Below are 57,671 nucleotides of genomic sequence, written 5' to 3'. Positions count from 1 at the left end.
GTCCCGCCGCGGCTCGCCGCCGCACGCGGTCCCGGTCGGTCCGCGCCGACCGGAGCGCCGCCACCACCTTGGGATGAACGGTTCTGCTGCGACGGCAGACCGTTCTGCACGTCCATCACCGCGTGCGCGACCATCCCGCCCAGTGGGTCGTAACGGATCAGGTCGCGCAGCCGGGACCGTGAGGACCGGCCCTCGTTGCCCGGGTACAGGTGCTTGCCCAGGCCCACCGAGTGGGCCAGCGCGGCCAGCGCGGCCGTCCGCGGGTCCGGCGGCACGCCGGTGCGGATCGCGGTGTCCAGCCGCTGCTTGATCGCGGCGTTGGTGCAGTCGTCGGACGCCTGGTAGCGCGTCGTCGGCAGCACGCCGCACATCTGGCCCGGCACGGCCGTGACCATGCCGCACCGCTCCAGGTGCGCCAGATAGGTCTGCCTGAGCCCCAGTCTGGGCCCACCGATCCAGTGGGCCGCGCGAACCGGGCTGCCGCGTCGGCGCAGCAGTTCCAGTGCGTGGTCCAGGGTCGGGTCGCCTGTCGGCCGTGGCAGGACCACGGCGATCCGATCGCCCTCCGGGACGATCCGTCCGGCCAGGGACAGCTCGACGAGCTGGGCCCCGGCGAGTCCGAGGTCGAGGGTCTGCGGCTGCGCAGTGGTACCCGTGGTCGGGTCCAAAGCGAGCAGCAAGAGTTCCTCGGGAACAGTTCTGCGGCTCTTGCCCATCCAAGCCTCCCCGCGTGGATGAATGACAGCGTGACGCCTCTCACACGGGCTTGTCGAGTACGCCTCCGAATCGTGACCTTGCGGCCGCGGCGGGGAACCGGCGGAGGCGGGCCCGGCGTCTGACCGGTGGAGGGACCGCGGTGCGGCCGTGCGGCGGCAATACGCGCCGGTCGGGCGGGGTGTGGGCGGCCGGAACGGTCGCCGGTGGCGGAGACTGTACAGGTACACGGGGCGGGGCGTCGGCTTCCCGAAATCGGGTCTGCCGGTGCCCCGCCGGGCGTTGAGGAGGCTGGGTTACGTGGGCGAGTCCCCCGACAGGGTGCTGCGGGACGGCGAGCGGAGGCGGGAGCGGGACGAGGCGCGGAGCGGTTCCGGCGCCGGTGCCGACGCGACGGCGGCGGCCGTGGAACCGGCCGGGCGCGAGGACGCCGACGCTGCCGGGGCGGACGCCGGGGCGGGTGCGCGGGCGGACGCCGGGGCCGGTGCCGAGGCCGCTTCGGACGAGCCCGGGAGCTCCGCGGCGGCTTCGGAGACCGGTGCCGACGATGCCTCGGACGCGGGGTCGGAGGCCGCCTCCGCCGCCACCGGGGAGCCCGCCGCCGATGGCGCGGGCGCGCCCAGGACGGGGTCGACCGTCCAGCTCCGTGTCCGGGATACGGACTCCAGGACCACCATGCTCCGCCTTCCCGTGGACAACGCGACCACCGCGCTCCGCCTCCCCGCGGACAGCGCGACGACCTCGTTGCGACTGCCCGCGGACAACGCGACCACCGCGTTGCGGCTGCCCGAGGAGCTCCGTTCCCCGGCCGACGGCGGTGCCGGCCGGGGCGCTCCGCCGGTCGAGCCACCGGCCGGCGCCCCCGCCGGGAAGCCGGGGCGCCCGAGCGGGTCGGACCCGCGTCTCGCCATGCGGACGGACTCGGCGGCCCCCGGAAAGCCTCCGGCGGAGCCCGCGAACCCCCCGGCCGAGCCCGCCGAGCCCGCCGAGCCCGGCGACGAGCCGAAGGGCGCCGACGAGTCGAAGGGTGCCGACGAGTCGAAGGGCGCCGACGAGCCGAAGGGCGCCGCCGGGCCGGAGACCCCCGCGCGGCCCGCGCGGCCCGCCGACCGAGCCGGGCAGGCCGAGAAGCTGGAGAAGCCCCGGGCCCCGCGGGCGCCCGGTGCGGGCACCGTGCCCGAGCCGGTCCCCGAGCCGCACCCGGCCCCCAGGCCCGTCCCCGAGCCGGAGCCGGAGCCGGCACCCGAGCCGGAGCCCGTTCCGGCCCCGAAGCCGGCGCCCACCCCGGCCCCCGAGCCGCTCCCCACCCCCGACCCCCGGCCGCTGCCGCCCCCGCCGCCGCTGCCGAAGCCCGCGCCGCTGCCAGCCCCCGAGCCCGCGCCCGCGCCGGCCCCGGAGACGACGGCCGAGGCGATGCAGGTGCTGGCGACGCTGAACGCGCGCCCCGTCTCGCCGTTTCGCCGCGCACTCAAGCGGATCACCATCTGGACGGTCTTCCTGGCCGTCGTGCTCGGCGCGGTGGCGGTCGCGCAGCTGCTCCGCCCGCTGCCGGACGCCAAGGTGAAGCAGACCGCCGCGGGCAGCTACAGCTTCGGCGGCGACCCGCTCGACCTGGCCTGGCCGGCCAAGGGCCAGTCGGCCGCCCAGGTCGTCGGCGTCGGCAGTCTCGGCAGTTCCGGCCCGGAGACGCCGGCCTCGATCGCCAGTGTCACCAAGGTCATGAACGCCTACCTGATCCTCCAGTCGCACCCGCTCAAGAAGGGGGAGAGCGGCCCGAAGATCACCGTCGACAAGCAGGCCGCCCAGGAGTCCGGCAACGTCGACGAGTCCAGGGTCACCCTCACCGAGGGCCAGCAGCTCACCCAGTACCAGGCGCTGGAGCTGCTGATGCTGCCGTCGGCCAACAACGTGGCCCGGCTGCTGGCCCGCTGGGACGCCGGCTCGGAGGAGGCGTTCGTCAAGAAGATGAACGACACCGCCGCCAGGTTCGGCATGGCCGCCACCACCTACACCGACCCGGCGGGCTTCAGCCCGGACACCAAGAGCACCGCCAAGGACCAGCTGAAGCTGGCCGAGCAGGTGATGCAGGACGCGATCTTCCGGCAGATCGTCTCGACGCCGGAGACCAACTTCAACAATCAGAAGATCTCCAACACCAACACCCTGATCTCCCCGAAGAACGGCATCATCGGCGTCAAGACCGGCTCCAGCACCCCGGCCGGCGGCTGCCTGATGTGGGCCGCCTACAAGGAGGTCGGCGGGGTCCAGCGGCTCATCCTCGGGGTCACCCTGGGCCAGCCGGCGACCACCGCCGAGCCGAGCATCCTCAAGATCGTCCAGAACGTCAGCGCCCTGCAGATCCAGGCGGCCCAGAACGGGCTGACCGGCCAGACCCTCGCCAAGCAGGGCGACGTCGTCGGCCGGGTCGACGACGGGCTCGGCGGGACGGTCCCGGTCGTCGCCGCCAAGGACCTCACCGCCGCCGGCTTTCCCGGCATCAGCGGCACCCTCACCCTGGACCCGGCCAAGCTCGGCCACACGGCCAAGGCCGGTGCCCAGGTCGGCGTGCTGAGCGTGGGGGCGGGCGACGGCAAGGTGGAGGTCCCGGTCGTGCTCCAGACGGACCTGGCCCCGCCGTCCATCCTGTCCCGGCTGACCCGCCTGCTCTGACCTCGGCCGTCCGGCCCGCCCGCGGGCCTCGAACACCCCTCGGCGGGGGAACCGGCCACCGGTTCCCCCGCCGAGGCGCGTCAGCCGCCCCGCGGTCCGTCCGCGCCGTCGGGGTCCGGTCCGCCCGCGTCCCCCGCCGCCTCGCCCGCCTCCTCCGCGGTGAGCGGGGCGCCGCCCCAGACGCCGGGCTCGGTCCGGGTGCCCAGCCAGTGCGCGACCGCCTCCTCCTCCGACACCACCCGGCCCAGCGCGATCGCCAGCGTCAGTCCGGCGAACATCACGATCAGCCAGGAGAGGCCGGTGAAGACCACCCCGTACGGCCCGAACTGCGTCACGCTGTGCGCCATCGCGCGCGGCAGGTAGATCCGGGAGGCGATCCCCAGGCCCACCACCACCGCCCCGCAGAGCAGCGCCCCCGGCAGCAGCGGCAGCCAGCGCACCCGGCCGACCAGCAGCAGGTGCTGGGTCCACCACCAGATCGCCGTCCCGCCGACGAAGGTCAGCGGAATCCCCAGCCAGGCACCCAGGCCGAAGCCGTCCCGCAGCGGAGTCTGGAACATCAGGCAGACCAGCCACACCAGCAGCCAGACCAGCCAGCGCCAGGCCACCACCCGCGAACCCGCCCTCGGCAGCTCCCAGCAGCGCTCGCAGACGCGTTGCATCGCCCGGCTCAGCGCCGTCGCCGACGCCAGGGTCACCAGGGCGCCGAACACGCCGATCGTGGTCTCCTGGTCATGGCTGCTCTGCAGCATCTGCTGCACCGACTGCTGCGCCGCACCCTCCAGGCCCAGCTCCTTGCGGAGCGAGCGCATCACGTTCTCGCGGACCGCGGCCGGGGTGAACACGGCCACCACGAGGAGCGCGGGCAGGGCGCTCAGGAAGGCCTGGGCGGCCAGCCGGGTCGCGCAGTCGAGGAGGTTCACCCGCAGCAGGTGGCCGAGCGCCCGGCCCACCAGCGGCACCTGCTCGGGCAGCTCGCGAGCGCGCCGGGCCAGCTTCGCCGACCGCTTCTTCAGCCGGGTCACCCGCCCGGCCGGGTGCTCGCTCACAGGTGTCCTCCCGGGCAGTCCCGACCGTCGAGGGGCGGGCGGCCGGAGGCCGGAGGCGCCCCGGTCACCGTGCTCCATGGTCACCCGGTCGCCGGACGGCCGCATCCGGGCGGACCGCCGTCACGCGGGCGCCGGACCGGGCGGACCCGGCAGCCGGGCTCAGCCGGTGGTGGAGTCCAGCAGTGCGAGCGTCACCCCGCCGAGCGGCGTCACCCGGTCGGGCGGGCCGTACCTGGCCCGGAGGGCCCGCGCCTGCTCCGCGGGCATCGCGGTCAGCGGCTCGGCGGTGTCCCCGAGGACGAGCAGCCAGGTCCGCTGCCCCTGCCCCAGGCACGCGTCCACCTGGGGGCAGGTGGTCGGGAAGAGGTCCTCGGCCTGGAGGGCGCTGCGTTCGACGAAGACCGGGAACGGCCGGACGTCGCTCGGCAGGTAGTAGGAGACACCCGGCCCGACCATCGCCCAGCCCTGGTCGCCGAGCGGAGCCGCCAGCCCGTCGCCGGGCCGGTACCCGGCCCCGATCAGCTCGGCGGCCGCCCGGTACGGCTCACGGGAGAAGGAGTGCGAGCCCGCGGAGCGCACCGAGGACTGCTTGGGCAGCGCCACCAGGGCGGGGACCGCGATCAGCCCGACGGCCAGCAACGCGCCCGCGGCCCGGACCTGCCCCGGCGTCCGGCTGCGTCGTGCGGCCGCCGCCACCGTCGTGTAGACCGCCTGCACCCCGCCGCCGGCCAGCGCCGCCCAGGCCGGCACCGTGAAGAGCAGGTAGCGGTCGACGAAGTACGAGGTGCTGCCGCGCGACACCAGCCAGACGCCGAGCACCGGCAGCACCGCGAGCAGCAGCAGCTGGAGCGCGGGCAGGCGGCGCCCGGGCAGGACCAGGGCCAGCAGGGCCAGCAGGGCGAAGACGTGGAACACCCCGGGCGAGCCGAACAGCGGCTCACCGAAGTGCCGCAGCTGGTAGAAGGTCGGCTTGCCGATCCAGCCCAGCTGGCGCCCGGACTGCCGGCTGCCCAGCAGCACCACCGGCAGCACCGGCAGGGCCGCGACCAGCACGGCGAGTGGGTACTGCCAGAGCACCCGCCGCTCGGTGGCCGGGCGGGTCCGCCACAGGTGCAGCGCCACCACGGCCAGCTGGCCGGCCAGCGTCGCGAAGGAGATCAGGTGCCCGGCGCCGGCCGCCGCCATCGCCACGCAGTACGGCGCCCACCGCCGCAGCGACGGGCGCTCCAGCGCGCGCAGCAGGAACCAGGTGGCCGCGGCGACCGCACAGGTCACCAGGGCGTACGAGCGGGCCTCCTGCGCGTACCGCGAGATCAGCGGCACCACGGAGAACAGCAGCCCGCCGCCGATCGCCGCCACCCGGCCGCCGAACAACCGCTGGGCGGTCAGCGCCACGAACGCGGCGGCGCCGGCCATCGCCAGCACGGAGGGCAGCCGCAGCGCGATCGCGGAGTCGCCGAACACCGACGTCCAGCCGTGCATCAGCAGGTAGTACGCGCCGTTGCTGGCGTCGATGTGCTGGAGCAGTCCGAGCAGATCACCGAGCGAGCGGGTCGCCACCGTCCAGGTCGCCACCTCGTCCCGCCACAGCTCGGGCGTCCCGAGCCGGTAGGCGCCGACGCAGAGCATCGCCAGTGCCGGCCAGAGCCACACCAGGCCCAGTACGCGGAGGGCCGGATGCCGTCTGCCGGCTGATGTCATGGTGAAGCGCCTCGTCCTTGCGGTGATGCGTTGCTGCAGGCGTGCCAGGGCCGGCGGGGGCACCGACGCCCCGCACCGGAACACCGGTTCGCTCCAGGCTACTGGAGCAGGATGTGACGCCCCGTCGCCGGGCATCATCGGCACCCTCCCCATGATTCCATCTTCCCGCACACGATTCGCACGCGGACTCCCCTCACCGCACACCCCGCCACCTCCGCCCGGCCGACGGCCCGACCCGGCGTGGCCGCCCCCCGATCCGCTAGGCTGTCAGCGGTCGTCGCGCCACACGCGCGCCCGACCGCGAACGACCCCGCCTCAGTAGCTCAGGGGATAGAGCACGGCTCTCCTAAAGCCGGTGTCGCAGGTTCGAATCCTGCCTGGGGCACAGCACGCTACGCAGTGAAGGCCCAGGTCCGGGGATTCCCCCGGACCTGGGCCTTCGTCGTTCCCGACCGCCGTCCCGCCCGTGTCCCGCTTGTGCCGCGTCCGTGCCGCGCGTCCGTGCCGCGCGTCCGTGCCGCGTTCAAGGCCGTGGGGCCGCGTGCCCGGCGGGCCCGGGGTGGGCGCGAGGACCGGCGCCCCGGGGTGGCGGAGTCGGCCGGGCGCGTTCGGGGCCGCCGGTGTGTGACGGGCCGTCGGGGGCGGGTTCAGCCGAGGCCGAGGGTGTGCCGGTCGCGCGGGGTGGTGCGGGGCTGGGAGGCGAGGTCGGCGAGGAGGCTCTCGGCCTCCCGGGTGGTGCGCAGGACCTCCGGGTCGAGGTCGGCGACGACCAGCTCGCGGCGGTCCGGGCCGGCCTCGGCGAGGAGGCGGCCGTCGGGGGACCAGACGGCGCTGACGCCGCAGGTGTTCCAGCCGCCGGTGGTGCCGATGTGGTTGGCCAGCACCGTGTAGAGGGTGTTGTCGAGCGCGCGGGCCGGGAACCAGGTCCGGGACTCGTGGTGGCCGTGGCCCACGCTGAACAGCGCGCCGACCAGGTAGGCGTGGCAGCCGTCGAGGGCGGCGGCGCGGGCGTGTTCGGGGAAGCCGGAGTCGTAGCAGATGCCCAGGCCGAGCCGCCACCCGTCGAGTTGGAGGGTGCAGCCCGTCGTCCCGGGGCGGTAGGTGTCCCGTTCCGTCTTGAAGAGGTACTGCTTGTCGTACCGGGCGGTGAGCGCACCGTCGGGGCCGAAGACCAGGGCGGAGATGCGCAGTTCGCCGTCGGCGTCCCGGACGGCCGCGCCGACCACGGCGGCCGTGTCGGTCTCCCGGCAGGCGTCGGCGATCGGTGCGAGCCGGGGATCGCCGGGCTGGACGCTGTACTTGAGGGGGTCGGTCCGGATCAGCTCGGGCTCGTAGCCGGACAGGAACTTCTCGGCGAAGAGCACCAGGCGGACGCCGTCCGAGGCGGCCTCGCGGATCAGGTCGGCGACGGTCGCGACGTTGGCGGGGAGGTCGCCCGCCACCGCCTGGGCCTGCGCGGCGGCGATCCGTAGCGGCCGGTCGGGGAAGTCGGGGGCGGGAGCGGGCCGGTCTGGCGTCGAGGGAAGCGGCATGAAGGCCAGGCTAGGCGGGCCCGGCGGACCGGCCCGAGGCCGGGGACCCGCGCTAGGGCTTGACCGCGCCGTCCGGTCGGTCGCCGGCCCGCTCGGCGGCCTCCTCGAAGGCCGGATCAAAAGCCGGGTCGAAGGCCGGGTCGTAGGGCGCGGGGGCGGTCTGGGAAACGAGGACGCGCTGGACCCTCGGCCTGGTCCGCCAGTTGACCCGCCGGACGTCCCGGGCCAGCGCGCCGGGCCGGCAGAGCTCGACGGCCACGGTGACCGCGCCCAGGACGATCCCGGCGGCCAGCCAGCCGCCCAGCACGTCGCTCGGCCAGTGGACGGCGAGGGCGACCCTCGTCCAGCCGATCGTCAGCACGGTCAGCGCGGCGATCGAACAGGCGGTGATCCGCCCGCCGCGCGAGGACCGGTGCCAGACCAGCCCGACCAGGACGGCGCAGGTGATCACGGAGGCCATCGCATGCCCGGACGGGAGGGCCGGGCCGCCGGCGTGGGCGACCGGGTCGGGGAAGTGCGGCCGCAGGCGGTCGAGGCAGAGCTTCAGGGCCCACAGGAAGCCCCAGCCGACCAGCGCCTGGGCCGCGGCCCAGCAGGCCAGCACCCGGGCCCCGATCAGCCAGAGCCAGAGCGTGGCGGCGCCGAGCAGCGTGCGCATGGTGATCGTGCCGCCGATGTCGGTGAGCATCTGCACCGAGGCGACCCAGACTCTTCGGCCCTGGGCGTAGCGGTGCATGTCGTCCACCCAGCCCTGGTCCAGGCGGGCGAGGGGGGACCAGCCGGTCTGCACCAGGGTGGCCAGGACCGCGAACAGCGCGGTACAGCCCGCCGCGAGCGCCACGTGCCGGAGCAGGTGGCGATTACGCGGGGTGAGGAGAAGCGAGCTGTTGGTCAGGTGCATGGCTGACACCTTCCCAGTGCGTTGTGCTGATCGGACGCCTGCGCGATAGCGATTTGGCATCTTTTGTGCGGAGGATCTGCGTGCGCCGGGGAGCGGGCGCGGGGCGGCTCCGGGGTGCGGAACCGGTGGCAGCGGCGGCTCCGGCGGAGTCGGGCGGGAACGCGCGCGGCTGCCCGCGGGTTCTCCGGAGTGAAGGGCCCGCAAAGGAGTGCGTCGACGGCCCCGGCATGGGCGGCCGCGCAGCGGCAAGGCGCCGGGGGGCCGCACCCGCGGTCCCGCCGACCGCTTTCGGCGGACCGCGCCGTGTGGACCGCCCGGCCGGCACCTGTGGTGCCGGTCCGGTCACGCTCCGTCCAGGGGCGTGGTGAAAACCGGCAGCATACTGCATCGGCGGAAGAATCTGAGCGACTTGGGAATGTTGTCCGGAATCTGTTCGTTGGATCGTTACGTGTGAGCCCCGCGGGGCCCGCATTCTTGCCCTCTTGGGGGCAGGCAGGCAGACCTCGGCAATTCCAGCAAAGGGAGCAAGCATGGCCACCCGTGCCGTCGTTCGCGACAGGGCCGACCGGACTCGCGCGGCCCGCCCGACCAACCTTGAGGCCGACCGCGACCTGGTCGGTATGTATCTCGACGAGATCGCCAGGACGCCCCTGCTCGATGCCGCCGAGGAGGTCGAGCTCTCGCTGCGGATCGAGGCCGGTGTGTACGCCCAGCACCTGCTGGAGGAGGCGGAGCTCCCGAAGGGTGTGAAGCGTGAGGAGCTGGAGGCGATAGCCGAGGACGCCGAGCGCGCCAAGGACGTCTTCATCCGCTCCAACCTCCGGCTGGTCGTCGCCGTCGCGCGGCGTTACCCGCGCAGCGGCCTTCCGTTGCTCGACCTCATCCAGGAGGGCAACGCCGGCCTGGTGCGGGCGGTGGAGAAGTTCGACTACGCCAAGGGTTTCAAGTTCTCCACCTATGCCACCTGGTGGATCCGGCAGGCGATCACCCGGTCCATCGCCGACCAGTCGCGCACCATCCGGCTGCCCGTCCACCTGGTCGAGGAGCTGGGCCGGATCCGGCGTGTCCAGCGGGAGAAGTCCAAGGAGCTGGGCCGCGAGCCGGAGCCGGCCGAGATCGCGGCCGAGCTGGACACCACCGAGGCGCGGATCAAGGACGTCCTGGACTGGGCGCGTGACCCGGTGAGCCTCAACATGTCCGTCGACGACGAGGGCGAGACCCAGTTCGGCGACCTGGTCGAGGACACCGGGGCGACGTCCCCGGAGGACGCCGTGATGGTCATGCTCCGCCGCGAGGAGCTGGACGGTCTGATCGGGCGCCTGGACGACCGGACGGCCTCGATCATCCGGTCGCGGTACGGGATGGAGGACGGCCGTGAGCGGACGCTGACCGAGGTGGGCAAGCAGCACGGGCTGACGCGGGAGCGGATCCGCCAGATCGAGAAGCACGCGCTGGCCGAGCTGAAGCGGATCGCCGACCACGCGGGCTTCGAAGCCGCCTGACGGCCTCCCCGCCGCCACCTCGCCGTCGTGCCGGGCCCCGGGTGCGGAATCGCTCCGCACCGGGGCCCTCACGCGTCCCCGGCGGCGGTCGGCGCGGGCACGGGGAGCTTCTAGGCTGGAGGAGTGGACGATGTGCGAGACGGAGGCGGGCCGGTGACCGAGCGGGAGCCCAGGCAGGACGGCGGGGACGGGACGGACGCCGCGGAGGCCGTGAAGGCGTCCGACGACCCCAAGGCCGCGACGAAGGCCCGGCTGGTCTTCCGGGACCCGCTGGACCAGCAGTCCAGTGACGACACCGACGCCGGCTGGGGCGGGCGCCCGGGAGCGGGGGAGAGTGGTGGACGGGGACTGGACTGGTACCTGAGCCAGCGCCCGCCGCACCACGGGGACTGACGGGGCGTGCTCAGCGCTGCTGCGTGACCAGCGCGTCGCGGATCTCGGTCAGCAGCAGGACCTCCTTGGCCTCGGCCTCCGCCTGGACCTCGGCGAGGCTCTTGCGCCGGGCGGCGAACCTGGTCATCGGCAGGATCAGGCAGAAGTAGACGACGGCCGCGGTGATGACGAACTGCAGGAGGGCGCTCAGCACCGAGCCCCACAGGATGAGGATCCCGGACGTGACCTCGCCGGTCGCGCTCAGCTCGCAGGGGCCCTTGAGGCAGGAGCTGTAGGCGCCCAGGTCCTTGGCTCCGAAGGCGCCGACGATCGGGTTGATCACGCCCTTGACGAAGGCGTTGATGATGTTGGTGAACGCCGCGCCGATGACGACGGCGACGGCGAGTTCGACGACATTTCCGCGCAGCAGGAATTCCTTGAAGCCTTTCATGCCGCGTGAACGACGAAGTCGTGGTCCGGTCACGGGTGAGCTTCGAGGTGTTCCGATTGACAACCCGATCGGCCGACCGGCGCGGCGCCCGGAGGGGAGAGACCCGCCCGCGCGGGCCCGACGGCCAGCGCGGCCGACAGGGCGACCAGCAGCAGGGCGGGCACCCCGAGCCGGTGCCGGGCGGCCCGGCGGAGCCGGTGGAGGCGGCCGCCGCCACGCCGGATCGGCGCGAAGGGCGGCACCTCCCGCCGGGGCGGAACGGCCGGGGCGGGGAGCGGCGGGAATCGCGGGGGGAGGCTCGTGGTCGACATGGGCACCACCGGTGGTCGCGGGGCGCCGGCCCGGGGTGCGGGCCGGCTCTTCCGACGCACACTCTGGGCGGCCCTGGGGGCGGGTGGAAGCCCTGTCCCCAGGCCTGTGGACAACTCGGCCCTGTGGACAACTCTGTACACCCGAACGGGGTAGTGGGCCCATCGGCGGTTGACCGCGAGCGGCCTGCCTCCGCCCGGGCACGCGAAAGGCCCGCGGGCCGCGCGATGGCGCGGGCCCACGGGCCTTGCGAAGTCTGGTCTCAGCCGGCCGGCTTCGCCGCCGGAGCCGAGCTCGCGGCAGCGGTCGAGCCGCCCGAGGTCGACGAGGACGAGGTCGAAGCAGCCGACGACGAGCCGGACGAGGACGAACCCGACGAGGTCGAGTTCGACGACGAGCCGGTGCCCACCGAGCTGGTGGACGAGGATCGGCTGTCGGTCCGGTAGAAGCCGGAGCCCTTGAAGACCACACCCACGGCCGAGAAGACCTTGCGGAGCCGTCCCTGGCAGTCGGGGCACGTGGTCAGCGCCTCGTCGGTGAACTTCTGCACCGCCTCCAGGCCGTTGCCGCACTCGGTGCACTGGTACTGGTACGTGGGCACTTGTCTTCCTCCTGGCACTCTCGCCTGATGAGTGCTAACGATGGTCAATGATGCGGCATTCCGCTGGATCAGTCCAGCGACTCGAATGTGAGATGAGCCGGGGGCGCGCCGAAGCACCCGTTCCCGCGCCCGCCGGAAGCCGGCCGCCGAGGGCCGCCGCCCCGGCCCGGACCCGCCACCCGACCGGCCGGACGCGTCCGACCCGACCCGACGCCGCCCGACGCCGCCCGACGCCCCCGACCGGCGCCCCGAGCCCCGCCGCTCAGCCCTTCGCCGCCCCGACCAGCTGCGGAGCCGAGCCCCGCTCGTTCGCGCCCGCGACCACCGTGCTCGCCGCGCCCGGCGCGATCAGCAGGTGCCGCAGCGCGACCAGCGCGACCAGGCCGAGCCCGGCACCGGCCATCGGCACCAGGAACCCGGCCGACGGCCCGTGTCCGTCGATCAGCCGTCCGGCGACCGTGGACCCGGCCGCCAGGCCCAGCCCGATGGCACCGGTCAGCCAGGTGAAGGCCTCGGTCTTGGCGCCGTCCGCGACCAGCGTCTCGACCAGGGTGTACCCGGTGATCAGCGTCGGTGCGATGGCCAGGCCGCAGACCAGCCCGGCGACGGACAGCGCGACCAGGTTGGGCATCGCCCAGAGCGTCGAGCAGCCCACGACCAGCAGCGCGTAGCTGGCCAGCATCCGGTGCCGGGCGGCCCGGCGCCAGGCGACCATGCCGTACAGCACGCCGGCCAGCATCGAGCCGCCGGCGAAGATCCCGTACACGGTGCCGTTGGCGCCGGGCTGGCCGACCGACTCGGTGAACGCGGTGACCGACACCTGCATGGCGCCGAAGACGGTGCCGACGCCCAGGAACGCGCCGGCCAGCAGCCGGACGCCGGGGGAGGAGAGCGCGGAGACCCGGCGGACGCCGGGCTGGTGCGGGTGCCGGGCCGGCGCGGTGCGCCGCTGGGCGGCGAAGGCCAGTCCGCCGACCACGGTCAGCGCGGCCTCGGCGATCAGCCCGGCGGCGGGCGTGACCGAGGTGGCGATGGCGCCGGCGAGCACCGGGCCGATCACGAAGGTGAACTCGTCCGTCACGGACTCGAAGGCGAAGGCGGTGTTGAGCTTGGCGGCCGACAGCGCGGACGCCGAGCGCCCGCCGGCCGCACCCTCGGCGGAGAGCTTGGCGACCCAGCGGGACCGGACCATCGCGCCGACCTGCGGCACGCTGGCGCCGGCCGGGGCGGCGGCGAGGAAGAGGGTCCAGACCGGGGCGTGGCCCAGGGCCAGCGCGATCAGCGCGCCGACCGAGACCGCGTGCACGATCACGGTCGGGACGAGCACGGCGGCCTGGCCGTAGCGGTCGGCCAGCCGGCCGGTCTGCGGGCCGATGAAGGCCTGGGCGACGGCGGAGACCGCCGCGACGCTGCCGGCCGTGCCGTAGGAGCCGTGGGTGTCCAGCACCAGCAGGACGATGCCCAGGCTGAGCATCGCGTACGGGAGCCGCGCGGCGAAGGCGGGGGCCAGGAACGTCCAGGCCCCGGGGGTGCGCAGCAGTGCGCCGTACCCGACGCGGGCGGGTGCGCCCTGGTCGGCGGTGGCCCCGGTGCCCGGCCGGGTGTCCGGGAGCGTGTCGGTGGCCAGGGCGGCGCGGGTGTCCGCGGTGTTCTCGACCGTTCGGCGGGCCGTCACGGTCGTCCTTCCTGCTGCCTGGTAGCGCGGAAGGGGCATGGGGTGGCCCCGACGGCGCCGAGAGTCGTCCTCTCGCGCGTCGACCGGGGTAGTTACCGGGCCCGCCCGGCGTGGTTGCCGGGATCCGGGCCGCAGCCGCCGAGCGGTCGCGCCAACTCTGCTTCAGGCAGATGCTGGGGTGTTTCGATCGTTCTGCATATACGCGCGTAGATGACGCGCTACCCCCACCATACAGAGGACATCCAGATCTGTCCCGTCCATCGGAGGTGAACGCTGGACGAACCCCCCGTGGTCATCGCGGTCACCGCCGCCCGTACAGCCACCCCGCGAGCTTGCCGCCCTTGTCCACGGCCCGCAGCCGCCGCTCGGCGGCCTCGCTGACCTCGTCGGTGGTCACGACCAGCAGTTCGTCGCCGCCGCGCAGCACGGTGGCCTTGTCCGGGACGAAGCTGCTGCCCTCCCGGACGACCAGGGTCACCGCCGCGCCGGCCGGCAGCCGCAGCTCGCCGATCTCCACGCCGGACATCCTGGAACTCGGCGACAGCGCCACCGACAGCAGGTGTCCGTGCAGCTTCTCCAGGGGCGCGGACTCGATGCCGAGGTCCTGGCCCATCGAGCCCTCGGAGATCTTCAGCCACTTGGCGACCCAGGGCAGGGTCGGGCCCTGGAGCAGGGTGAAGACCACGACCAGGATGAAGACGATGTTGAAGACGTCGTGGGCCATCGGCGTGCCGGCCACCATCGGGATGGTCGCCAGCACGATGGGCACCGCCCCGCGCAGCCCGGCCCAGCTGAGTAGCGCCTGCTCGCGGCCGGGCAGCTTGAAGGGCGTCAGCGTGATCACCACCGACAGCGGCCTGGCCAGGAAGACCAGCACGGCGCCGATCACCAGCGCGGGCACCACGGCCGAGCCCATGGTCTCGGGGGTGCAGAGCAGGCCGAGCAGCACGAACATGCCGATCTGCCCGATCCAGGCCAGTCCGTCGGCGAAGCCGCGGACGGCGGGCCCGTGCGGCAGTTTGGCGTTCCCCAGGATGACCGCGCTGATGTAGACGGCGAGGAAGCCGGAGCCGTGCAGCAGCGCGCCGCCGGCGTAGGCGAGCACGGTGAGCGCCAGGACGGCGATCGGGTAGAGGCCGGAGGACGGCAGGGCGACGTGCTTGATCCCGAACGCGCCCAGCTTGCCGACCGTGAGGCCGACCGCGGCCCCGATGGCCAGCTCGGCGACGATCGTGCCGATCAGGACGTACCAGGAGTCGAGTTCACCGGTGGTGGCGAAGGCGACGACGAGGATCACCACGGGGGCGTCGTTGAAGCCCGACTCGGCCTCCAGGAGCCCGGTCAGCCGGTGCGGCAGCGGGACCATCCGCAGCACGGAGAAGACGGCGGCCGCGTCGGTCGAGGAGACGATCGCGCCGAGCAGCATGGACGTCCGCCAGTCCAGGCCGACCAGCCAGTGCGCGCCGGCCGCGGTCACGAAGACGCTGATCCCGACGCCGACCGTGGCGAGCACGGTGGCGGCCGGCATCACGGGTCTGACCTCGCGCCAGCTCGTCTTGAGACCGCCCTCGGCCAGGATGACGACCAGTGCGGCGTAGCCGATCACCTGGGTCAGCGCGGCGTTGTTGAAGGCGAAGCCCAGGCCGTTCTGGCCGAGGGCGACGCCGATGCCGAGGTAGATCAGCAGGCTGGGCAGCCCCGACCGGGTCGAGATGCGCACGGCGACCACCGCGACCAGCAGGATCACGGAGAATTCGAGGAGCAGCTGGTTCAGGTGGTCGACATTCACGCAGGGGCACCTCGGGCAGGCTGGGGGCGGGCGGGGTGTCTGGTGGCGGTGAGGCCGGGGGGAGCCGACCGGCCGGGGGCGATTGCTCCGCTAGCGGATCGTTACTCAGTCTAACATTTTGCCATATCTTTAGCTTCACCGTTCACACGGGTCCCTTCCCGCCCTCCGCTGACCTCGTCCGATCCCACCGTGAGCGTCCCCCGTGCACGCCCGCCAGTGGACTCGGCCTAATGTGGTCCCCTGTCATGGCCGTGTGCCCTGGACATGCCCGCCCGTCCCCCAGTCGAGGACCGCAAGGACCCAGATGCCCCGCTCGAAGAAGTTCCGGCGCGCCCGTCTGATCGTGATCGTGCTGGTCGTGCTGCTGGTGGCCGGCGCCGGCTACGGCGGCTACCGGGGGGTGGCCGCGGTACGCGCGTCCTTCCCGGAGGTCGACGGCAGCGTCAAGGTGGCGGGCCTGAGCGCGCCGGTCGACGTGAAGCGGGATGCCAACGGCATCCCCCAGCTCTACGCCGACACCCCGGAGGACCTCTTCCGCGCCCAGGGCTACGTGCAGGCGCAGGACCGGTTCTGGGAGATGGACGTCCGACGGCACATCACCGCGGGCCGGCTCTCCGAGATGTTCGGCGACAGCCAGGTCGAGACCGACTCCTTCATCCGCACCATGGGCTGGCGCGACGTGGCGCAGAAGGAGATCGACTCCCAGCTGTCGCCCGAGACCAGGAAGAACCTCCAGGCGTACGCGGACGGCGTCAACGCCTGGCTCGGCGAGCACCCCGGCGGCGCGAGCGCCTCGCTGGAGTACAGCCTGCTCGGCGTGGTGAACGGCGACTACAAGCCGGAGCAGTGGGCCCCGGTCGACTCGGTCTCCTGGCTGAAGGCGATGGCCTGGAACCTCTCGGGGAACCTCCAGGAGGAGATCGACCGCTCGCTGCTCGCCCAGGACTTCAGCCCGGAGAAGATCGCCGAGCTGTACCCGGAGTACCCGTACGCGCGCAACGGCACCATCGTGAAGACCGGCACCGTCTCGGGCGACGCGTACCGCCCGGCGGACGGGGCCGCCCAGTCCGGCCCCACCACGGGCACCGCGCAGGGCGCGGCCGCGACCAAGGCGATGTTCAAGGACGTCACCGACCGGATCGACGCGATGCCGCAGCTGCTCGGCCGGCAGGGCCAGGGCATCGGGTCCAACTCCTGGGTGGTCGCCGGCTCGCACACCACCACCGGCAAGCCGCTGCTGGCCAACGACCCGCACCTCGGCCCCGGCCTGCCGTCGGTCTGGTACCAGATGGGCCTGCACTGCCGCACCGCCTCGCCCGCCTGCCAGTACGACGTCTCCGGCTTCACCTTCGCCGGTATGCCGGGCGTGGTGATCGGCCACAACAAGGACATCGCCTGGGGCTTCACCAACCTCGGCGCCGACGTCACCGACCTCTTCCTGGAAAAGGTCACCGGCCCGGAGACCTACCTGGTGGACGGCAAGGAGGTGAAGTTCACGCTGCGCAAGGAGACCATCAAGGTGGCCGGCGGCGAGGACCGCACCATCACCGTCCGCACCACCCAGACCGGCGCCCCGCTGATCTCCGACCAGAGCACCGAGCAGCAGAACGTCGGCAAGTACGCGCCGAACGGCGCCTCCGCCCCGGACCGCTCGACCAGCGGCTACGGCGTGGCCCTGCAGTGGACGGCGCTGGAGCCGGGCAAGACCATGGACGCCGTCTTCGCGCTGGACCGCGCCAAGGGCTGGGACGACTTCCGGGCCGCCGCGAAGGACTTCGCCGTCCCCGCGCAGAACCTGATCTACGCCGACGCCGAGAACATCGGCTACCAGGCCCCGGGCAACATCCCGGTCCGCGGCAAGGGCGACGGCGGCTACCCGGCGCCGGGCTGGGACTCCTCGTACCAGTGGAAGGGCGCCGTCCCCTTCACCGCCCTGCCCTACAGCCGCAACCCGGCCGCCGGCTACATCGTCACCGCCAACCAGGCCGTGGTCGACCCCTCGTACAAGTACCTGCTGACCAAGGACTGGGAGTACGGCACCCGGGCCAAGGAGATCACCGACCAGATCGAGGCCAAGCTCAGGAACAACGGCAAGATCTCGCCGGACGACATGCAGGAGATGCAGCTCGACAACACCAGCATCCTGGCCAAGACGCTGGTCCCGATGCTGCTGAAGGTGCAGATCGACGACCCGTACGTGCGCGAGGCGCAGGACCTGCTGAAGGACTGGAACTTCCACCAGGACGCCGACTCGGCCGCCGCCGCCTACTACAACGGCGTCTGGCGCCAGCTGCTCAGCCTCTCCTTCGGCCAGAAGTTCCCGGCCGACCTGCGCGCCGAGGACAACTGCCTGCTGGTCCGCCGGCAGACCGACCCGACCAAGCCCGACAGCCGCACCCAGATCGTCACCGAGTGCGGCACCCGTGACCCGGGCAAGGCCCAGCCGGACGGCGGCGACCGCTGGACCGAGGTGGTGCGCCAGCAGCTGGCGAAGCCCGACAGCAGCTGGTGGACGTACATCGACTCGGACCACCACGAGCAGAAGGGCCTCGACAACCTGCTCGCCGAGGCGATGAAGAATGCCCGTCAGGACCTCACGGCGCTGCTCAGCAAGGACGTCTCCACCTGGAGCTGGGGCCGTCTGCACACCCTGACGCTGCGCGAACAGACCCTGGGCAGCGACGACTCCTCGATCGCCTCCGGCTTCGTCCGGCGACTGCTCAACCGCGGCCCGTACCGCCTCTCCGGCGGCTCCGGCGCGGTCGACGCGGCGGGCTGGAACGCGGCGGCGGGCTACCAGGTGGACTGGATCCCGTCGATGCGGATGGTCGTCGACCTGAGCGACTTCGACGCCTCGCGCTGGGTGAACGTGGGCGGCGCCTCCGGGCACGCCTTCCACGACAACTACAACGACCAGACCGACCTCTGGCTCAAGGGCAAGCTGCTGACCTGGGCCTATTCGCCCGACGCGGTCGAGAAGTCGGCCAAGCACAAGCTGGTGCTGACCACCGGCTGAGCCGGCCCGCACGGCACGGCGGCCCCGCCCCTCGGACCCCGAGGCGCGGGGCCGCCGTCGTCACCGCCGTCGTCACCGCCGTCGTCACCCCAGCCGGTGCGGCCCGGACGGGGTGAGGGCGAGGTCCACCGGCAGGTCGTGCGGCTCGGCCGGCACGCTCGTCAGCAGCTCGTGCTCGTAGAGCAGCACCGCCAGCAGCGGTCGCGCCCCGGCCCGCCCGAGCCGGGCCAGCACCCGGTCGTACGAGCCGCCGCCGCGGCCCAGCCGCAGCCCCCGCCGGTCCACCGCCAGGCCGGGCAGCAGCACCAGCGACGCCGTGGTCACGGCCTCCGGCCCGAGCCGGCCGCCGACCGGCTCCAGCAGCCCGCGCCCGGCCGGCGCCAGCGCCTGCGGCCCCTCGTACTCGGCCCAGTCCAGGTCGTTGTCGGCCAGCAGCACCGGCAGCAGCACCCGGACCCCGCGCGCCAGCAGCGCGTCCAGCAGCGGCCGGGTGCCCGGTTCGCTGCCGACCGACACGTACGCGGCCACCGTGGCGCCCGGCTCGGCCAGCGCGCCGGCGTGCCCGGCCAGGGCGAGCGCCGCCCGCTCCCGCTCCACCGCCACCAGCGCCCGCCGTTCGGCCAGCAGCCGTGTCCTCAGCGCGCTCTTCTCGTTGTGCATGGGATCCTCCACAGCTCTGTGCCCGTGACGTCCAGAGCCTGACACGCGGAAGGCGCCCCGATGTCGACCCCGCTGCTGCTCCAGGCCCTGGCCGCGCTGAGCGCCCCGGCGCTGGCCGGCGCCGCCGTGTTCGGCCTGCGGCTGCGCCGGGCCGACGGCGCCGCCGCCGACCGCGAGGCCCGGCTGCGCGAGCGGGTCGCCGAGCTGGAGGCCCGCTGCGCCGAGCTGGAGCGCACCGCCTCCTGCGACCCGCTCACCGGGGTCTGGAACTACCGCCACCTGCAGCTCACCCTGGACCGGGAGATCGAGCGCGCCCGCCGGGCCGAGCAGGCCGACCAGCAGGACGGCCCGCACCCGCTGGCCGTCCTGCTGCTGGACATCGCGGGCTTCGACCGGGTGATCGCCGAACACGGCCGGGCCCGGGCCGACGCGATACTGCGCGACCTCGCCCAGCGGCTCGGCATGGAGATCCGCCGCTCCGACACCCTCGGCCGGTACAGCGGCGAGGTCTTCCTGATCGTGCTGCCGGACACCGGCGCCGCGGGCGCGGCACACGTCGCCGAACGGCTGGTCTGGTCGGTCCGCCGCCACCTGCTGCTGGACTGGTCCTCCGGCCCGCGCGAAGGTCGCCGCCAGCAGGGCAACGGGCTCACCGCCGCGGTCGGCGTGGCCGTGCTGCCCGAGGACGGTACGCATGCCGCCGTCCTGCTCCGGGCCGCCGACCGGGCCCTGGCCGAGGCTCGCGACGCCGGCGGGGACTGCTGGCGCGAAGCCGCCTCCTCCCGGCCACTCAGCGGCTCCGCTGCCGAGCGTGACCGTTCGGAAAACCCGGGTAGTCTGTCGCCCTGTGCCGGAGAGGACCCCCTCACCCCACCCGGCGCTTCCCCTTTGCCTGCCACCTTGGCCGGGCCCAGCGACGTGCTGTCATAGCCGGTCAACCGCGCTCGGCCGGGCGTAAACATGCCTTAGTAAGGTAAACGCATGACGACGATCAGCTCCCGAATTCCGGTAACCAAGGCCGTGGTCCCTGCGGCCGGACTGGGCACGCGCTTCCTCCCGGCCACCAAGGCCACTCCGAAGGAGATGCTGCCTGTCGTCGACAAGCCGGCGATCCAGTACGTCGTCGAGGAGGCGGCCTCCGCCGGGCTGTCCGACATACTGATGGTCACCGGCCGTAACAAGCGGGCGCTGGAGGACCACTTCGACCGCGCCTACGAGCTGGAGGAGCTGCTCGCCCGCAAGGGCGACCAGGACCGGCTGCGCCGGGTGCGCGAGTCCGTCGACCTGGCCAACATGCACTACGTCCGCCAGGGCGACCCGAAGGGTCTCGGCCACGCCGTCTCGGTCGCCGAGCAGCACGTCGCCGGCCAGCCCTTCGCCGTTCTGCTCGGCGACGACCTGATCGACCCGCGCGACCCGCTGCTCGCCCGCATGATCGAGGTCCAGCAGGAGCTCGGCGGCTCGGTCGTCGCCCTCATGGAGGTCGACCCCTCGCAGATCCACCTGTACGGCTGCGCGGCCGTCAAGGCCAACGGCTTCGGCGAGGACGTCTTCCAGGTGACCGACCTGGTCGAGAAGCCCGAGACCGCCGACGCGCCGTCGAACTACGCCGTCATCGGCCGCTACGTGCTCGACCCCTCGGTCTTCGACGTGCTGCGCGAGACCCCGCCCGGCCGCGGCGGCGAGATCCAGCTCACCGACGCCCTGCGCGAGCTGACCACCCGCGACGCCGAGAGCGGCGGCCAGGTGCACGGCGTCCTCTTCAAGGGCCGCCGCTACGACACCGGTGACCGCGCGGACTACCTGCGCGCTATCGTCCGTCTGGCCTCCGAGCGCGAGGACCTGGGCCCGGAGTTCCGCTCCTGGCTCCGTGAGTTCGTCGCCTCCGAGCTGCAGGACTGACACGCCGACAGAGAGCGAGAGCGCCGATGACCGGGTCCACGGAGAACAGTCCCACCCCCGCCGCAGCCTGCTGCGACGGATCCGCGGACCCGGCACCGGCCGCCCGGCCGGCTCGGCTCTGGACCGTCGACGAGCACCTCGCCGACGTGCTGGCCGCGGTCGGCCCGCTGCCCGCGATCGAGCTCCAGCTGCTCGACGCCCAGGGCTGCCGGCTCGACGAGGACGTGCTCGCCGGCGGTGACCTGCCGCCCTTCGACAACAGCTCGATGGACGGCTACGCCCTGCGCACCGCCGACACCGCCGGAGCCACCGCCGAGTACCCCTCGGTGCTCTCGGTGGTCGGCGACATCGCCGCCGGCGCCGCCGAACTGCCCAGGGTCGGCCCCGGCCAGGCCGCCCGGATCATGACCGGCGCCCCCGTCCCGCCCGGTGCCCAGGCGGTCGCCCCGGTCGAGTGGACCGACGGCGGCAGCGGCACCGGCCGGGCCGCCGACGCGATGGGCGCCCCGGTCGAGGACGAGGAGGTCCGGGTGCTGCGCCCGGTCTCCGAGGGCGCCCACATCCGCCGCCGCGGCAGCGACGTCACCGCCGGCGACCGGGTCCTGGAAGCCGGTACCCGGCTCGGCCCCACCCAGATCGGCCTGCTCGCCGCGATCGGCCGGGGCACCGTCCGGGTCCGCCCCCGCCCGCGCGTGGTGGTGCTCTCCACCGGCAGCGAGCTGGTCCAGCCCGGCGAGTCGGTCGGCCCCGGGCAGATCACCGACTCCAACAGCTTCACCCTCACCGCCGCCGCCCTGGACGCCGGCGCCATCGCCTACCGCGTCGGCGGGGTGCCGGACGACGCGGCACGGCTGCGCGCCGTCCTGGAGGACCAGCTCGGCCGGGCCGACCTGATCGTCACCAGCGGTGGCGTCAGCGTCGGCGCGTACGACGTGGTCAAGGAGGTCTTCGAGTCCTACGGCGGGGTCGACTTCCGCCGGCTGCGGATGCAGCCCGGCAAGCCGCAGGGCTTCGGCCGGATCGGCGCCGGCGCCGGCGTCCCGCTGCTGGCCCTGCCCGGCAACCCGGTCAGCGCCTACATCTCCTTCGAGCTCTTCGTCCGCCCGGTGATCCGCACCATGCTCGGCGCCGCCGACATCCACCGCCCGGTGGTCCGGGCAATCTGCCCGGTCGCGCTGCGCTCGCCCGCCGGGCGGCGGCAGTTCCTGCGCGGCCGGTACGCGGCGGCCGACGGCGTGGTGGAGCCGGTCGGCGGCGCGGGCTCGCACCTGGTCGGCGCGCTGGCCAGGGCGGACTGCCTGATCACGGTGCCCGAGGAGGTCACCGAGCTCGCCGCCGGCAGCGAGGTGGACGTCGTCCTGCTCGGCGGCTGAGCGGTCCCGGCGACCGGGCTGTCCCGTCCACCGGCACGGCCCGTCCCACGCCCCGGCCGGAGCGAGGAGTACGGTAGCGCGGTATTCGATCTGCGCGCCCCCTGGAGCCACCCGTGACCGCCTCACCCCCCGGCGACCGCCTCACCCATGTCGACGACCAGGGCGCGGCCCGGATGGTCGACGTCTCCGAGAAGGCCACCACCGCACGCACCGCGGTCGCGGCCGGCCGGGTCAGGGTCGCCCCCCGCGTGGTCGAGCTGCTGCGCGGCGAGGGCGTGCCCAAGGGCGACGCCCTCGCGGTCGCCCGGATCGCCGGGATCATGGGCGCCAAGAGGACACCGGAGCTGATCCCGCTCTGCCACCCGATCGCGGTCTCCGGGGTGAAGGTCGAGCTCTCCGTCACCGACGACGCGGTCGAGATCACGGCCACCGTGAAGACCGCCGACCGGACCGGCGTCGAGATGGAGGCGCTCACCGCCGTCGCGGTGGCCGGGCTCACCGTGATCGACATGGTCAAGGCCGTCGACAAGGGCGCCGCCATCGAGTCCGTCCGGGTGCTCAGCAAGACCGGCGGCAAGAGCGGCGACTGGTTTGCCGCCGGGAGCCCGGAATGACCGCGCCGGACGCGGCGACGCCGGTCACGGGGGCGCCGGCGATGAGGGCGCTGGCCGTCACCGTCTCCAACCGAGCCTCGGCCGGCGTCTACGCGGACCGCGGCGGCCCGCTGCTGGTGGCCGGCCTGGCCGCGATGGGCTTCGCCGCCGACGGCCCCCGGGTGGTGCCGGACGGCGAGCCGGTCGAGGCGGCCCTGCGGGAGGCCGTCGCGGCCGGGTACGACGTGGTGCTCACCACCGGCGGCACCGGCATCTCCCCGATGGACCTCACCCCCGAGATGACCGCGCGGGTGATCGACCGGCAGATCCCCGGCATCCCCGAGGCCATCAGGGCGTACGGCCGCGAGAAGGTCCCGACCTCCGCGCTCTCCCGCGGGCTCGCGGGCCTCGCCGGACGTACCCTGATCGTCAACCTGCCGGGCTCGACCGGTGGCGTCAGGGACGGCCTGGCCGTCCTGGAGCCGCTGCTCGCGCACGCCGTCGACCAGCTCGGCGGCGGGGACCACCCCCGGCCCGACGCACCTGCTTCCGGGAGAGCGCACTGAACGCCGGCTGGCCGGTAGAACTCCACGAGGGGGACGTCGCGCTGCGCCCGATCCGGGGCCGGGACCAGCGGGAGTGGCAGGAGGTCAGCCGCCGCAACCGGGACTGGCTGCGGCGCTGGGAGGCCACCGTGCCGCCCGGCCCGGCCGGCCGGGGCACCGGCCCGCGCCCGACCTACCGGCAGATGGTCCGGTTCCTGCGCGGTGAGGCCTCGGCCGGGCGGATGCTGCCCTTCGTGGTGCTCCACCAGGGCCGGCTGGTCGGCCAGCTGACCGTCGGCGGGATCACCTGGGGCTCGATGTGCTCGGCCAACGTCGGCTACTGGATCGACGAGGCGGTGGCCGGCCGGGGCATCATGCCGGCGGCCGTGGCGCTTTCGGTGGACCACTGTTTCACCACCCTCGGCCTGCACCGGATCGAGGTCTGCATCCGGCCGGAGAACGGACCGAGCCGCCGGGTGGTGGAAAAGCTCGGGTTCCGCTCGGAGGGAATGCGGCCGCGCTATCTGCACATCGACGGCGACTGGCGCGACCACCTGGTGTACGCGCTGACCGCCGAGGAGGTTCCCGAGGGGATGCTGGAACGCTGGCGGACGCTCAGTTCGGCGCGGCGCCCGCGTAATTGAATATATGTTCGAACCAAATATCGATATGGCATCGGCGTGGCGACGGACGGGCACAAATACCGGCAAAATAGTCGGAGAATCAGCTTGATCACACGACACGCCGTGCCAAATTGCTGCCGTGCCTTCCCCGGCGCCCGTACGGTGTGAAACGTGAGCAGTAGCGGCCTTATCTACGCCGTCATCGTAGGGGCCTGGGCCGCCTATCTGGTGCCGATGTGGCTCCGCAGGCAGGACGAGCTCAACGAGGCGCGCCCGACGGAACGCTTCAGCACCGCCATCCGCCTGCTGGCCGGGCGTTCGGCGCTGGAGCGGCGGGCGGCCCGGGCCCTGGGCGACGAACCGCGTGACGACGAGCAGAGCGACGACGGCCCTCCCGTACGGGACGAGGCCGCCCCGGGCGACCCCGGCGCCGGTCCCGACGGCGATCCCGGTGCCGACCGCGACGGTGATCCGGGTGCCGACCGCGACGGCGGGACCGCGCCGGAGCCGGAGCGGCTGCCGGAGGCGGAGCCGCAGCGGCCCGTGCTCCGCGCGCCCGAGCTCCGCGCCCCCGAGCGCCCGACCGGTGCGCGCGGCGGGATCGAGCCCCGGGCTCGGCTGCTGGCCCGGCGCCGCCGGATGGTCACCGTCCTCTTCCTGGCCTTCGCCCTCGGCGCGGTCGTCGCGGCGGTGTCCGGCCTCGCCTTCCTCTGGGTCCCGGCCGTGCCGGCGACCCTGCTGACCCTCTACATCGGCCACCTGCGCAAGCTGGAGCGGCTGCGGTACGAGGTGAAGATCGACCGGGTCCGGGCCGCCCAGGCCGCCGAGCGGCTGCGCAAGCGCGAACAGCAGCGTGCCGAGGCCGGTCCGGCCGAGGAGGCGCCGGAGCGGGGCCCCGAGGCCGCGGAGCCGGCCGGGCGCGGCCGCTCGCACCTGCGGCTCGCCACCGACCGCGACCGGGCCCCGGAGCCGGCGGGTCCGGCGTCCGCCTCGGCACTGGCGGAGGCGACCGAGCACGAGGAGTGGGTCGACGGCATGCGCGAGCGCGGCGCGGCCGGTCCGGACTCCTGGGAGCCCGTGCCCGTCCCGCTGCCGACCTACGTCACGGCTCCGGTGGCGCCCCGGGTCAGCCGGGGCCTCGACCTGTCGGCCCCCGGCACCTGGACGGCCGGCCGTCCGGCGGAGGCCCGCACCGGAGAGGTCCGTACCGGGGAGGTCCGGGCGACCGAGGCGCGCAACACCCCGCTCTTCGACCAGTACGCCGAGCCCGCCGCCACCGAACCCCGCCGGCGCGCCGCCAACGAGTGACCGCCCGGGGGTGCTCCGGCACCCCCGGCCGTCCGGTCCTCCGGGGGTGGTCACGAGCCCCCTCCGAAAGGTGCTAAAGTTTCTTCTCGTTGGGGCTGTGGCGCAGTCCGGTAGCGCACCTCGTTCGCATCGAGGGGGTCAGGGGTTCGAATCCCCTCAGCTCCACCCAACAGGAAGTCCCGCCCGATCGAGAGATCGGGCGGGACTTCTGCGTTGTGCCCGGAAGGTGCGGCGGACGGGCGGTCAGCGGGTCGTCACGGGCCGGGAGTTGGGCCTGTGACGATGATCACCTGACCACCACGACGGTGCACGGGGCGTGGTGCACGCAGTACTGGGTGACGGTGCCGAGGGCGGCGCCGGGCGGCGCGGCGCGGCCACGGCTGCCGAGGACGAGCACGGCGGCGCCCTCGGCGGCGCCGGTCAGTGCCGGACCGGGCGCGCCGGCCTTGAGGTGGCGCCGGACGGCGGAGGGCCCGGCCGAGGGTCCGGCGGAGGACAGTGCGGCGGCCAGGGTCTCTTCGAGGATCCGCGCGGCGTGCCTTTCGGGGCCGAAGCCGTCCAGGGCGGGCGGGACGAGGCCGTGCTCGCCCAGCAGGCAGGGGAACTCCCAGACGGTCACCGCCTCCAGCGGGCCGCCGGTGACGGCGGCGAGCCGGGCGGCCCAGCGGACGGCGGCGAGGGAGAGCGGGGAGCCGTCCACACCGACCACGATCCTGCCGTCCGGCTGCCGGGTCATCTTTCGAGCCTAGAGCGGTGCCGCCGGACCGGCGAGACGGCCGAGGGCCGGCCGGAGAGGCTCTGGCCGGCCCTCGGGAGGGTGTCGGGTGCCGTCAGGGCTGGCCCGAGCCCGCGTACGGGCCCGGCTGCGGGGCACCGGCCTGCGGCGGCACGGAGCCGTAGCGGGCCGGCCGGCGGCCGTGCGGGTGGCGGGTGAGGGTGTAGCCGGCGACCCCGGCGAGGGCCGCCAGCACGCCGCCGGCCAGGGTCCAGAACCACCGGCTGTTCCAGCCGGAGAACCAGCCGGTGTACCAGTGCTCCTCGGTCTCCTCGGGGGCGGCCGCCTTGGCGGTCGCGGCGCCGCCGCCGACCGGCGGGACCAGCGGGGCCTTCAGCTCCCCGCCCTCCGGCTGGGCGTTGTCGGCGTCGCCCTTGGCACTGACGTGCAGCTGGACGGAGGCGGCGAGGCCGAGGTCCGGCTGCGGGGCGTCGACGAGCGAGAGCCGTACGTAGTAGGTGCCGGGCAGCGGGTCCCCGGACCAGGGCTCGGCCCAGGAGCGGACCTCGCGCAGCGTGCAGCTGAGCGCGAGCGAGGCGGCGGCCGGGTCGGCGGTGGCGTTCTGGGTGCCGGCGGTGCAGGACTGGCGGCGGCGCAGCCCGTCGAACACCTCGACGCTCCAGGTCTGCGGGCCGTGCCGGTCGGCGGAGGGGGCCAGGCCGACGGTCAGGCCGACCGTCGCGGTCTGGCCCTCGGAGGCGCCGAACGCCCAGTACAGGTAGTCGCCGGTGGAGGCGGCGACGTTGGCGTCCTGGCCGGGGGCCAGGTTGATGGCGGTCAGGAAGGACGTTCCGGCCTTGGTGGCCGGGGCGGGCGTCCCGCTCGCGCCGGCGGAGGGGGACGGCGAGGCGGCGGAGGCCGCGGGAGCCGCCAGCACCAGGGCGGGGAGCAGGGCGAGCGCGGCGAGCGCGGCGCGGGTCGTCGAGGTACGCATGGTCAGTTCTCCCGCCAGACAGCGATCCGCCAGCGTGCGATCCAGCCGAACAGCAGGCCGGTCAGCAGGCCGGCCAGGGTGAGCACCAGCAGCAGGATCCAGCCGCGGCCGAGACCCATCGCCGGGCCGTCCGGGGCGGGCGATGCGGCGGACAGGTCGACCGTCAGCTCCAGCGGCAGGCCGGGGTCGGCCTGGACGCCGGGCAGGGCGGCCAGCGAGTTGCTGACGACCAGGCAGACGGTGGTCTCCGGCTTGCCGCTCGGCGAGGCGGACGGCGTCGCGGAGGCGTAGCCCTTGGAGTCGTCGGTGGACCAGCGCAGACCGGTGGAGATCACGTCGGTCCGGCCGCTGCCGGCGTCGGTGCCGCGGACCAGCTCCTGGCCGGTGGCGCTGGTGGCCTGGAGCAGGACGCCGTAGTCACGGGCGACACCGCGGTCCAGCGCGACGCTGACCGAGGCGCGCAGCTCCTGCCCGGCCTTGACCGGGACGCGGTAGACCCGGTGCTCGGAGAACTTCTCCCGGTCGCTGTAGACACCGGGGGTGAGGACGGGCGCGCTCTCGCACTTGTCGGTGCCCGCCGTCTTGACCGGTGCCACGGTGTAGGTGTCGTTGGAGCGGTCCACCAGCTGCTTCACCTTGTCGGTGAGCTGCTCCTGGGTGCGGACGTCGGTGTAGGTGCCGCCGGTCGCGTTGGCGATGCAGAGCAGCTGCTGGCGGGTCTTGTCGTCGTGCGCCAGGCCGAGGGTGTCGATCACCAGGTGGATGCCCTGGGCGGCGAGCTCACGGGCCACGTCGCACGGGTCCGGCGGGGCGCAGGAGTCCTCGCCGTCGGTGATCAGCACCACCCGGCGGGTGGTCTCGCCCTTGCCGAGGTCCTGCGCGGCACCGCGCAGGGCCAGGCCGATCGGGGTCCAGCCGGTCGGGCGCAGGGTGGCGACCGCGGTCTTGGCCTCGACCTTGTTGGTCTTGCCGACCGGGAAGAGCTGCTTGGTGTCCAGGCAGCCCTGGGCCTTGTCGGCCTCGCCGGGGACGTTGGCGCCCAGCGTGCGGATGCCGAAGTCGGTCTCCGGGGGCAGGGCGTCGATCACCTCGTTCAGGGATTGCTGGGCCACCGCGATGCGGCTCTTGCCCTGGATGTCGGTGGCTCGCATCGAGCCGCTGACGTCCAGGACGAGGTCGACCCGGGGGGCTTCCTTGCCGGCGTTGCCGGCTGATGGTTCGTCGGCATGGGCGGGCAGGCCGCTGAGCAGCGCGCCGCCTGTTATCGCCAGGGCGGCCAGCAGGCTGCCGAGCCTGGCCTTCGGGCGTCGTCCGGTAGTCACCCGCCCGATCCTAGGGATCATCAGTTCGCCATGGCCAACGCGGTCCGGTGCACGGGCCACCGGACTCCGGCGCGAACTCCCGGACGCCGGTGGGACATCGGCCGCCGGATGCCCAGGCGTGCGCCGCCCGGGTCGGGGCGGGCGCCGGTCGGACGGCCGGCGGCGGGTGCGGTGGCGGGGCCGGGCGGCGGTGCGGGTAGTGGCGGGCCGGTTCGACGAGGCGGGACACACCGGCCGCAAGAGCCCATATCTGCGGATAGCGCTCGTTAGGGTGACGAACCGGGGCACCGGCGCCCGCGCCCGGCCGGTACGTCCGACGGATTGGAAGGACCAGCACATGAGCAATCTCTTCGCGATCGCCTACCCGGATCTGGCCACCGCCCAAGCGGTGCGCAACGAGGCGGTCGGACTGCAGACCCAGAAGCTGATCGACCTGGAGGACGCGGTCGTCGTGGAACGCCGCGAGGACGGCAGGATCAAGCTGCACCAGCAGGTCAGCACCACGGGTGCGGGCGCCGCCTCGGGAGCGCTCTGGGGCGGCGTCATCGGTCTGCTGTTCTTCATGCCGCTGCTCGGCGCGGCGGTGGGCGGCGCCGCCGGCGCGGCGGTCGGCGCCTCCACCGACATCGGGGTGGACGACGACTTCATGCGCGAGGTCGCCCAGCACCTCCAGCCGGGCACCGCCGCGGTGTTCCTGCTGGTCCGCCGGGCCACGGCCGACAAGGTCGTGCCGGCGCTGGCCCGCTATGGCGGCCGGATCATCCAGACCTCGCTCTCCGCCGGGGCCGAGGCCGAACTCAGGGCCACCGTCGAGGCGTCCCGGGTGCAGCCCGCCCCGGCCTCCGCCCCGGCCTCCGCCCCGGCCTCCGCCTGAGCCCCACCCGCCGGACCGGCCGGCCGGGCCGGGGCGGACGGGCCCGGCCGGCCGGCCGCCCCGGCCGTCGTTCCGTCAGCAGCACACCCGCGCAGCAGGACACCCAGGACGGTCCGTGGCGACACCCTCCGCCGTGACGAGAACCGCCGGCCGGCCCCGCCGGACGGTGCGGACCCGGCGCACCACCGAGCTCGCGCTGGTCCTGGCCGCCGTGCTGATCGCCGTCCTCGGCTACGCCGAGGTCGGGGTCAACATCGACGGCACGGTCCCCGCCGACGCGGCCGAGTACGGCGCCGCGCTCGGCGTGCTCGCGCTGCTGGCGCACGCCGTGGTGCGCTGGCGGGCGCGGTACGCCGATCCGCTGCCGCTGCCGATCGGCGTGCTGCTCAACGGGATCGGACTGGTCGTCATCTACCGGCTGGACCGGGCCACTCCCGGCGGCGGCGCGGCCCCCACCCAGCTGCTCTGGTCCACGCTCGGGGTGGCGCTGTTCATCGCGGTGGTGGTGCTGCTGCGCGACCACAAGCGGCTGCGGCGCTACGCGTACATCGGCGCCCTGGTGGCGCTGGTGCTGCTGGTGCTGCCGATCTTCTTCCCGCCGGTGTACGGCTCGCGGATCTGGATCACCGTCGGACCGCTCTCGTTCCAGCCGGGCGAGTTCGCCAAGATCCTGCTGGCGGTCTTCTTCGCCGCCTACCTGGCGGTCCACCGGGACGCGCTGGCGCTGACCGGCCGCCGGGTGCTCGGGTTCCAGCTGCCGCGCGGGCGGGTGCTCGGGCCGGTCCTGCTGATCTGGGCGGCCTTCGTGGGCGTCCTCGTCCTGGAGACCGACCTCGGCACCTCGCTGCTCTTCTTCGGCCTCTTCGTGGTCATGCTCTACGTGGCGACCGCGCGCAGCGGGTGGATCGCCATCGGGCTGTTCCTGGCCGCGGTGGCCGCGGTCGGGGTCGGCTGGCTCTCGCCGCACGTGCACAGCCGGGTCAACGACTGGCTGAACCCGCTCGGCTCGATCGCCGAGGGCCAGGGCGCCAACCAGATCGCCCAGTCGCTGTTCGCCTTCGCCTGGGGCGGGGAGCTGGGCAGCGGCCTCGGCAACGGGCACTCCGTGCTGATCGGGTTCGCGGCCAAGTCCGACTTCATCCTCGCGACCATCGGCGAGGAGCTGGGGCTGACCGGGCTGATCGCGCTGTTCCTGCTGTACGCGCTGCTGGTCGCCCGGGGCTTTCGCACCGGCATCGCGCTGCGGGACCCGTTCGGCCGGCTGCTCGCGATCGGGCTGGCGTCGATCGTCGGCCTCCAGGTGTTCGTGGTGGCCGGCGGGGTGCTCGACCTCATCCCGCTGACCGGGATGACGCTCCCGTTCGTCGCCCAGGGAGGCTCCTCGGTGGTCACCAACTGGATCATCGTCGCGCTGCTGGTGCGGATGAGCGACATCGCCCGCCGCCCGTCCGCCGGGGAGGTCTGATGGCGCTCGGCCGCTCCCGGGGCGGCGGGCCGCAGGGCCGGCCGGGGATCTCCGTCACCGGCCGCCGGGCGGGCACCTTCTGCCTGCTGCTGACCGTGGCGCTGTGCGTCCAGGCCACCCGGGTCCAGGTGTTCCGGGCCGACGAACTGGACCACAACCCGGCCAACCAGCGGCTCACCATCGAGCGGTACTCCCAGCCGCGCGGCAACCTGCTGGTCGGCGCCGACAGCGTCACCGGCTCCGAGCCCACCGGCGGCCGGTACGACTACAAGCGCACCTACACCGACGGCCCGCTGTACGCCGCCGTCACCGGGTACTCCTCGCAGGCCTACGGGAACACCCAGCTGGAGGGGACGGAGGACGACCTGCTCTCCAGGACGGACAGCCGGCTGGCGAGCTGGGCGGTCTGGGACGCCGTCGCCCGCAAGCAGAACCCCGGCGGGGACGTCTACACGACCATCGACCGGGCCGCCCAGCAGGCCGCGATGCGCGGACTCGGCGGGCAGCAGGGCGCGGTCGCCGCGATCGAGCCCGCCACCGGCCGGATCCTGGCGCTGGCCAGCACCCCCTCGTACGACCCGGGCAGCTTCGCGGGCTCGTCCGCGGCCGACCAGGAGGCCTGGAACCGGCTGCAGGCCGACGCCGACCAGCCGATGCTCAACCGGGCGCTGCGCCAGACCTACCCGCCCGGCTCGACCTTCAAGGTGGTCACCGCGGCGGCCGCGCTGCAGCACGGCGTCGTCACGGACCCGGACGCGCCGACCGGCGCGCCCTACCCGTACGTCCTGCCGGGGACCACCACGCCGCTGGTCAACGACACCCCGGCGTGCGACGAGCCGGGGCAGTCGCTGGACACCGCGATGGTCCACAGCTGCAACAGCGTGCTGGGCTACCTCGGGGTGCAGGTCGGGCTGGACCGGATGGTGGAGACGGCCGCGGACTTCGGCTTCAACGACCCGAGGCTGGACGTCCCGGTCCGGCCGGCCCGCTCCAACTTCGACACCCGGATGAACGAGTCCCAGCTCGCGCTCTCCTCGATCGGCCAGTTCGACACGGCGGCCACCCCGCTGGTGATGGCGATGGTCGCGGCCGGGGTCGCCAACAACGGCGCCGTGATGCGTCCACAGCTTGTGGACAAGCTGACCAAGCAGGACGGCACCACCGTGCAGCTGATGCGCCCGGCCGCGTACCGGCAGGCGATGAGCCCGGCGGTGGCCGGGCAGGTGCAGCGGCTGATGACCGACGTGGTGGAGAACGGCACCGGGCGCAACGCGCGGATCGGCGGGGCGGTGGTCGGGGGGAAGACCGGCACCGCCCAGCACGGGGTGGACAACTCAGGGACGCCCTACGCCTGGTTCATCGCCTGGGCCAAGCCGGTCGGCTCCGGCGCGGTGGCGCCGGTGGCGGTCGCGGTCGTGGTCGCGGACAGCGACGCGACCGATGTCACCGGCGGCGCGCTGGCGGCGCCGATCGCCCGGTCGGTGATGCAGGCCGTCCTCGGGCGGTGAGGGGCGGAACGGCCCGTGCGCCGGGAGCACGTCGCTGACCTGCGGCTTAGCGGCTTGGCCCAAGATCCGCCGTTTGCGAAGTGTCCGGTTTGTGCATGCCAGTGCGACGATTCGTACAATGCGCACCGCGCGACTGTTCGTTTGCGACACTGGTGCATTCGCGGGGTACTGTCCCATCTTTGTTCGGTTGGTCCCCGATGGCACCCCACGGCGCGTCGAGTGACCGGCCGCTAGGACACCCTCCCTCGCCCAGCAAGGATCCTCGTTTTGGCCAGCAACGCCCTCGGCGCGCGCCTGTTGCGGCGCAAGCCCGTCTCGACCCTGATCGCCGAGAGCGAGGGCCGCGACGGCCTTCCCGCCGGTGCGCCCGAGGAGGGCGGACGCTCCGGTATCCACCTGCGCCGCACCATCGGCCTCTGGCAGCTGTCCTCGATCGGGATCGGCGCCACCATCGGCACCGGCATCTTCTTCGTGCTCAGCACCGCCGTGCCGTCGGCCGGTCCGGCCGTGATCCTGTCCTTCGTGATCGCCGCGGTCACCGCCGGCCTCACCGCGCTCTGCTACGCCGAGATGGCCTCCGCGATCCCGGTCTCGGGCTCCTCGTACTCGTACGCATACGCCACCCTCGGCGAGGGCGTCGCGTTCGCGGTCGGCATCTGCCTGCTGATGGAGTACGGCGTCTCGGCCTCCGCGATCGCGGTGAGCTGGGCCGAGTACCTCAACAAGTTCTTCGACCTGGCCTTCGGGTTCAAGATCCCCGAGGCGGTCTCCGGGGCGCCCGACAGCACCCACTGGTTCAACCTGCCGGCCCTGCTGCTGGTCGCGATGGTCTGCACCCTGCTGATCCGCGGCGTCAGCGAGTCGGTGAAGGTCAACGCGGCCATGGTGGGCATCAAGATCCTCATCCTGCTGCTCTTCATCGGGGTCGGCCTGACCGGCTTCCACTCCGGCAACCTGACCCCGTTCATGCCGCTGGGCATCGGCGGCGTCCAGGTGGCGGCCTCCAGCATCTTCTTCTCGTTCATCGGCCTGGACGCCGTGTCCACCGCCGGTGAGGAGGTCAAGAACCCGCGCCGCACCCTGCCGATGGCGATCATCATCTCGCTGGTCGTGGTCACCCTGCTGTACATCCTGGTGGCGCTGGCCGGCATCGGCGCACAGCCCTGGGAGAAGTTCGACGGCCAGGAGGCGGGCCTCGCCCAGATCCTCCAGGACATCACCGGCCAGAGCTGGCCCGCCATCGTCTTCGCGATCGGCGCGATCATCTCGATCTTCAGCATCACCCTCGTGGTGATCTACGGCCAGACCCGCATCCTGTACTCGATGGGCCGCGACGGCATGCTGCCCAAGCGCTTCGCCGAGCTCTCGCCGCGCACCGGCACCCCGGTCTGGAACACCATCGTGGTGGGCCTCGGCGTCGGCGCGCTGGCCGCCTTCATCCCGCTGAACGTCCTGGCCGACATCACCAGCCTGGGCACCCTGATCGCCTTCTCGGTGGTCTCGGTCGGCGTGATCATCCTGCGCCGCACCCAGCCCGACCTGCCGCGCGGCTTCAAGGTGCCCGGCTACCCGGTCGTCCCGCTGGTCAGCGTCGGCTTCTGCATCTACCTGATCACCGGCCTGCACGCCGACACCTTCCGGGCCGGAGCGATCGCCCTGACGCTCGCCGTGGTCGTCTACTTCGGCTACAGCATGAAGCACTCCAAGCTGGAGAAGGCGGCGCGGGCGACCGACGCCACGGCCGGCAACCCGGCCGGCTGAGATTCGCGTACCGAGCACCCGCGGACGGGGCCGTCGAAGGGCGAATGCCACTCGGCGGCCCCGTCCGTGCCACCGCAGACTCCCGGCCCGGAGATGGCGACACGGCGTGGCCCCCGCCCATAACCTTCCACCATGGTGAGCACCCGCACGCCCGGCTACTCCCGCCCGCGCGGCCGCTTCACCGGCCGTGGGGCCGCGCCGGCCCCGCCCGCAGAGGCCGGGCCGCCGACCCGACGAGACCGTCCGCGCGGTACGGCGGCGCCCCGGCCGTTCCCCCGTCAGCGTGGTGACCGGTCCACCGGCACCCCGCCCGATCGGCTGAACCCGACCCGGCTCGCCGCGCTGCGGCGCGTCCAACTGTTCGGCTGCCTGGTGGCGGCCGGCTGGGCGGCGGCCTTCCCGCTCGTGTCGGACCTGCCCAACCAGCGGCTCTGGGGGACCGTCGCGGCCCCCGCGTACGCCCTCGCCGGGCTGTTCTGCCTGACCCTGCCGCGCCGGTGGGCGGCCCGTGCGGCCGCCGGGGTCGCCCTCCTGGGCGCCGTCCTGGTGCCGCTGGCGCTGCTGGCGCTGCAGGGTCGCCACCAGTCCGAGGTGATGGTGGTCGAGCGCTCGGCGCACCTGCTGCTCACCACCGGCAGCCCGTACCTGCCGCACCCGGTGGTGGTCACCGACTACAACCCCTACCTGCCGGCGATGACGCTGTTCGGGATGCCGCGTGCCCTGGTGGGCAGCGGCAATCCGGTGGCGCAGGTGGTGGGGGACGCCCGGATCTGGTTCGCGCTGACCTTCCTGGCCTGCCTGCTGGCCAGCTGGCGGCTGCTGCGGCCGTCCCGGGACCGGGCCCCGCTGCTGCCGCTCGCGGTGCTCACCGCCTCGCCGCTGATCGCGCTGGCCCTGGCGGTCGGCGGGGTGGACCTGCCGCTGATCGGGGTCTGCTGCCTGGCCATGGCCCTCGCCGAACGGGACCGCACCATCGGCGCCGGGCTGGTGCTCGCGCTGGCCTGCACCCTGAAGTGGACGGCCTGGCCGGCGCTGCCGGTGGCCGTCCTGCTGCTGTGGCGGCTCTACGGGCGGCGCCCGGCGGCCCGGGCCGGACTGACCGCGCTCGGCACCGGCCTGCTGGTGATCCTGCCCTCGGTGCTGGTCCGGGCCGACGAGCTGCGCGAACAGGTGGTGCGGTTCCCCCTGGGGCTGACCGCGATCCAGACGCCGGCCGGCAGCCCGCTGCCCGGCAAGGTGCTGGCCGGGTTCGGCCCGACCGGGCACACCGTGTCGCTGGCGCTGATGACGGTGGGCGGGCTGGGGGTGGCGATCTGGCTGCTGGCCCGGCCGCCGGTCTCCGCGATCGCCGCCGCCGACCTGCTGGCGGCGGGGCTGGCGATCGCGTTCATGCTGGCGCCGGCCGGGCGCTTCGGCTACCTGGCGCTGCCGGCCGTCCTGGTGATCTGGCCCCGGCTGGCCGCCCGGCGGTGGAGCGGGAGCCCGCCGGTGCCGGCCGGCTGCCTGCTGACCCGGCCGGAGCCGGCGCTGCCCCGGGGCTGACCGCGGGGCGGCGCAGGCCGGGCGTCAGCGGTTGCCGGCCGCCTTGATGACGGCGGCGACGGCCGGGCCGGCCGCGTCGGCGCCGTGGCCACCGGCCTGGACCTCGGCGGCGACGGCGATGTTGCCCCGGTAGGCGGTGAACCAGCTGTTGGTGGTGTCCATCCCGGCGACCTCGGCCGAGCCGGTCTTGGCACCGGCGTTGTCCGAGATGCCGGCCATCGCGGCCTTGGCCGTGCCGTCCTTGGCGGTGGCGGCCATCATCGCCTTCAGCTTGGCGTCGGCCTCCGCGGAGAGGTTGCGGGCGGCCTTCTGCTGCGGCAGGTCGGCGACCAGGATCGGCTGCTTGAACTCACCGCTCTGCACCGTGGCGGTGATCGAGGCGATGGCCAGCGGGTTCATCTGGACCTTGCCCTGGCCGATCGACTGCATGGCCTGCTCGTCCTTGTTGGCGCCCGGGTCCGGCACCCGGCCGTCGACGTTGGGCAGGCCGGTCTTCCACTCCAGGCCGATGCCGAAGACGTCCTTCGCGGTGGCACCGAGGGTGGCCGGCTTGAGGCTGGCCAGGCCCTGGTCGATGAAGGCGGTGTTGCAGGAGATCATGAAGTCCTGCTGGAGCGTGTTGTTCGGGTAGGCGTCCGGGAACGAGTTCGGAATCGCCTTCGGGTTACTGCTCTTCACCGGACAGGCGACCGGGGTGTCCGGGTTGACGCCGGCCTCCAGCAGGGCCGCCGAGGTGACGATCTTCATCGTCGAGCCCGGGGCCAGCAGGCCGACGAAGGCCCGGTTCTGGCCGGTGGCCGGCGCGTTGGCGAAGGCCAGCACCTGGCCGGTGCTCGGCTCGATGGCCACGATCGAGCCCTGCTTGCCGCCGAGGTCCGCCATCGCCTTCTCGGCGGCGGCCTGCACGGCGTTGTCGATGGTGACCTTGAACGGCTTGGCCGGCTTCGGCTCGACGATGGTGAACAGCTTGTCGGTGACGCCCTTGCCGGCCGCGTCGGTGATCACCACGCCGCTTCCGGCGTCGCTCTGGTCCTTGGTCGGGTCGGCCTGGAGGAGCTTGCGGGCGTTGTCCTGGAGGGTCGAGATCAGCGCCGGGGTGATCGAGGCGCCCTGCAGCGCCTTGCCGTTGCGGTCGACCACGTTGCCCGCGGGGGCGAAGACCGGCTGGGTGGCGATCACCTCGCCCGCGGTCAGGTGCGGGTGGATCACCGACGGGGCCCAGTGCACGGCCGGGGTGTTGTCGCTCATCTTCACGACGCCCAGGAAGCCGTTGTAGTCCCAGACCCGGTTGGTGCCCTCGAACTCGGCGCGGGCCTTGAAGCCCATCAGCACGCCGGAGGGGGCGGCGGAGGCGGAGGCCGACGGCGATTCGGTGCCCGCCGCGGTCGGCGCCGCGGAGCCGGTGGCGGCCGCGGGCTTGGCGCCCGGCGAGGGCGTGCCGGTCGCGGAGGCGAAGGCGGCGGGGGTGGCCGGGCCGGACGGCGCGAGGGTCAGCGCGCTGGGCTTGACCTGGTCCTTGAACGCGGTCAGCGCGGCGGTCGCGGCCGCCGGGTCGTCGGTCAGCCCGGCCGCCTTGGCGATGTCACCGGCGGCCCAGGCCTCCAGGAAGTCCTTGGCCCCGGCCGCGGCCTGCTCGGCGCTGGGAGGCTCGGCGACCACCGTGCGGGCCTTCTTGGCCTCGGCGGTGTCGGAGCCGCCCGACCCGACGAGGCTGTAGGCCCCGTACCCGCCGCCCGCGAGCACGGCGACGGAAACGCCGGTGATGATGCCGATCTTGGCGCCTCTGCGCATGGTGCTGTTCCCCCAAGGGTCTGGCGACTGGCCGCAGCCGGAGATGGCCGGATACGCGTTCGGTGACCAGCCTAGGCAGCCGAACTCGGTGCGCCGACGAAACGCCCGGGTCTTGTGACGGATCTGGTACGTGTCGCGCACCACGTCGGCACGGTTCCCGCCCCGGGGCCGTCAGATCCAGGTGTTGAACCACATCCGCTTGCGCCAGTCGTCCATCGGGATCGTCTGCCCGGTGTACAGCGGGTAGAAGAAGAGGAAGTTCCAGACGATCAGCAGCACCAGCAGCCCGGCCGCCGCGGAACCGATGATCCGCCGGTCGCGGGACGCCCCGGCCGGCCCGATCAGGGCGCCGACCAGCATGGTCACGGCGAGCACCAGGAACGGCACGAAGGCCACCGCGTAGAACAGGAAGATGGTCCGCTGCTGGTAGGCGAACCAGGGGAGGTAGCCGGCGGCCAGGCCGCAGAGCACCGCGCCGGCCCGCCAGTCGCGCCGGGCGGCCCAGCGCCACAGGCAGTACACCAGCGCCACCACGCCGGCCCACCAGAGCAGCGGGGTCCCGATGCCCAGCACCTCGCGGGCGCAGTCGCTCGCGGTGCAGCCGGCCTGGCCCTGCTTCGGGGACTCGTAGAAGAAGGAGACCGGTCGGCCGAGCACCAGCCAGCTCCACGGGTTGGACTGGTAGGTGTGCGGATCGCTCAGGTGGGTGTGGAAGTCGTACACCGTGGAGTGGTAGTGCCAGAGCGCCCGCAGGCCCTCCGGGATCCACGGGAACGCGGTGTCCCGGCCGACCGCCCAGTCCCGGCCGTAGCCGCCCCGGCCGGGCACGGTGCTGCTGGCGAACCAGCCCCACCAGGAGGTCACGTAGACCACCGCGGAGACCACCACGACCGAGACGAAGGCCGGCACCACGTCCCGGACCAGCGTCCACAGGTACGGGCGGCCGGCGCCCGCCAGCCGGCGCGAACCGGCGTCCCAGAGCACGGTCAGCACACCGAAGGCGGCGGCCACGTACAGGCCGCTCCACTTGGTCGCGCAGGTCAGGCCGACGCAGACGCCGGCCGCGATCCGGTACGGGCGCCAGCCGAGGTTCAGCCGCTGGGCCAGGGCGGAGTCCGCCACACCGCCCAGGCGCGCGACGATCCTCGCCCGGGTGCGGTCGCGGTCCAGCAGCAGGAAGCCGAACGCGGCGAGGATCCAGAACATCACCACCAGGTCCAGCAGCGCCGCCCGGCTGAGCACGAAGTGCAGGCCGTCCACGGCGAGCAGCAGACCGGCGACGCAGCCCAGCAGGGTCGAGCGGAACAGCCGGCGGGCGATCCGGGCCACCATCAGGATCGACAGCGTGCCGAGCAGCGCCACCGCGAACCGCCAGCCGAAGGGGTTCATCCCGAACAGCTGCTCGCCCGCGCCGATGATCCACTTGCCGACCGGCGGATGGACCACGTAGCTCGGGTCCGGCCGGTACGGCACCGCCGACCCCGCCATGATCTGCTCGTTGGCGCCGTCCGGCCAGCTGATCTCGTAGCCGCCGTGCCAGAGCGCGTACGCGTCCTTGGCGTAGTACGTCTCGTCGAAGATGATCGCGTTCGGCTCGCCGAGGCCGCTGAACCGGAGCAGTCCGCCGAACAGGGCCACCAGGAGCGGGCCGAGCCAGCCGGCCCAGCGGCAGAGCCAGGACCAGAGCGGCGCCGGCACGGCTGCGCCGAGCCGCAGCAGGACCGGCGAGGGGGCGACCCGGGCCGGCGTCACGCCCGGGCCGTCCGGCATCGGCGGCACCAGCCGCTCGGCGAGCGTGGCCTTCGGCGGCGGCGTGTAGCCGTGCCGGGCCAGGCGCCGCAGCCAGGACGGCTCCGGGCGCTCCTCCTCCCCGGACGCGCGCGGGGCGGGGACGGCGGGGGACGCCTGGTCCGTCAGGACCGGCACGCCGACGCCACCCTGCGCGGTGTGGTCTGTACCAGTGGGCGTCTGCGCCGCCGTGTCGCCGTTCATCCGCCACATCGTAGGGGCGCTTCCTTCGGGGAGGACGGCTCCCTCCGAAGCTGCCCGAATCGTCACCAAAAACACCCGGGGCCCGGTTACTGCAAGGATGGGGCCCGTGACAGGAGTACTCGTTCTCGCAGGCACCCCCATCGGCGACGTCTCGGACGCCCCGCCCCGGCTGCTCACCGAGCTGGCCACGGCGGACGTGATCGCGGCCGAGGACACCCGGCGGCTGCGCCGGCTCACCCAGGCGCTCGGGGTGACCCCGGCCGGGCGGGTGCTCTCCTACTTCGAGGGCAACGAGGTCGGCCGCACCCCCGAGCTGGTCGAGGCGCTGCTGGGCGGCGCCCGGGTGCTGCTGGTGACCGACGCCGGGATGCCGTCCGTCTCCGACCCCGGCTACCGGCTGGTGGCCGCCGCGGTGGCCGCCGACGTCAAGGTCACCGCGGTGCCCGGTCCGTCCGCGGTGCTCACCGCGCTGGCGCTGTCCGGCCTGCCGGTGGACCGCTTCACCTTCGAGGGCTTCCTGCCGCGCAAGACCGGGGACCGGGCGCGCCAGCTGGCCACGGTCGCCGCCGAGCCGCGCACCATGGTCTTCTTCGAGGCCCCGCACCGGATCGCCGAGACGCTGGCCGCGATGGCCCTCGCGTTCGGCGCCGACCGCCCCGCCGCGGTCTGCCGCGAGCTGACCAAGACCTACGAGGAGATCAAGCGGGGCCCGCTCGGCGAGCTGGCGCAGTGGGCCGCCGACGGGGTCCGGGGCGAGATCACCGTGGTGGTCGCGGGCGCCCCGCCGGCCGCCCCGGCCGAGCTGACCCCGGCCGAGCTGGCCCGCCGGGTGGCTGTCCGGGAGGAGGCCGGGGAGCGCCGCAAGGAGGCCATCGCGGCGGTCGCGGCGGAGCTGGCGCTGCCCAAGCGGGAGGTGTTCGACGCGGTGGTGGCGGCCAAGAACACGCCGGCCGGGCCGGCCTGAAAGCCGCAGGTGCCGGGGGTGACGGGGGCGCGTACCTTGGAGTGAAGGCCCCGGTAAACGCCCGCCGAGCTGAAGCTTTGGCCGTGGTTTTCGGTCAGGATCCACCCTTTCGTATAGGGATTCCCAATCCGCGTCCAAGTCTTCACAAGAGGGGCATCGGCCGGGGCGATCCGGGCATTTCCTGGGATGGAAAGACCCAGCCGGGCGAGCGCCCGGCGGGCGCTGGGAGACTGCTATGAGCGAGACGATCGGTAGCCCCCGCGGTGGCAATGCGCTGAGCGACCCCGGCCTGACCGGCCGGCCGCAGACCCCTGTCGAGACCGTCCGGGAGGCCTACTCCTTCGCCTGCCTGAGCTGCGGATACGGCTGGGAGCAGGCGTACGACATCGAGCACCACATGGCCCGGGACGGGCACGTCGTGTTCGAGTACCACGCCAACGGTGTCCGGGTGCCGTCGCCGCTGCTCAAGCCGACCTGCCCGGGCTGCGGCGGCCACACCGTCCGGATCATGCGCGAGGGCCGGGTGGCCAGCGCGGACAAGTCCTGGCAGCACGCCCCGGGCTACTCGGCGCACGCCGAGCCGGCCGGTGCGCAGCGGGTGGCCGCGCCCGCCGCGCCGCGCGGACGCCTGGCCCGGCTCTGGGCGCGCGTGACGGGCTGAGCCCGGGAGGACGGTTCGGCGGCCGGTCGGCGGACCGACGGCCGGACGACCCGGCGGAGCGGGAGCCGACCGGGGACCGGCGCGAGGCGCCGGCGGGCGGGCGGCGCCGGCCCCCGGTGGGCACGGGTCGAGGGCCGCCCCCGTACCCGATTAAGCTTGCCGACCATGGCGGCCACTGCAGAACACAGCACCACCGGGGACGCGACCCCGGCGTACTACGTCACCACCCCGATCTACTACGTCAACGATCGCCCGCACCTGGGTCACGCCTACACCACCGTGGCGGGCGACGTGCTGACCCGCTGGCACCGCCAGCGCGGCGAGAAGGTCTGGTACCTGACCGGCACCGACGAGCACGGTCAGAAGATCCTGCGCACCGCCGAGGCCAACGGCGTCACCCCGCAGGAGTGGTGCGACAAGCTGGTCGAGGAGGCGTGGAAGCCGCTCTGGCAGCACCTGGAGATCGCCAACGACGACTTCATCCGCACCACCCAGGAGCGGCACACCGACCGGGTGCAGGAGTTCGTCCAGGACCTCTACGACAAGGGCGAGATCTACAAGGGCGGCTACTCCGGCCCGTACTGCGTCGGCTGCGAGGAGTACAAGCTCCCCGCCGAGCTGCTGGACGGCGCCACCGAGGGCGAGAAGCTCTGCGCCGTGCACAAGCGGCCGGTCGAGTGGCTGGAGGAGGAGAACTACTTCTTCCGGCTCTCCGCCTACGGCCCGAAGCTGCTGGAGTTCTACGCCGCGAACCCGGACTTCATCCAGCCCGCCACGGCCCGCAACGAGGTGCTGCGCTTCGTCGAGCAGGACCTCAAGGACCTCTCGATCTCCCGCTCGACCTTCAACTGGGGCGTGCCGCTGCCCTGGGACGAGAAGCACGTCCTCTACGTCTGGGTCGACGCGCTGCAGAACTACATCACCGCGGCCGGCTACGGCACCGACCCGGAGCGCTTCGCCGAGCTCTGGCCGGCCTCCGTGCACCTGGTCGGCAAGGACATCCTGCGGTTCCACGCGGTGATCTGGCCGGCCATGCTGATGGCCGCCGGACTGCCGCTGCCCAAGCGGGTCGTCGCCAACGGCTGGCTGATGGTCGGCGGCGAGAAGATGTCCAAGTCCAACCTGACCGGCATCGCCCCGCAGGACCTCACCTCGCACTTCGGCGTGGACGCCTACCGCTACTACTTCCTGCGGGCCATCCCGTTCGGCACCGACGGCTCGTTCTCCTGGGAGGACTTCACCGCCCGGTACACCTCCGAGCTGGCCAACGACTTCGGCAACCTGGCCTCCCGGGTGGCGGCCATGGTCGGCAAGTACTTCGACGGGGCGCTGCCGGCCTCGCCGGCCCACGGCCCGGCCGAGCAGGCCGTCGCGGACGGCCTGACGGCGGCGGTCGCGACCGCCGACCGGAAGATCGGCGAGGAGCTGGACTTCGCCGGCGGCCTCGCGGCGGTCTTCGAGTTCGTCAAGCAGGTCAACGGCTACCTCACCGAGCAGGCGCCCTGGAAGGTCGCCAAGGACGAGTCCGAGGAGGGCCGGGCGCGCCTCGCGACCATCCTCTACACCGCCGCCGAGGCGCTGCGGGCCACCGCCGTGCTGCTCAACCCGGTGATGCCGGCCACCGCCGAGAAGCTCTGGGTCTCGCTCGGGGCCGAGGCCGCCGGTCTCGGCGCGCTGTCCGCGCAGACCGTCGCCACCGCGGCGGACTGGGGCCGGCTGCCCGCCGGCGCCACCGTCACCAAGGGCGAGATCCTGTTCCCGCGCCTCGAAGAGAAGCCCGCTGCCTGATGGCGAAGAAGGACGACGACCGGTCGACGCCACCGCCGCTGCCCGCCCCGCTGGCGGTGGCGGTCGCCGACTCGCACACCCACCTGGACATGCAGTCCGGCACCCCCGCCGAGGGCCTGGCGCGCGCCGCCTCCGTCGGCGTCACCACCGTCGTCCAGGTGGGCTGCGACGTGCCCGGCTCGCGCTGGGCCGCCGATCTGGCGGCCGAGTTCGAGCAGGTGCACGCGGCCGTCGCCCTGCACCCCAACGAGGCGCCGCGGATCTTCCTCGGCGACCCGGACGGCTGGTCCGGGCAGCAGCGCCCGGCCGGCGGCGCCGCCGCGCTCGACGCCGCCCTCGCCGAGATCGACGCGCTCGCCGCGCTGCCGCAGGTCCGCGCCGTGGGCGAGACCGGCCTGGACTACTTCCGGACCGGTCCCGAGGGCGTGGAGATCCAGAAGGAGTCGTTCCGCCGGCACATCGAGATGGCCAAGCGGCACGACAAGGCCCTGGTGATCCACGACCGGGACGCCCACGAGGACGTCATCGCGGTGCTGCTGGCGGAGGGCGCCCCCGAGCGGACCGTCTTCCACTGCTACTCCGGCGACGCCGCGATGGCCAGGACCTGCGCCGAGCACGGCTGGTACCTGTCCTTCGCCGGACCGGTCACCTTCAAGGCCAACCAGCCGCTGCGGGACGCCCTCGCCGCCACCCCGCCGGACCGCGTGCTGGTCGAGACCGACGCGCCCTTCCTCACCCCGCACCCGTACCGGGGCCGCCCCAACGCGCCGTACCTGATCCCGGTCACCGTCCGCTCGATGGCCGCGACGCTGGGGCTGCACGAGGACGAGCTGGCCACCGCCATCGCGGCGAACACGGCCAGGGCCTTCGGGTACTGAGCCGACCGGACCGGGCGTTCCGCCGGGCCATGCGCGCCGCCGCACCCGGTGGTGAGCGCCCCCGCCGCGGTGGCCGAACCCCGGGGGCTCCCCGCGCCCGTATCCTTGGCGCGTGAGCACCACCGATCCCACCTCTGACATCCACCTGCTGGGCGCCGCCGACGTGCGGGAGCTGGCCGCCGCGTTCGGTGTGAAGCCGACCAAGCAGCGCGGGCAGAACTTCGTCATCGACGGCAACACCGTCCGGCGGATCGTCCGGGCGGGCGGGGTGACGGCCGAGGACTCCGTGGTGGAGGTCGGCCCCGGGCTCGGGTCGCTGACGCTGGCGCTGCTGGAGGTCGCGCGGCACGTCACCGCGGTCGAGATCGACCCGGTGCTGGCGCGGCACCTGCCGGACACCGTCGCCGCCCGGCTGCCCGGCAAGGCGGACGCCTTCGACCTGGTACTCAGCGACGCCATGGAGGTCACCGAGCTGCCCGGCCCGCCGCCCACCGCGCTGGTCGCCAACCTGCCCTACAACGTGGCCGTCCCCGTGCTGCTGCACATGCTGGCGACCTTCCCCAGCATCGAGCGCACCCTGGTGATGGTGCAGAGCGAGGTCGCCGACCGGCTCGCCGCCAAGCCCGGCAACAAGGTGTACGGCGTCCCCTCGGTCAAGGCCAACTGGTACGCCGAGGTGAAGCGGGCCGGCGCCATCGGGCGCAACGTGTTCTGGCCCGCGCCGAACGTCGACTCCGGGCTCGTCTCGCTGATCCGCCGCGATCCGCCGCGGACCACCGCGAGCCGCACCGAGGTGTTCGCCGTCGTCGACGCCGCGTTCGCCCAGCGCCGCAAGACCCTGCGCGCCGCCCTCGCCGGCTGGGCCGGCTCCCCGGCCGCGGCCGAGCAGGCGCTCGCCGGCGCCGGCATCGACCACAAGCTGCGCGGCGAGATGCTGACGGTGGAGCAGTTCGCCGCCATCGCCGAGCACAAGCCCGTGAAGCCGGAGTCCGAGTGATCACGGTACGCGTCCCCGCCAAGGTCAACGTCCAGCTGGGAGTCGGCGGGCTGCGCGCCGACGGCTTCCACGACCTGGCCAACGTCTTCCTCGCGGTCGCCCTCGGCGACGAGGTGACGGCGAGCGCCGCCGGGCCGGGCGAGGGCGTCACCCTCACCTGCTCCGGCCCCGACGCGGCCGCCGTCCCGCTCGACGACAGCAACCTCGCCGCCCGCGCGGCCCGGCTGCTCGCCGCCCGGCACGGCCTCGGCGAGCCGGACGTGCGGCTGCACATCGCCAAGGCCATCCCGGTGGCCGGCGGGATGGCCGGCGGCAGCGCCGACGGCGCCGCCGCCCTGGTGGCCTGCGACGCGCTGTGGGAGCTCGGCACCCCCGCCGGGACGCTGCTGGAACTGGCCGCCGAACTCGGCTCCGACGTGCCGTTCGCCCTCCTCGGCGGCGTCGCCCTGGGCCGGGGACGCGGCGAGATCCTGGACCCGCTGCCCGTCACCGGGACCTTCCACTGGGTCTTCGCCGTCGCCGACGGCGGACTCTCCACCCCCGCCGTCTTCCGCGAGTGCGACCGCCTCCGGGAGGAGGCCGGCACCGGCTCCGGCGACACCGAGGTGCCCACCCCCGACGCCGACCCCGCCCTGCTCGCCGCCCTCGCCGACGGTGACCCCGTCGCGCTGGCCGGTGCGCTCGCCAACGACCTCCAGCCGGCCGCCCTCTCGCTGCGCCCGTCGCTCGCCGCGACCCTGCGGGCCGGCACCGAGGCCGGCGCCCTCGGCGCCCTGGTCTCCGGCTCCGGCCCCACCTGCGCCTTCCTGGCCAAGGACGCCGAGGCGGCGGCCGCCGTCGCCGAGGCCCTGCGCGCGTCCGGCACCTGCCGCACCGCGCACGCGACGTACGGCCCGGTCCCGGGGGCTGGCGTACTGCCGTAGCGGGCCCCGCCGGCATCCCCGTTAGGCTGGGGAGATCGGGGCGACCCCGAATGGGGTGCGTACCGGGAGATCGGCGCGGCCCCGACCGCCGAATCCAGGAGCGCAGCACACGTGGCCGTCAACCTCGCCACCATCGAGTCCGTCACGAAGGTCTACGGCACCCGGGCCCTTCTGGACGGGGTCAGCCTCGGCGTCAGTGAAGGGGACCGGATCGGCGTCGTCGGCCGCAACGGGGACGGCAAGACCACCCTGATCCGGATGCTCGCCAAGCTGGAGGAGCCGGACGGCGGGCGGATCACCCACGCCGGCGGGGTGGAGATGGCCGTCCTCACCCAGCACGACTCGCTCGACCCGAAGGCCACCATCCGGCACGAGGTGATCGCCGGCCGGGCCGACCACGAGTGGCTCGGCGACGCGCGGATCCGCGACATCATCGAGGGCCTCTTCGGCGGCCTCGACCTGCCCGGCTTCGCCGAGGGCCTGGACACCGTGATCGGCCCGCTCTCCGGTGGCGAGCGCCGCCGGATCGCCCTCGCCAGGCTGCTGCTCGGCTCGCCGGACCTGATCGTCCTGGACGAGCCCACCAACCACCTCGACGTCGAGGGCATCGCCTGGCTCGCCAAGCACCTCCAGAACCGCCGTTCCGCGCTCGTCTGCGTCACCCACGACCGCTGGTTCCTGGACCAGGTCTGCACCCGGATGTGGGACGTCCAGCACGGCGCGGTGCACGAGTACGAGGGCGGCTACTCCGACTACGTCTTCGCCCGCGCCGAGCGCACCCGGATCGAGGCCACCGAGGAGCAGAAGCGCCAGAACCTCGCCCGCAAGGAGCTGGCCTGGCTGCGCCGCGGCGCCCCCGCCCGGACCTCCAAGCCGCGCTACCGGATCGAGGCCGCCAACGCCCTGATCGCCGACGTGCCGGACCCGCGGGACAAGAGCGAGCTGATGAAGTTCGCCAACGCGCGGCTCGGCCGCACCGTCTTCGAGCTGGAGGGCGTGACCGTCACGGCCGGCCCGAAGCTGCTCCTGGAGAACCTGACCTGGCAGCTCGGCCCCGGCGACCGGATCGGCCTGCTCGGCGTCAACGGCGCCGGCAAGACCTCGCTGCTGCGGGCGATGCGCGACGCGTACGCCTCGGAGGGCGACGTGCAGCCCGCCTCCGGTGTGATCAAGGTCGGCAAGACGGTCCGGCTGGCCTACCTCTCGCAGGAGGTCGCCGAGCTGGAGCCGGAGACCCGGGTGCTGCAGGCGGTCGAGCAGGTGCGCTCCCGGGTGGACCTCGGCAAGGGCCGGGAGATGAGCGCCGGTCAGCTCTGCGAGCAGTTCGGCTTCGGCAAGGACAAGCAGTGGACGCCGGTCGGCGACCTCTCCGGCGGCGAGCGGCGGCGGCTGCAGCTGCTCCGGCTGCTGATGGACGAGCCCAACGTGCTGTTCCTCGACGAGCCCACCAACGACCTCGACATCGAGACGCTGAACCAGCTGGAGGACCTGCTCGACGGCTGGCCCGGCTCGATGGTCGTGATCAGCCACGACCGGTTCTTCATCGAGCGCACCACGGACGTGGTGCACGCGCTGCTCGGTGACAAGAAGCTGCGGATGCTGCCCAACGGCGTCGACGAGTACCTGGAGCGGCGCGCCCGGATGGCGGCCGCCGCGGTGCCGGCTGCCGCGGCCGGCGTCGTGGCGGCGGCGTCGGCCGGCCCGTCCGCCGGGGACGTGCGGGCGGCGAAGAAGGAGATGCAGAAGCTGGAGCGGCAGATCGCCAAGCTGGACCAGAAGGAGGCCAAGCTGCACGCCCAACTGGCCGAGCACGCCGCCGACTTCTCCAAGGTCGCGGAGCTGGACACCGAGCTGCGCGGTGTTCGGGAGGAGAAGGAGGAGCTGGAGATGAGCTGGATGGAGCTGGCCGAGCAGGTCTGAGGGCCGGTCGGGTCGGCCGGGCCGGCCTGGCCTGGCGGGCCGGCCCAGCCGGTCGGGGGCGGGTGGCCGGTCGGCCCGGTCAGCCCGGCAGCCTGGTCGGCCTGGTCAGCTTGGTCGGCCTCGGTCGCCGAGGAGCGTTTCGAGTTCGTCCGCCGCACGGCCCAGCGCGCTGCGCGCCGGGTCGTGCGGCCGGGTCGGACGGGCCGCCGGCCGGGTCGGCGGCCGGTGCGCGCGGGCGGCCGCGGTGAGGTCGTCCAGGGCCCGCCGGACCCGCTCCACCTCGCCCGGGTCGGGGACCCGGCCGCCGTACCGGATCTGTGCCGCGTACGCCGCCACGGCGCCGCTGAGGCGCTCCAGCGCGGCGGTCGCGGGCAGCCACCGTTCGGCGAGCCGGCCGGTGGGCGGCGGCTCGGTGAGACCCTGCTGCACCTCCCGGCGGGCGTCGGCGAGGGCGCGGTAGGCGGTGCGGCGGAGCCAGACCTCGGCGACCGGGGTGGCGGGGGCTTGTGCGGTGGCGGGGGCGTGCGTGGTGGCGAGGATCTGGGTGGCGGCGGCCGGGATCGGCCGGGTCTCTCCGGTGACCGAGGCGAGGTAGGCGTGGAGCGCGGCCGTCGCGTCGACCAGACGGGGCTCGATCCGGTGGCGCGGGCGTTCCGGCCAGAGCAGGTAGCCGAACAGCAGCACGATCGCACTCGCGAGCGCGGTGTCCAGGACCCGGGGCCAGAACTCGGCCGCGCCGCTCTGCCCGCCGAGCTGGAGCAGGATCAGCGCCATCGGGGTGATGGCGACGGTGTTCAGGCCGTAGTGCGCCGCCGTCGCGTACGGCAGCAGGGCCACGCAGAGCGCGGCGATCACGGTCAGCGCCCACGCGTCGGTGGTGAGCAGGAGCACCCCCGCCGTCACCGCCACCCCCAGAACGGTGCCGACCGAGCGGCTGACCGCGCGCAGGAACACCGAGCCGAGGTCCGGCTTGAGCACGAAGGCGATCGTCATCGGCACCCAGTAGCTCTTGCTGAGCGGCAACGAGGCGGTGGCGGCCGAGCCGACCGCGATGCAGAGCGCCACCCGCAGGCCGTACCGGACCGACTCCCGGGAGAGCAGCCGCACGCGCAGCCGCCACGGGTCCGGGGGCGGCGGTGGCGCCGTCCCCAGGGCGGCCTCGCGCCCGGCGACGGTCTCGGCGGCCGCCCGCAGGGCCGCGTCCAGCGCCTGCCGGGACGGCGTGTCGGGCTGCCAGTCGGGCACCGCCACCTCGCCGCCGCCGCGCTCCACGGCCCGGGCGAGGAGCCCGGGGACGGCGGCGGCCTCCGGCGGGACGGGCCGCCAGGCCCAGAGCAGTCCGCTCGCCGCCTCGGTGGCCGCCAGCGCCGCCTCGTACATCCGGCGGAGCCGGACGGTGCGGGGGGCCTCGGGCACCCCGGGGCGAGGCGGCGGGAGGAGGTCCTGGAGCTGGTTCAGACGGACCGTCAGGACCTGGCGCGACGCGGCGCCCCGCGGGGTGCCCAGGTCGGCCAGGGTGGCGCCGAGCGCGTCGTACGCGGCGGCGAGCGCCCGGGTGCGCGGGTCGGCGCGCGGGCGGCGGTGGCTGCGGCCCGGCAGGCCGAGCAGGACCACGAAGGCGGCCCCGGCGAGCATCATCGGCGCGGCCGCCCACCACGGCCGGGCGAGCGGCATTCCGCTCCCCAGCGCGGCGGAGACCAGCAGCAGCATCCCCGCCGCGGACCCGCGCGGCCCGGTGGCGCTCAGCGCCCCGGACACGAACGCCGTGGCGGTGAGCGCCGCACCGATGGCCAGGGCGGTCGACAGGAGCCCCCGGGGGTGGAACTCCTGCAGGGCGGTGCCGATCAGCATGCCGAGCGCGGAGGCGGACACCGCCGAGGCGATCCGCGGGGCGCGCAGCCGGGTGGGCTCGACGCGGTCGTTCATGGTGGCGTGCATCGCGCCGAGACCCGCGAAGACGCCGAGGTCCAGGTGGTGGGAGAGCAGCCCGAGCGCGAGCGGCACCGCCATGCCGACCGCCGCGCGCACCGTCGGCGCGAGCGGCAGCGGGGGCCGGGCCGGACGGGCGGCCCGCGCCCACCAGGGGGTGCTCCGCCGTACGGGACCGGACGACCGGGACGGCACGTGATCACATCCATTCCGCTGCGGGCCGCCTCGCACGCGGGTGGGCGGGGCGGAGGGTCGCTGCTGTGCGACATTGCGCGGCAGATGAGGTCGTACCCGGCCGAACCGGACCCGGCCAGTCTAGCGGGCGGCCGGGCGGGGCCGCCGGGGCCTGTACGTGTCAAGTTCGTACCGATCGCACGCCCCTGGGGCACCGGCCCTGCCGACCTGACGGAGCGGGTGGCTACGATGGCTCAGGCGACTGCTGTCCGGACGGCGGGCGGCACGCCGAGTACGACTGTAAGACCGAGAAGTTGACGGTGTGTTGCGGTGCGGCGGCCCACGGGCCGCCCCGCACGCGGGGGAGAGGTGGATTTGCGGTGGCTGACGCACCTGTAGGCGGAGAAGCCGGGACGAACGGCGTGACGGCGCCTCCGGACGACAAGCCGTTCACGCTCGGGACCCATGGCGGCGGCTGGTTCGGCGGCATGTTCGGCGTGGTCGACAACGTCGTCCGGGCCGTGGAGACGAACGTCAGCGCCTCGGCGCTGGTGTCCGCCTTCGGAAGCAAGAACGTCAAGATCGAGCTGGACACGCTGACCGCCTTCGCGAAGAAGATCGAGGCGCTGCTCCAGGCGATGGAGGGCTCGGAGGCCGCGCCCTACAAGCTCCAGGAACAGCGGCTGCACGCGGACAACTTCGGCAAGGGCTTCACGCAGTCCACCGACCTGACGGCCGCGTACGGGAAGACCCACGACGCCCTGGTCAAGCTGCACAAGGACTTCGTCTCCCAGATCGAGGCGATGAAGACGGCGGTCGCGCAGACGGCGGGCAACTACGCCGGCAACGAGGAGAACACCACGGCCGCCCAGCAGGCGGTCGCGAAGAACGCCGGTGTGGTCAACCCGGCGGCGGGGCCGAACGGGCCGGGCCCGACGAGTGCCCAAGGACTCTGACGGTGGTGCAGGTCGAGACTTTGAGTGACACGGGGAGTGAGTGATGGCAGGCGGAACGGACTTCGAGGGCAAGCAGCACGAAGAGCTCAAGGCGATGGTCGCGAGCACCGACCCGGCGAAGGTCCTGAGCCGGGGTACGCAGCTCACAGCAGCCGGAAAGGTGCTGAAGGAGCTCAGCGCAGCTCTCAAGGCTCACGTCGACCAGATTCAGTGGGAAGGGCCGGCAGCCGAGAGTTTCAAGACCTGGGCCGGGAACTTCCACAAGTCTGCGGCGCTGCTCGGTGACTACTCCACCGGCGCCGGTGACGCGATGCACCAGGCGGGCGAGGCGCTCAGCACCGCCAAGACCGCGGTGCCCGACGTCCCCAAGACCGAGGTCGAGACGGTCAACAAGCACAACCGCCAGCCGTGCCCCACCATCACTCCGGTGCTGGAGATCAAGTACGGCGGTGTGGGCAGTTCTGCCGACCAGATCATGAAGAAGGTCGACTCCAACTGGGTCACCGCGACCGAGGCCGCGGCGGCGAAGAAGAAGGTCGACCAGGAGCACCAGGAAGCCATCAACCAGATGGTGAAGCTGGCGCAGGCCTACGAGGCGGCGACCACGAAGCTGAACTCGCTCGAAATGCCGAGTCTGCCCGGCGTGCCGGGCGGTGACGGGGTGCACGGGAGCGAGGACGTCCCGGTCGGTGGCGGTGGCGGCGGAACGGGCTCCAGCCACTACGCCCCCAACCCCAACACGGGTGGCGGCGGCGGTGGCGGGAGCTACAGCCCGCCGCCCGGTGGCGGAGGCGGCGGCTCGGTGACCCCCCGTCCGCCCGCGCCGGTCCCGACCGGGCCCGGGCACATCGACCCGGTCCCGCCGCGCCCCGGCCCGACGCCGGTGCCGCTGCCGGGTGACCCGGGCATCCCGGCGCCGACGCCCGACCCGTCGTCTCCGGTGATCCACCGACCGGGGACCGGCATCGACAGCGTGCCCACCCTGCCGACCTCTCCCACCGGTCCGGTGGCGCCGACCGGGCCCGGCGGCTTCCCGCCGAACGGCCCGGGAGGTACGCACGGGCTTCCGGTCGGCCCCGGCGGTCAGCCCGGCGGGCCCCTGCCGTTCAACCCCTTCGGCCCCGGTGGCGGTTCGCTCCCCCCGAAGGGGAGCAGCCCGACCATTCCGACCTCGGGCCGGACGAACCCGTTCGGTGGCGGTGGCGGATCGGTCCCCCCGAAGGGAACCCCGTCTGGGCTGCCCGGCGGCGGACAGCCCTTCGGATCGCGTGAGGCCCAGGGCGGCAGCGGTCGGTCCGCGGCCGGCAACGGCATGGGCGGTTCGGGCGGCGGCATGCACCCGGGCATGGGCGGCGGTCACGGTGGCGGAGCCTCCGGTGGCAGCTCGCGCGGTCGGGGCCTGACCTCGACCACTGGTGGCACGGTCGGCGGGACCAAGGGTCCGGCCGCGGGGGGTGCGTTCACTCCCGGTGGCACGGGCCTGCGGAGCCGGGCGGGTGCCACGGGCGGTGCGGGCGGGGAGAACGGGCCGCGCTCGGGCCAGAACGGCATGGCGGGCGGTCCCGGCATGTCGGGTCACGCGGGCAAGAGCGAGCGCGACCGTCGCAAGCGTGCGGACTACCTGCACGAGGACGAGGAGACCTGGACGAGCGGTACGCCGCAGAGCAATCCGGGCGTGATTGAGTAGGACTGTGACGACTGCCCGGCCACTGGGCTCCCCCGGTGGCCGGGCAGACCTGTCCGGGGCGGCTCCCGGGCGACGGGGAGATCAACGAGGAGTGGTGATGCGGCGGACGGACGTACGGGGACGCGGGCGCGGGTTCGCCGCTGTGTTGTTGGCTGCGGGTGTGATCGCGGGGCCGGCCGCGCTGCCTGCCGCCGCGGTGGATTCGATCCGCGCGCAGCAGTGGCATCTGGACGCCATGAAGGCGCCGGACATGTGGAAGACCACCAAGGGCGAGGGCGTCACCGTTGCCGTGATCGACGGCGGGTTCAAGCTGGACCACCCGGATCTGGTCGGGCAGTTGCTGCCGGGGAAGGACTTCAGCGGCCTGCCCGGCGGGATCGGGGATTTCAAGGACGGCCACGGCACCGGGATCGCCAGTCTCATCGCAGGGACCGGCAAGGGGATGGGCGGTCAGGGTGCCTACGGGCTGGCCCCGGGGGCCAAGGTCCTGCCGCTGAAGATCAAGAACGACTCCAACGCGGGAAGTGTCAGTACCTCCGACTTTCTCGACCGGATCGGCCAGGCCATCACCTACGCGGCGGACCAGGGGGCCAAGGTCATCAACATCTCCCAGGCCGGCCCCGCTCTTCAGGCTTCCTCCGAATCCGTTGCCTCCGTGAACAGCGCGATCGCCCATGCCGTTGCCAAGGGCTCACTTGTGGTGGCGGGCGTGGGCAACTCCGCGCAGGCGGGCAACCCGGTCGAGTACCCGGCCGCACTGCCCAGCGTGGTCGGCGTGGGAGCGATCGATCAGAACATCACGACCACGGCAGAATCGGAGCAGGGGCCGCAGGTCGACCTGGTCGCCCCCGGTATCGACATGTACGACGCCTGCACCGGAGCCTCGGGGTACTGCAAGACCCACGGGACCTCCGATGCCACGGCCATCGTCTCCGCCTCGGCGGCGCTGCTCTGGTCCGTCCACCCCGACTGGAGCGCCAATCAGGTGCTCCGTGTGCTCATCAACACGGCGGGCAAGCCCGCGGACGGTTCCAACCGCAATGACGGCATCGGCTACGGCGCGGTCCGGCCCCGGATCGCGCTGACCACGCCGGGGGACCCGGGGCCGGCGGACGTGTCCCCGATCCCCGAGAAGGCCGTCGAGGCCCCCTCGGCTTCGCCGTCGGCCGCCCCGTCGCCCTCGGCGAGCGCGCCCACCGGTGCTTCGGCGGCGGCGAGCGCGCCGCAGACCGCGAACAGTGCCCCCGTGGCGGCCCCGCCGGCCGCGCAGCCGCCCGCCGCCGAGGCGTCCGACTCCGGCAGTGCGCTGCCGATCGTCGTCGCCGTGGTGGTCGGGCTGGTGCTCGTGGCGGGCGTGGTGTTCCTGGTGCTGCGCCGGCGCGGGGCGGCCACCGCCGCGCCGGCCGTCGAGGCGCCGCCCGCTCCGGTGGGGTACCCGCAGGCTCCGCCGCAGGCCGGGCCCGGGGTGCCGCCGGGGCCGCCGGGGCCGCCGTCGTACGGGCCGCCGGCTCCGCCGAGCGACAATCCGTACGCCCGCTAGGGGAGACGGTCCGACTGCCCGGCCGCTGGGGTGAGCCCCGGTGGCCGGGCAGTCGTCGTCGGTGGTGGCCGTGGTGCGGGGCGGGCGTGAGGTGCCGGTTGTGCGCCGTCGTCACCCGGGTGGGCGCTGTCGCGGGGGTGCGGGGGTCGCCAGGGTGGCGGTATGGATACGCAGGAAGCCCGCCGGTCGGCGCAGTTGCGCAGGGCCGCGGCGGCGGCGCTGATCGGTACGGCGATCGAGTTCTACGACTTCTTCATCTACGGGACGGCGGCCGCGCTGGTCTTCGGCGGGGTGTTCTTCCCGGGCCTGGGCACGGTGGGTGCGCTGCTGGCGGCGTTCTCGGTGTACGCGGTGGCGTTCCTGGCCCGGCCGCTGGGGGCGGTGGTGTTCGGGCACTTCGGGGACCGGCTGGGGCGGCGGGCCACGCTGGTGGTGTCGCTGCTGCTGATGGGCCTGTCGACGGCGCTGGTCGGTGTGCTGCCGGGGTACGGGGCGTGGGGGTGGTGGGCGCCGGCCGCGCTGGTGCTGCTGCGGGTCTGCCAGGGCGTCGGGCTCGGCGGGGAGTGGGGCGGGGCCGCGTTGCTGATCGCGGAGAACGCGCCGGCCGGGCGGCGCGGGCGGTACGGGGCGTTCCTGCAACTGGGGCCGACCATCGGCTTCGCGCTGGCCAACGGCATCTTCCTGGTGCTCCAACTGGCGCTGAGCGAGCGGTCGTTCCACGGCTGGGGCTGGCGGGTGCCGTTCCTGGCGTCGCTGGCGCTGGTGGCGACGGGGATGTTCGTGCGGCTGCGGATCGAGGAGACGCCGCTGTTCCGGGCCGGTGAGGTGCGGACGCGGCCGCCGGTGCTGGAGGTCCTGCGCGGGCACTGGCGGACGGTGCTGATCGGCTGCGGGGCGATCACCGTCGGGTACGCGCTGTTCTACCTGACCACCACGTACGCCCTGGCGTACGCGACGACCGGGCTCGGGGTGCCCGGCACGGTGGTGCTGTCGATGCTGCTGACGGGCGTCGCGGGCCAGGCCGTGACGGTCTGGGTGAGTGCCCGGCGCAGTGACCGGTGGGGGCGCCGGCGGATGCTGCAGGGGGCGACGGGGCTCGCGGTGTTCTGGTCGCTGCTGCTGTTCCCGCTGCTGGAGACGGTGAGCCGGCCGCTGATGTTCCTGGCCCTGGCCGGGTCGATGGTGGTGCTGGGGTGCCTGCTCGGGCCGCTGGCGGCGTACCTGCCGGAGCTGTTCCCGACCCGGGTGCGGTACACCGGCGCCGCGCTGACGTACAACCTGGGCGGGGTGGTGGGCGGTGCGACGACGCCGCTGATCGCGACCAGGCTGACCGACGCCTACGGGACGGCGGAGCCGGTCGGCTGGTACCTGGCGGCGCTGGGGCTGGTGTCGCTCTGCTGCCTGCGGCTGCTGCCGGAGACCAGCGGGACGGACCTCGCGCCGGCCGGGGCCGACGGCGGACGCCGCCGGGCGCCCGTCCTGGGGGCGGACCCGGCGGCGTAGCGCGCGGTGGTGGTGCCGCGCCTGGTGCCCGGCGGGCGGCTCGGCACCCCGGTGGGTCACTGTCAGGCGGCGACGGGGGTCAGGGCGGCGCGGCCGGCCAGCAGGGTCGCGGTGTGCTTGGCGACGCGGTCACCGAGGTGCTCGGCGGTGGCGATGTCGGCCAGGTGGACGGCGTCGGTGCCGCCGTCGGACGGGGTGGAGGCGGCGGCGCCGGCGAAGAAGCCGAGGCGGTTGAGGTCGTGCTCGGTGCCGGTCGAGGAGTTCCAGCCCGGCTTGAGGCCCAGGTTGACCCAGTTCATGCCGTGCTGGGCGGCGAGGGTCTGGAAGAAGCCGAGGGTGCCGGACTTGTCGCCGCTCTTGGAGGCGGAGTTGGTGAAGCCGGCGGCGACCTTGTCCAGCCAGGCGTCGCCGAACCAGCGCTTGCTGCTGGCCTCGGCGAAGACGTGGAAGGCGCCGGAGGCGGTGCCCATGTAGGTGGGCGAGCCGAAGACGATCGCGTCCGCGGCGTCCAGCCGGGTCCACTGCTCCTCGGTGATGGTGTCGACGGCGACGGTGACGACCTCGGCACCGCTCGCGGCGGCGCCGCGGGCCACGGCCTCGGCGATGACGGCGGTGTGGCCGTAGCCGGAGTGGTACGCGATGGCGACGGTGGGGCGGATGGCGGTCATGGCTGGGTGCTCCTCGGTGGGACGCGCGAAAAGGGAACGGCAGGGGAGGCCGGGGTCGGCGGCTCGGCGCCGCCCCGTCCAATGGTCTCTAATGTAGACCAGGTCTCCAGAAGTTACCAAGAATGGATTGGAGACCGAAGGGCTACCCTGGAGGGCATGACGACGCAGGAGCGGTCCCCGGCCGGGCCGGAGCAGGCCCAGGACCTCGATGTCTTCGCCCAGCTCTGTCCGAGCCGCGCCATGCTGGCGGACCTGGCGGACAAGTGGACGATGCTGATCCTGATGGGCCTCGGCGAGTTCGGTCCGCAGCGGTTCTCCGAGCTGCAGCGCGCGGTGGACGGGGTCAGCCGCAAGATGCTCACCCAGTCGTTGCGCACCCTGGAGCGCAACGGCCTGGTGCGGCGCACGGTGCACCCCGAGACGCCGCCGCGGGTGGTCTACGACCTGCTGCCGCTCGGCCGGGAGCTGTCCGCACTGCTGGCGCCGGTCGGTCGCTGGACGGAGGAGCGGACCGCGGAGATGCTCGCCGCGCGCGAGGTGTTCGACGGGGCCCACACGGACGCCTGACCGGCTGTACGACGCCGTCGCGGCGCCCTCGGGTGGGGGGTCGGCGAGGGGGTCGGATGTCCTCGATCGGGTGGTCGGAGCCGATTTCCCTTCCGGGCCGTCGGCCGTGTAATGTCTTCCTTGTTCGACCGGTTCGCCCCTATAGCTCAGTCGGTAGAGCGTCTCCATGGTAAGGAGAAGGTCTGCGGTTCGATTCCGCATGGGGGCTCCAAGTGAAAGACCCTCGCCCAACGGCGAGGGTCTTTTTCGTGTCCGCCCGCCGTCGCCGGGCCGGAGGCGGGCTAGCGGGTCGGGTGCCGAATGCGCTGTGATGGTGCGTCATCGGCCGCCCGCCCCACCGGGTGCGGGCGCGGGCCGGACCCCGACGGGGAGGGTGTCATGGGCGTTCGACTCGTGGTGGTCGACGACCACCGGCTGCTGGCCGAGGCGCTGGCCACCGCGCTCCAGCTGCGCGGTCACCGGGTGCTCGCGGTCGGCTCGCCGGCCGGGTCCGCCGCCGACCTGGTGGCCGGGCGCCGGCCCGAGGTGTGCCTGCTCGGGGTGGCCGGTCCGGCCGATCCCGGGGCCTTCGACGGGCTGCGCCGGATCCGCCGGGAGCGGCCCGAGGTGGCCGTCATCGTGCTCGGTCCGGTCGGTGAACTGCGGGGCGTGGCCGGTGCGTTCGCGGCGGGCGCGGCGGGCTACGTGCCCAGCGACGAGCGGATCGAAGTGGTCGAGCGGGCCATCGGGCGGGCCCGGGCCGGGGAGGCGGCGGTCGCGGTGGACGTGCTCCGGGGCGCCTTCGACCAGTTGCTGCGCCCGGCCGCGGAGCCGGACGACGAAGCGCTTCGCCTGCTGCGGCTGCTGACCCGCCGTGAGGTGCAGGTGCTGGCCCGGATCGCGGACGGCGAGGACACCGCGGCGATCGCCGCCGGGATGCGGATCGCGGCGAGCACCGCCCGGACGCACGTCCAGCGGGTGCTGATGAAGCTCGGCGCGCGGACCCGGCTGGAGGCGGCGGCGGTGGCCGCCCGGACGGGACTGCTGGAGCGGATGGCGCGGGACTGAGCGGGCGGTCCGGCCGGCGGTCCGGAGCACTCCCGCGGCCAGGGACAATAGGCCCCAGTCGTACGTACGTCACCGATGGCCGCCCACCGGCGGACCATCGCCCGCTGGAGGTCTCATCATGAGTAAGTACCTGGTCACGGGTGGCGCCGGCTATGTCGGCAGCGTGGTCGCCGCCCACCTGCTGGAGGCGGGACACCAGGTGACCGTCCTGGACGACCT

The 57,671-nt window shown here is 73.8% G+C and carries 47 protein-coding genes and 3 tRNA genes (1 of these 50 running past the window's edge); 33 read left to right on the top strand and 17 right to left on the bottom strand.

The window, feature by feature from the left end; translation table 11 throughout:
• Positions 1-716, bottom strand: partial view of a GPP34 family phosphoprotein gene (locus ABZ495_RS17420; protein ID WP_329489267.1) — the 5' portion only. Its footprint begins 40 nt before the window's first position; 716 of the gene's 756 nt are visible here — the first part of the coding sequence; it begins with the start codon at positions 714-716; its stop codon lies beyond the left edge, outside the window.
• Positions 717-1,014: 298 nt separating this feature from the next.
• On the opposite strand from ABZ495_RS17420, the gene ABZ495_RS17415 reads away from it, so the two are divergent.
• Complete coding sequence (locus ABZ495_RS17415; protein WP_359836666.1) at positions 1,015-3,384, top strand: D-alanyl-D-alanine carboxypeptidase; 2,370 nt, start codon at positions 1,015-1,017, stop codon at positions 3,382-3,384.
• 80 nt (positions 3,385-3,464) lie between these two features.
• Here ABZ495_RS17415 and ABZ495_RS17410 read toward each other — a convergent pair whose 3' ends face one another.
• Together ABZ495_RS17410 and ABZ495_RS17405 are read right to left on the bottom strand one after the other, a co-directional pair.
• Positions 3,465-4,433 (bottom strand): YhjD/YihY/BrkB family envelope integrity protein, encoded by a 969-nt coding sequence (locus ABZ495_RS17410; RefSeq protein WP_359836664.1) that lies wholly within the window; start codon positions 4,431-4,433, stop codon positions 3,465-3,467.
• A gap of 159 nt (positions 4,434-4,592) precedes the next feature.
• Positions 4,593-6,134: a glycosyltransferase family 39 protein gene (locus ABZ495_RS17405; protein WP_359836662.1), complete on the bottom strand. Its 1,542-nt coding sequence runs from the start codon at positions 6,132-6,134 to the stop codon at positions 4,593-4,595.
• A 312-nt stretch (positions 6,135-6,446) separates the two neighbouring features.
• On the opposite strand from ABZ495_RS17405, the gene ABZ495_RS17400 reads away from it, so the two are divergent.
• A tRNA-Arg gene (locus ABZ495_RS17400) sits at positions 6,447-6,519 on the top strand.
• Positions 6,520-6,781: 262 nt separating this feature from the next.
• On the opposite strand, the gene ABZ495_RS17395 is transcribed toward ABZ495_RS17400, so the two are convergent.
• On the bottom strand, positions 6,782-7,666 hold the full coding sequence (locus ABZ495_RS17395; protein ID WP_359836661.1) for a carbon-nitrogen hydrolase family protein: 885 nt from the start codon (positions 7,664-7,666) through the stop codon (positions 6,782-6,784).
• A gap of 52 nt (positions 7,667-7,718) precedes the next feature.
• A complete protein-coding gene (locus ABZ495_RS17390) occupies positions 7,719-8,567 on the bottom strand; it encodes a phosphatase PAP2 family protein (RefSeq protein ID WP_359836659.1) in 849 nt (282 codons plus the stop codon).
• A 530-nt stretch (positions 8,568-9,097) separates the two neighbouring features.
• On the opposite strand from ABZ495_RS17390, the gene ABZ495_RS17385 reads away from it, so the two are divergent.
• Positions 9,098-10,069: a sigma-70 family RNA polymerase sigma factor gene (locus tag ABZ495_RS17385; RefSeq protein WP_329489273.1), complete on the top strand. Its 972-nt coding sequence runs from the start codon at positions 9,098-9,100 to the stop codon at positions 10,067-10,069.
• Between the two features lie 123 nt (positions 10,070-10,192).
• Complete coding sequence (locus ABZ495_RS17380; protein ID WP_359803733.1) at positions 10,193-10,462, top strand: hypothetical protein; 270 nt, start codon at positions 10,193-10,195, stop codon at positions 10,460-10,462.
• Positions 10,463-10,472: 10 nt separating this feature from the next.
• On the opposite strand, the gene mscL is transcribed toward ABZ495_RS17380, so the two are convergent.
• The 4 genes from mscL to ABZ495_RS17360 all read right to left on the bottom strand — a co-directional run bounded on the left by mscL (position 10,473) and on the right by ABZ495_RS17360 (position 15,266).
• On the bottom strand, positions 10,473-10,892 hold the full coding sequence (gene mscL, locus ABZ495_RS17375) for a large conductance mechanosensitive channel protein MscL (RefSeq protein WP_359803732.1): 420 nt from the start codon (positions 10,890-10,892) through the stop codon (positions 10,473-10,475).
• Positions 10,893-11,463: 571 nt separating this feature from the next.
• Entirely contained in the window at positions 11,464-11,802 is a 339-nt protein-coding gene (locus tag ABZ495_RS17370) for an FmdB family zinc ribbon protein (RefSeq protein ID WP_359803731.1), read from the bottom strand.
• Positions 11,803-12,064: 262 nt separating this feature from the next.
• Positions 12,065-13,342: an MFS transporter gene (locus tag ABZ495_RS17365; RefSeq protein ID WP_329492220.1), complete on the bottom strand. Its 1,278-nt coding sequence runs from the start codon at positions 13,340-13,342 to the stop codon at positions 12,065-12,067.
• 436 nt (positions 13,343-13,778) lie between these two features.
• Entirely contained in the window at positions 13,779-15,266 is a 1,488-nt protein-coding gene (locus tag ABZ495_RS17360) for a potassium/proton antiporter (protein ID WP_359836657.1), read from the bottom strand.
• A gap of 304 nt (positions 15,267-15,570) precedes the next feature.
• On the opposite strand from ABZ495_RS17360, the gene ABZ495_RS17355 reads away from it, so the two are divergent.
• Positions 15,571-18,282: a penicillin acylase family protein gene (locus tag ABZ495_RS17355; protein ID WP_329489277.1), complete on the top strand. Its 2,712-nt coding sequence runs from the start codon at positions 15,571-15,573 to the stop codon at positions 18,280-18,282.
• Between the two features lie 84 nt (positions 18,283-18,366).
• Here the strand turns inward: ABZ495_RS17355 and ABZ495_RS17350 are convergent, their stop codons facing one another.
• Positions 18,367-18,942 carry a 5-formyltetrahydrofolate cyclo-ligase gene (locus ABZ495_RS17350; RefSeq protein ID WP_359836655.1) on the bottom strand — a complete coding sequence of 192 codons (576 nt, stop codon included), beginning with the start codon at positions 18,940-18,942 and terminating at the stop codon, positions 18,367-18,369.
• A 60-nt stretch (positions 18,943-19,002) separates the two neighbouring features.
• Between ABZ495_RS17350 and ABZ495_RS17345 the strand changes: the two genes are divergently transcribed.
• The 8 genes from ABZ495_RS17345 to ABZ495_RS17310 all read left to right on the top strand — a co-directional run bounded on the left by ABZ495_RS17345 (position 19,003) and on the right by ABZ495_RS17310 (position 25,451).
• Entirely contained in the window at positions 19,003-19,872 is an 870-nt protein-coding gene (locus ABZ495_RS17345) for a GGDEF domain-containing protein (protein WP_359803726.1), read from the top strand.
• A 51-nt stretch (positions 19,873-19,923) separates the two neighbouring features.
• On the top strand, positions 19,924-20,844 hold the full coding sequence (gene galU, locus ABZ495_RS17340; protein ID WP_329489280.1) for a UTP--glucose-1-phosphate uridylyltransferase GalU: 921 nt from the start codon (positions 19,924-19,926) through the stop codon (positions 20,842-20,844).
• Positions 20,845-20,870: 26 nt separating this feature from the next.
• A complete protein-coding gene (glp, locus tag ABZ495_RS17335; RefSeq protein ID WP_359836653.1) occupies positions 20,871-22,217 on the top strand; it encodes a gephyrin-like molybdotransferase Glp in 1,347 nt (448 codons plus the stop codon).
• 113 nt (positions 22,218-22,330) lie between these two features.
• On the top strand, positions 22,331-22,831 hold the full coding sequence (moaC, locus tag ABZ495_RS17330; RefSeq protein ID WP_359836651.1) for a cyclic pyranopterin monophosphate synthase MoaC: 501 nt from the start codon (positions 22,331-22,333) through the stop codon (positions 22,829-22,831).
• A gap of 41 nt (positions 22,832-22,872) precedes the next feature.
• A complete protein-coding gene (locus tag ABZ495_RS17325) occupies positions 22,873-23,376 on the top strand; it encodes a MogA/MoaB family molybdenum cofactor biosynthesis protein (RefSeq protein WP_359803859.1) in 504 nt (167 codons plus the stop codon).
• Entirely contained in the window at positions 23,373-23,999 is a 627-nt protein-coding gene (locus tag ABZ495_RS17320; protein ID WP_329492222.1) for a GNAT family protein, read from the top strand. Before ABZ495_RS17325 ends, ABZ495_RS17320 begins: the two co-directional genes overlap by 4 nt.
• A gap of 150 nt (positions 24,000-24,149) precedes the next feature.
• Positions 24,150-25,286, top strand: a complete 1,137-nt coding sequence (glpR, locus tag ABZ495_RS17315; protein WP_359836649.1) for a gephyrin-like molybdotransferase receptor GlpR — start codon at positions 24,150-24,152, stop codon at positions 25,284-25,286.
• Positions 25,287-25,377: 91 nt separating this feature from the next.
• A tRNA-Ala gene (locus tag ABZ495_RS17310) sits at positions 25,378-25,451 on the top strand.
• Positions 25,452-25,572: 121 nt separating this feature from the next.
• Here the strand turns inward: ABZ495_RS17310 and ABZ495_RS17305 are convergent.
• The 3 genes from ABZ495_RS17305 to ABZ495_RS17295 all read right to left on the bottom strand — a co-directional run bounded on the left by ABZ495_RS17305 (position 25,573) and on the right by ABZ495_RS17295 (position 28,317).
• On the bottom strand, positions 25,573-26,022 hold the full coding sequence (locus ABZ495_RS17305) for a universal stress protein (protein ID WP_359836647.1): 450 nt from the start codon (positions 26,020-26,022) through the stop codon (positions 25,573-25,575).
• A gap of 94 nt (positions 26,023-26,116) precedes the next feature.
• Entirely contained in the window at positions 26,117-26,995 is an 879-nt protein-coding gene (locus ABZ495_RS17300; protein WP_359836645.1) for a peptidase, read from the bottom strand.
• A gap of 2 nt (positions 26,996-26,997) precedes the next feature.
• Entirely contained in the window at positions 26,998-28,317 is a 1,320-nt protein-coding gene (locus ABZ495_RS17295) for a VWA domain-containing protein (protein ID WP_329489286.1), read from the bottom strand.
• A gap of 337 nt (positions 28,318-28,654) precedes the next feature.
• On the opposite strand from ABZ495_RS17295, the gene ABZ495_RS17290 reads away from it, so the two are divergent.
• From ABZ495_RS17290 to ABZ495_RS17270, 5 genes are all read left to right on the top strand, one after another.
• A complete protein-coding gene (locus tag ABZ495_RS17290; protein WP_359836642.1) occupies positions 28,655-29,191 on the top strand; it encodes a DUF1269 domain-containing protein in 537 nt (178 codons plus the stop codon).
• Between the two features lie 133 nt (positions 29,192-29,324).
• Positions 29,325-30,656, top strand: coding sequence for an FtsW/RodA/SpoVE family cell cycle protein (locus ABZ495_RS17285; protein ID WP_359836640.1), 1,332 nt, complete (start codon positions 29,325-29,327; stop codon positions 30,654-30,656).
• Positions 30,656-32,164, top strand: a complete 1,509-nt coding sequence (locus tag ABZ495_RS17280) for a penicillin-binding transpeptidase domain-containing protein (protein WP_359836638.1) — start codon at positions 30,656-30,658, stop codon at positions 32,162-32,164. The genes ABZ495_RS17285 and ABZ495_RS17280 overlap by 1 nt, the downstream gene beginning before the upstream one ends.
• Before the next feature lie 267 nt (positions 32,165-32,431).
• Positions 32,432-33,925: an amino acid permease gene (locus ABZ495_RS17275; RefSeq protein WP_359803713.1), complete on the top strand. Its 1,494-nt coding sequence runs from the start codon at positions 32,432-32,434 to the stop codon at positions 33,923-33,925.
• A gap of 132 nt (positions 33,926-34,057) precedes the next feature.
• Positions 34,058-35,467 (top strand): glycosyltransferase 87 family protein, encoded by a 1,410-nt coding sequence (locus ABZ495_RS17270; RefSeq protein ID WP_359836636.1) that lies wholly within the window; start codon positions 34,058-34,060, stop codon positions 35,465-35,467.
• A 24-nt stretch (positions 35,468-35,491) separates the two neighbouring features.
• Here ABZ495_RS17270 and ABZ495_RS17265 read toward each other — a convergent pair whose 3' ends face one another.
• Both ABZ495_RS17265 and ABZ495_RS17260 read right to left on the bottom strand, forming a co-directional pair.
• Complete coding sequence (locus ABZ495_RS17265; protein WP_359836633.1) at positions 35,492-37,258, bottom strand: penicillin-binding transpeptidase domain-containing protein; 1,767 nt, start codon at positions 37,256-37,258, stop codon at positions 35,492-35,494.
• A gap of 171 nt (positions 37,259-37,429) precedes the next feature.
• Entirely contained in the window at positions 37,430-39,250 is a 1,821-nt protein-coding gene (locus ABZ495_RS17260; protein ID WP_359836631.1) for a phospholipid carrier-dependent glycosyltransferase, read from the bottom strand.
• A gap of 97 nt (positions 39,251-39,347) precedes the next feature.
• On the opposite strand from ABZ495_RS17260, the gene rsmI reads away from it, so the two are divergent.
• The 7 genes from rsmI (at position 39,348) to ABZ495_RS17225 (ending at position 47,381) form a co-directional block, all read left to right on the top strand.
• Positions 39,348-40,214, top strand: a complete 867-nt coding sequence (rsmI, locus tag ABZ495_RS17255) for a 16S rRNA (cytidine(1402)-2'-O)-methyltransferase (RefSeq protein WP_329489294.1) — start codon at positions 39,348-39,350, stop codon at positions 40,212-40,214.
• A gap of 235 nt (positions 40,215-40,449) precedes the next feature.
• Positions 40,450-40,875 (top strand): hypothetical protein, encoded by a 426-nt coding sequence (locus tag ABZ495_RS17250; RefSeq protein WP_359836629.1) that lies wholly within the window; start codon positions 40,450-40,452, stop codon positions 40,873-40,875.
• A 165-nt stretch (positions 40,876-41,040) separates the two neighbouring features.
• Positions 41,041-42,663 carry a methionine--tRNA ligase gene (gene metG / locus ABZ495_RS17245; RefSeq protein WP_359803704.1) on the top strand — a complete coding sequence of 541 codons (1,623 nt, stop codon included), beginning with the start codon at positions 41,041-41,043 and terminating at the stop codon, positions 42,661-42,663.
• Positions 42,663-43,541, top strand: a complete 879-nt coding sequence (locus tag ABZ495_RS17240) for a TatD family hydrolase (protein WP_329489297.1) — start codon at positions 42,663-42,665, stop codon at positions 43,539-43,541. Before metG ends, ABZ495_RS17240 begins: the two co-directional genes overlap by 1 nt.
• 112 nt (positions 43,542-43,653) lie before the next feature.
• A complete protein-coding gene (rsmA, locus tag ABZ495_RS17235) occupies positions 43,654-44,538 on the top strand; it encodes a 16S rRNA (adenine(1518)-N(6)/adenine(1519)-N(6))-dimethyltransferase RsmA (RefSeq protein ID WP_329489298.1) in 885 nt (294 codons plus the stop codon).
• Positions 44,535-45,461: a 4-(cytidine 5'-diphospho)-2-C-methyl-D-erythritol kinase gene (locus ABZ495_RS17230; protein WP_359836627.1), complete on the top strand. Its 927-nt coding sequence runs from the start codon at positions 44,535-44,537 to the stop codon at positions 45,459-45,461. The genes rsmA and ABZ495_RS17230 overlap by 4 nt, the downstream gene beginning before the upstream one ends.
• A gap of 111 nt (positions 45,462-45,572) precedes the next feature.
• Positions 45,573-47,381, top strand: coding sequence for an ABC-F family ATP-binding cassette domain-containing protein (locus ABZ495_RS17225; RefSeq protein ID WP_359803698.1), 1,809 nt, complete (start codon positions 45,573-45,575; stop codon positions 47,379-47,381).
• A 105-nt stretch (positions 47,382-47,486) separates the two neighbouring features.
• On the opposite strand, the gene ABZ495_RS17220 is transcribed toward ABZ495_RS17225, so the two are convergent.
• The gene (locus ABZ495_RS17220) at positions 47,487-49,505 is read right to left on the bottom strand and encodes an FUSC family protein (RefSeq protein WP_359836625.1); all 2,019 of its coding nucleotides are present in this window, start codon (positions 49,503-49,505) and stop codon (positions 47,487-47,489) included.
• Positions 49,506-49,906: 401 nt separating this feature from the next.
• Between ABZ495_RS17220 and ABZ495_RS17215 the strand changes: the two genes are divergently transcribed.
• The 4 genes from ABZ495_RS17215 (at position 49,907) to ABZ495_RS17200 (ending at position 55,170) form a co-directional block, all read left to right on the top strand.
• Positions 49,907-50,440: a hypothetical protein gene (locus ABZ495_RS17215; RefSeq protein ID WP_352290652.1), complete on the top strand. Its 534-nt coding sequence runs from the start codon at positions 49,907-49,909 to the stop codon at positions 50,438-50,440.
• Positions 50,441-50,483: 43 nt separating this feature from the next.
• The gene (locus ABZ495_RS17210; RefSeq protein WP_359836623.1) at positions 50,484-52,127 is read left to right on the top strand and encodes a hypothetical protein; all 1,644 of its coding nucleotides are present in this window, start codon (positions 50,484-50,486) and stop codon (positions 52,125-52,127) included.
• 160 nt (positions 52,128-52,287) lie between these two features.
• Complete coding sequence (gene mycP, locus ABZ495_RS17205; RefSeq protein WP_359836621.1) at positions 52,288-53,667, top strand: type VII secretion-associated serine protease mycosin; 1,380 nt, start codon at positions 52,288-52,290, stop codon at positions 53,665-53,667.
• A gap of 162 nt (positions 53,668-53,829) precedes the next feature.
• Positions 53,830-55,170: an MFS transporter gene (locus ABZ495_RS17200; protein ID WP_359836619.1), complete on the top strand. Its 1,341-nt coding sequence runs from the start codon at positions 53,830-53,832 to the stop codon at positions 55,168-55,170.
• A gap of 62 nt (positions 55,171-55,232) precedes the next feature.
• Here ABZ495_RS17200 and ABZ495_RS17195 read toward each other — a convergent pair whose 3' ends face one another.
• Positions 55,233-55,838, bottom strand: coding sequence for a flavodoxin family protein (locus ABZ495_RS17195; RefSeq protein ID WP_359836617.1), 606 nt, complete (start codon positions 55,836-55,838; stop codon positions 55,233-55,235).
• 156 nt (positions 55,839-55,994) lie between these two features.
• On the opposite strand from ABZ495_RS17195, the gene ABZ495_RS17190 reads away from it, so the two are divergent.
• The 4 genes from ABZ495_RS17190 to ABZ495_RS17175 all read left to right on the top strand — a co-directional run.
• Positions 55,995-56,405: a helix-turn-helix domain-containing protein gene (locus tag ABZ495_RS17190; RefSeq protein WP_359836615.1), complete on the top strand. Its 411-nt coding sequence runs from the start codon at positions 55,995-55,997 to the stop codon at positions 56,403-56,405.
• Between the two features lie 135 nt (positions 56,406-56,540).
• Positions 56,541-56,616 (top strand) — tRNA-Thr (locus tag ABZ495_RS17185).
• A gap of 167 nt (positions 56,617-56,783) precedes the next feature.
• The gene (locus ABZ495_RS17180) at positions 56,784-57,452 is read left to right on the top strand and encodes a LuxR C-terminal-related transcriptional regulator (protein WP_329489308.1); all 669 of its coding nucleotides are present in this window, start codon (positions 56,784-56,786) and stop codon (positions 57,450-57,452) included.
• A gap of 118 nt (positions 57,453-57,570) precedes the next feature.
• A partial coding sequence (locus tag ABZ495_RS17175; protein WP_285736291.1) for an NAD-dependent epimerase/dehydratase family protein occupies positions 57,571-57,671 on the top strand: 101 nt, incomplete at its 3' end.

Origin of the sequence: Kitasatospora sp. NPDC005748 (assembly GCF_040630735.1) — a bacterium.
Classification (GTDB): Bacteria; Actinomycetota; Actinomycetes; order Streptomycetales; family Streptomycetaceae; genus Kitasatospora.
This window is presented reverse-complemented; position numbering and strand designations above follow the sequence as displayed.

Excerpts from the sequence above, each read along its gene's own strand:
- ABZ495_RS17250 (WP_359836629.1), top strand. The coding sequence starts at position 40,450 with ATGAGCGAGACGATCGGTAGCCCCCGCGGTGGCAATGCGCTGAGCGAC.
- ABZ495_RS17350 (WP_359836655.1), bottom strand. The coding sequence starts at position 18,942 with ATGCACAACGAGAAGAGCGCGCTGAGGACACGGCTGCTGGCCGAACGG.
- ABZ495_RS17355 (WP_329489277.1), top strand. The coding sequence starts at position 15,571 with ATGCCCCGCTCGAAGAAGTTCCGGCGCGCCCGTCTGATCGTGATCGTG.
- ABZ495_RS17190 (WP_359836615.1), top strand. The coding sequence starts at position 55,995 with ATGACGACGCAGGAGCGGTCCCCGGCCGGGCCGGAGCAGGCCCAGGAC.
- ABZ495_RS17210 (WP_359836623.1), top strand. The coding sequence starts at position 50,484 with ATGGCAGGCGGAACGGACTTCGAGGGCAAGCAGCACGAAGAGCTCAAG.
- ABZ495_RS17180 (WP_329489308.1), top strand. The coding sequence starts at position 56,784 with ATGGGCGTTCGACTCGTGGTGGTCGACGACCACCGGCTGCTGGCCGAG.
- galU (WP_329489280.1), top strand. The coding sequence starts at position 19,924 with ATGACGACGATCAGCTCCCGAATTCCGGTAACCAAGGCCGTGGTCCCT.
- glp (WP_359836653.1), top strand. The coding sequence starts at position 20,871 with ATGACCGGGTCCACGGAGAACAGTCCCACCCCCGCCGCAGCCTGCTGC.
- ABZ495_RS17200 (WP_359836619.1), top strand. The coding sequence starts at position 53,830 with ATGGATACGCAGGAAGCCCGCCGGTCGGCGCAGTTGCGCAGGGCCGCG.
- ABZ495_RS17325 (WP_359803859.1), top strand. The coding sequence starts at position 22,873 with ATGAGGGCGCTGGCCGTCACCGTCTCCAACCGAGCCTCGGCCGGCGTC.
- ABZ495_RS17305 (WP_359836647.1), bottom strand. The coding sequence starts at position 26,022 with ATGACCCGGCAGCCGGACGGCAGGATCGTGGTCGGTGTGGACGGCTCC.
- ABZ495_RS17390 (WP_359836659.1), bottom strand. The coding sequence starts at position 8,567 with ATGCACCTGACCAACAGCTCGCTTCTCCTCACCCCGCGTAATCGCCAC.
- ABZ495_RS17345 (WP_359803726.1), top strand. The coding sequence starts at position 19,003 with ATGTCGACCCCGCTGCTGCTCCAGGCCCTGGCCGCGCTGAGCGCCCCG.
- mscL (WP_359803732.1), bottom strand. The coding sequence starts at position 10,892 with ATGAAAGGCTTCAAGGAATTCCTGCTGCGCGGAAATGTCGTCGAACTC.
- metG (WP_359803704.1), top strand. The coding sequence starts at position 41,041 with ATGGCGGCCACTGCAGAACACAGCACCACCGGGGACGCGACCCCGGCG.
- ABZ495_RS17300 (WP_359836645.1), bottom strand. The coding sequence starts at position 26,995 with ATGCGTACCTCGACGACCCGCGCCGCGCTCGCCGCGCTCGCCCTGCTC.
- ABZ495_RS17265 (WP_359836633.1), bottom strand. The coding sequence starts at position 37,258 with ATGCGCAGAGGCGCCAAGATCGGCATCATCACCGGCGTTTCCGTCGCC.
- ABZ495_RS17240 (WP_329489297.1), top strand. The coding sequence starts at position 42,663 with ATGGCGAAGAAGGACGACGACCGGTCGACGCCACCGCCGCTGCCCGCC.
- ABZ495_RS17395 (WP_359836661.1), bottom strand. The coding sequence starts at position 7,666 with ATGCCGCTTCCCTCGACGCCAGACCGGCCCGCTCCCGCCCCCGACTTC.
- ABZ495_RS17260 (WP_359836631.1), bottom strand. The coding sequence starts at position 39,250 with ATGAACGGCGACACGGCGGCGCAGACGCCCACTGGTACAGACCACACC.
- ABZ495_RS17385 (WP_329489273.1), top strand. The coding sequence starts at position 9,098 with ATGGCCACCCGTGCCGTCGTTCGCGACAGGGCCGACCGGACTCGCGCG.
- ABZ495_RS17270 (WP_359836636.1), top strand. The coding sequence starts at position 34,058 with ATGGTGAGCACCCGCACGCCCGGCTACTCCCGCCCGCGCGGCCGCTTC.
- ABZ495_RS17405 (WP_359836662.1), bottom strand. The coding sequence starts at position 6,134 with ATGACATCAGCCGGCAGACGGCATCCGGCCCTCCGCGTACTGGGCCTG.
- ABZ495_RS17280 (WP_359836638.1), top strand. The coding sequence starts at position 30,656 with ATGGCGCTCGGCCGCTCCCGGGGCGGCGGGCCGCAGGGCCGGCCGGGG.
- ABZ495_RS17195 (WP_359836617.1), bottom strand. The coding sequence starts at position 55,838 with ATGACCGCCATCCGCCCCACCGTCGCCATCGCGTACCACTCCGGCTAC.
- ABZ495_RS17290 (WP_359836642.1), top strand. The coding sequence starts at position 28,655 with ATGAGCAATCTCTTCGCGATCGCCTACCCGGATCTGGCCACCGCCCAA.
- rsmI (WP_329489294.1), top strand. The coding sequence starts at position 39,348 with ATGGGGCCCGTGACAGGAGTACTCGTTCTCGCAGGCACCCCCATCGGC.